We start from the raw sequence: 53,865 nt of genomic DNA on the forward strand, positions 1-53,865 counted from the left end.
TGGACGTCGATCCGCTCCCAGGTCGCCCGGTCCAACGCCATTGGGGCGGCGAGAGTGAGGCTCCACACCGCGGGTGTGAGGTCCGTACGCCAGGGCCCGGCCAGGGCGGCGGGCAGCGCCAGCGCGTCACGCCTGCGCACCGCCGGCTGCCGGGCGTCCGTACTGTCTTCCATCACCGTCACCGCCTCGTCCTCGCGTCCCCCGGGGGACCGGTCACACCTTCCGAGCCCTTCCCCTAGGCAGGCCATTTGAGGTAATCGCCCAGGTAATGCTTGTCTCAGGTGGCTGCGGAACGATGACCGGAGCGGTCAGCCGGCCTGGCCGGTGGGCATGATCGTGACCTGCTGGAGGTTCGCCCGCGGCGGCAGGCTCGCGACGAACCCGACGGTCCGCGCGACGTCCTCGGGCGTCAGCCACTCCATCGCCTCCTTGGAGCCCTCCAGCCAGGCCAGCGCCCCCTCGTCGGTGACGTGACTCTGCAACTCGGTGCCGACGATGCCCGGCTCGATCGCCGAGACCCGCACGTTCTTGGCGCCCAGCTCGGTCCGCAGGTGCCGGGACAGGTGGGTGACGTACGCCTTGGTCGCCGAGTAGACGGCGAAGTTCGGGAAGATGTTCTGCGCCGCGATCGAGGAGGTGTTGATCAGGTCGGCGACCCCGCGCTCGGCGGCGGTCGCGACGAGCTGCGGGGTGAAGGCGCCGATGACGTTCATCAGCCCGGTGATGTTGAGGTCGATCTGGTGCTGCCACTGGTCGGTGGCCAGCTCCTCGATCGGGGCGGGGAGCATGACGCCCGCGTTGTTGAACAGCAGGTCGGCGCCGCCCAGCTCGGCCACCACCCGGTCGGCGGCGGCGCGCACGGCGGCCGCGTCGGTCACGTCGGCGGCCAGGGCCAGGGCCCGGCCCCCGTCCCGCTCGATCCGGGCGACCAGGTCGGCCAGCCGGTCCGCCCGCCGGGCCAGGACGACGACGTGCGCGCCGAGTCCGGCCAGATGCTCGGCCGCGGCCTCGCCGATGCCGCTGGAGGCGCCGGTGACGACCGCCACGCGGCCGGCGAGGGGACGGGCAAGGGTCTGCGTGGTCATGGTGCACACCTTTCGGGGTCATTGACGGGTACGCGGCCGGTCGCCGCGCTTCCTCGTCCAGCACACCAGCCGCCACCACCCCCGCGGGGCACCCGACCATGCCCTGACCAGGCAGGTGCCCGCAAGGCAGGTACTGGCAGGGCCACCCAGCCGGGACGGGGCACCCCCGGGCGTGGCCACAATGGGGGTATGGACCGCAGTCGCGAGCTCGCCGACTTCCTGTGCTCACGCCGTGCCCGGATCACCCCCGACCAGACGGGGCTGCCCGCCGACGGCCGGGCCAGGCGCGTGCCCGGCCTGCGCCGCGACGAGGTCGCCCGGCTGGCCGGCGTCAGCACTGAGTACTACACGCGTCTCGAGCAGGGCCGGGCCGGCAACCCTTCCCCCGAGGTCACCGAGGCACTGGCACGTGCGCTCCAGCTCGACCTCGCCGAGCGCGAGCACCTCAACGACCTGCTGGCCCGCCCCGCCCGCCGGGCCCCGATCGCGCCGCAGCGGGTCCGGCCGGGGCTCCACCTGATGTTGCGGACGCTCGACCACGTGCCGGCGTTCATCATCGGCCGCCGTACGGACATCCTGGCGGCCAACCGCCTGGCCCGCGAGGTCCTGACCGACTTCGACGCCCTTCCCGTGCCGCAGCGCAATCTCGCCCGCTACTACCTGCTCGACCCCGAGGCGCGCACCCGCACCGGCGACTGGGAGCGCATCGCCGCCGAGACCGTCGCCATGCTTCGCCTGGAGGCCGGCCGCTACCCGCACGACCGCCGGCTCGCCGACCTCGTCGGCGAGCTCACCCTGCGCTCGCCGGAGTTCAGCTCGTGGTGGAACGATCATCGCGTGCTGCGCCGCACGCACGGCACCAAGGTCTACCACCACCCGCTCGTCGGCGAGCTCCACTTCTCCTACGAGTCGCTCCAGCCGCCGGGTGACAACGACCAGACCCTGTGCGTCTACAACGTCGAGCCGGGTTCGGAGACCGCCCAGGCGCTCCAGCTCCTCGCCAGCTGGACGGCACCGCGGCAGGACCCGGTGTCATAGGGCCGCCCCCTCCCGGGCGAGCAGGCGGGCCAGCTCTCCTGGGTGGGTGAGGTGCGGGTGGTGCCCGGCGCCGTCGATCGTGGTCACCGGCTCGTTCACCGGCACGGTCAGCGGGTCGGCCGATCCGACGACGATCTCCACGGGGACGCTCACCCGTTCCAGGGTCCGGCGGAGCTCGTGGCGGGTGGCGTGGGACACGCGCAGCGCGGCGATGACGCGGCGGGCCTGGCCGCGCCGGGCGAGTCCGGCCACGGCGGCGCGTACGGCGGGGCCTTCCGGGACGCCGAGGGTGCGGGCCAGGCGGGGCGCTGACATGTGGCGCAGCAGGGGTGCGGCGAGCCTTGAGCGCAGCGGCCGGGGTGCGGGGGCCTGGAGGAAGGCGGGGGAGATCAGCACCAGCCGGGCCAGCCGGTCCGGATGGGCGGCGGCGTAGCGCAGGGCGGGGCCGCAGGCCAGCGAGTGCGCGACGAGCACCGGCCGGGTCCTGACCGGGCTGAGCAGCTCGGCGAGCCAGGCGTCCACGGGGCCGTCTCCCGGAGCCGATCTGCCGAGTCCGGGCAGGTCGGCGGTCAGCACGGGGGAGCCGAGCCGGTCGATGACGGGCTCCCAGGAGTCGGAGTCCAGCGGCAGGCCGTGCAGGAGCACGTGGCCGGCCTCCGCACGGTTCCCGGCGACCCAGGTCGAGGTGCCGGCCACCCGCTGGTACCCGTACGGGCGGCGCGGTGCGGGGGTCGCGCCGAAGCGGGTCGCCACCAGGTCGTCGGCCCAGGTCCTGAGGGTGCCCTCGACGGGCGGCGGCTGCAGGCCGCTCTGCTCGGCGAGGGCCCGGGCGGGCGCGGTGTCGTACCGGTCGGGCGACAGGAACGTCAACGTCTCGGGGTCGGCCCCGGTCAGGGCGCGGGGGAGGCGGCGCAGCAGCCCGACCGGGATCGTACGCCGGGGCGCCGGCACTCCCATGTGCTCGGCGAGGAGCCCGATCAGCTCGGGCAGGACCGGCGTCCGGTCGTCCAGGATCCAGTAGGCGGCGCCCCGGGTCTCCTCGTGCGCGGGCAGTCCGGCCAGGAAGGCCGCGAGGTAGCCGACGTCGACCACGGGGACGAACACCTCGGGGCCGCCGGGGACGGCCGGCAGCCGCCCGTGCCACAGGTCGGACACCAGGGCCGCCAGGCCGACGTACTGACCGGGGCCGATGGCCGTGGCGGGGTTGGCGAGGGTCAGCGGGACGCCGCGCTCGCGGGCGCGCGCCCGCAGGGCCGTGTCGCCATCCTTCTTGGACGCCTCGTACGCGCCCAGCCGGTAGTCGGGCGGGTCCCCCTGCGGGCCGCTCACCCGATAGCCGCTGACGTGCACCAGCCGGCGCAGGTTCGTCAGGGCGGCGGCCCAGTCGAGCACGTTCAGAGCGCCGGTCACGTTCGCGGCGCGCGCCTCGGCCACGGTCAGGCCGAACGCGTAGCGGCCGGCGCAGTTGTAGACGTCGCGCACGCCCGTCAGGTCGGCCATGGCCAGGCCGAGATCGGGCCGGGTGATGTCGGCGCCGACGACGGTCAGCCCGTCCAGCGGGACGTCCTGGCCGGTGAGCCACGTGGTGAGAGCGTCGCCGCCGGTCCGTACCGCCGCGGCGACCCCGTGGCCGCGGCGCAGGAGTTCGGCGACCAGTGAGCGCCCGATGAAGCCGGCGGCGCCGAAGACGATCGAGTCGGGTCGCATGAGCGGCTCCTTAATAGATCGGTCTACATATTTTTTGGCCAGGCGAACGCGAACCTCCGGCGAAGCACCGTCAGAGGGCCAGGAACGCGGTGATCTTTCGTGCGACGCGGTCGAGCGGATCCCGGCTGCGGTGCGCCCTGGCGAGCAGGAGCGCGCCCTCGACCAGGGCGAGCACGGTCGTGGCGAGGTCGTCGGGGTCGGGGTGTCCGTCGGCGGCCAGCCGGTCGCGCAGGGCGCCATCCCACGAGTCGTACACCTCGGCGCAGACCTCCTGGAGCGGGTCGTCGGTGGCCGCCATCTCCAGGGCGACCGTGGCCACCGGGCATCCCTTGCGCCAGCCCGAGGCTTCGAGCCGGTCGCCGAGCAGGCCGAGCACGCCGGTGACCAGGGCGGCCGCGTCGGGGGCCGAGCCCGCCAGGTCGCCCACGGCCTGGCCGATCTCGCGGCCGGCCCGTCGCAGCGCCTCGGCGACCATGGCGTCCTTGCCGCCCGGGAAGTGGAAGTAGAGCGAGCCCCTGGGCATCCCGCTGGCCGCGATCACCTGGTTCAGCCCGGCGCCGTAGTAGCCGCCGGACTCGATGAGGTCCTGGGTCGCGTCGAGCAGCCGCCCGCGTGTCTCGTCACCCTTCCGTCCCATGCCGAAGAAACTAGACCGGTCTTCATATTTCTGCAACCGGGACCGCTTGACGTTCACGCACCCGGGCCTTGGGCAGGGGATTGCCTGCCTCCCGGCATCGTCAAAGGAGAGGGTCAGCATGACGAGAGGATTCCCACCGGCCGGCTTCGTCGAGCCGTCGTCTCGCGGCTACCTGTACGCCGGCCTGAGCGTCGATCCGCCCGGACGGGCACCCTTCGTACGCCGGAGCAGCCGTCGCGGCGAGGTGATCGGCCAGTGGCGCGAGCTGGCGGAGAGCATGACCGGCGTGCCCGAGGTGGTCGGCGCGACCGTCTACGAGGCGGTGCTGATCCCGCCGATCGCGGGCGGCCCGCGCTTCGACGTCATCATGCTCGTACAGACCACCTCGGTGGAGACGCTCGCGGCCGTTCCGATCGAGAAGCTCCAGGCCGAGCTGGTCATGCCGGCGCGCAACGTCAGGCGGATCGGCGACATCGACGCGAAGGCGCCGGGGACGTACCTGTTCAACCACTTCACCGCGCCGGACCCGGAGGCTGGGGTGGCGGCGTGGGAGCGGCTGGCCGGCTGGTACACGTTCAAGGCCGGGGTGGACAACTCCGCGCTGCTGCGCCCTGTCGAGGACCGGGGGCCGTTCGCCTTCGTCAACCACGTACGGCTGCCCGGCAGCGCGCCCACCTTCCTGCTCAACCAGTTCCTCAGGCCCAGCTTCCACCGCCACGTCAGGGCCACGCTGAAGGCCAACGGCATGGTCGCCATGCCGATCCTGTGCCGTCCCGCCTGATATGGTGTAGAAGAACCTTTTGAAGCCTTCTCGGCCGGATCCTTGTCCGCCGGGGAGGCTTTTTTCATGCCCGCATTCGGATGGGCATCCCTTTCACCAGCGAACACGTAAGGCTGATCATGACCGCTCAGACGAGCCCCGCCGCGACGGCGGGCGACTGGAAACTCGGCGACCTGACCGTCAACCGGATGGGATTCGGCGCGATGCGCCTGACGGGCGGCGTCGCCTTCGGCCCCGGTGCGCCGGGCGACCGGGAGCGGTCGATCCGCGTGCTGCGGCGCGCGATCGAGCTCGGGGTCAACCACATCGACACCGCCGCGTTCTACTTCTCGCCGCTCCTGTCGGCCAACGAGCTGATCAACCGGGCACTGGCCCCCTACCCGGACGACCTGGTCATCGTCACGAAGGTGTGGCCGGCCCGGGACCCGTCCGGCGCATGGTGGTGGGCCACGCCGGAGCAGCTGCGCGGGCAGGTCGAGGAGAACCTGCGCCAGCTCGGCCGCGACCACCTCGACGTGGTGAACCTGCGCGTACCGCCCAGCCGGAAGGGCGGCTCGATCGCCGAGCACTTCGGCGCCCTGGCCGGGCTGCGCGACGCCGGGCTCATCCGCCACCTGGGCCTCTCCAACGCCACGCCGGAGCAGCTGGCCGAGGCCCGGTCCATCGCACCGGTGGTCTGCGTGCAGAACCCCTTCGGCGTCGGCGCGCCGGCCGGCGCGCGGGAGCTGCTGCGCAGCTGCGCCGAGCAGGGCATCGCCTTCGTGCCGTTCTTCGCGATCGCCGGCGCCGGGCGCGAGTCGGGCGCGACCGCGCCCGAGCACGACGCCGTGCTCGCCGTCGCCCGCGCGCACGGCGCGACACCCGCGCAGGTACGGCTGGCCTGGACGCTGCAGCAGGGGCCGAACGTGCTGGCCATCCCGGGCACCGGCAATCCCGACCACCTCGCCGAGAACGTCGCCGCCGGGGCGCTGCGGCTGTCCGACGACGAGATGGCGACCCTGCGCTCCCTCGGGTAGGTGTCGAAACCCGGCCTTCGGTTCCGACCTGTGCTTTGAGGGCGCCCGGAGCCGGGCACCGCGACAGGTGAGGAGCCGAACATGAAATACCTGGTCCTGATCTACAGCAACCCGCGTACCTGGGGTCACCCGGCGTTCCTGCGCGCCACCGAGGCCCAGGACATGTCGCCGCAGGAGCGCGACCAGATGAGCGAGCAGTTCGAGACGCTGCTGAAGGAGATCACGGAGTCCGGGGAGCTGATCAGCGCGGAGGCGCTGGCCGACCCGGTCAACACCAGGACCGTCAGGGTGCGCGGCGGAGTGCCCGTCACCACCGACGGCCCGTACGTCGAGGCGAAGGAGCAGCTCGCCGGCTACTTCGTGATCGACTGCGAGACTCCTGAGCGGGCCGGTGAGATCGCCGCCCGATTCCCCGACGCCAGGTTCGCGGCCGTCGAGGTGCGTCCGATCATGAACCTGTCCGCGCCGGAGATGTGACCGGCGAGGAGGAGACCGCCCGGGGTCTCAGGTGGTCTCCTCCGCCATGCGGGCGCCGATGGTCCGGATCGCCCGGCGCACGACCTCCGCCTGCGCCGGTGCGAGGTCCTCGAGGAACGGCTCCACGGTCTGCGGGTCCCAGCCGGCCTGGCCCGGTGCGAGGTCGGCCATCATGTGCTCCATGCTGTAGTCGGCCAGCATCTCGGCCAGCGGCGCCACCCGGGGATCACCGGGCTCGGCCTCGGCCAGCTCGTCGAGCCTGCGGTAGAACTCGTGCCCGCGCGCCGTCGCCTCGGGGTCGGCGGTCAGCGTGTCGAACATCGTGAAGGCCCGCTGCCGGTCGGGCGCGGTGGCCATGCTGTCCATCAGCACGAGCAGGTCGCGGTCCCAGGCCGCCGACTTGGAGGCGGGAAAGTGGATCTTGCGCAGGAAGGCCACCAGGTCGGGCGAGGAGGTGTCGTCGGGGCCGAGAGTCCCTGCCTCGGCCTGCTGCAGGACCTGGGCCAGGCGGGCTCGCCTGAGCTGGATCTCCCGCTCCTGCGCGGCCAGGTCGGCGTCGATCTCGGCGAGGATCTCGGGCAGCTCTCTGGAGCGGTCGTCGGCGATCACGTCGCGCGCCTCGTCCAGGCTCAGCCCCAGCTCGACCAGGCGGCGGACGCGGGCCAGGGCGATCGCGTCGCGCATGCCGTATTCGCGGTAGCCGTTGGCCAGGCGCGGCGGCTCCGGCAGGACGCCCTGGTGGTGGTAGTAGCGCACTGTGCGGGTGGACACCCCGAGCAGCGCGGCGAGCTCTCCGATCCGCATGCCTTCAAGTTAAGACGTTGACGCCACGTCAACGTCAAATCGGGCGCAGGGCCTTGAGCATGAGGTCGACCAGGGCGTCGGCGTATTCGGGGGTCAGCGGCCCCGAGCGGAGCAGCCAGCGCTGGTAGAGCGGCGCGTACAGCAGCTCCAGCGCCAGGTCGAGGTCAGCGCCGGCGGCGATCTGCCCCGCGCGCTGGGCGCTGCGCAGGCGGGCCTTCTTGGCCTCGTCGACCGGGGCGGCCAGCTTCTCCCGGTATAGGGCCGCGAGGTCGGGGTCGTCGATGATCTCCATGTTGAGCGCCCGGATGGGCGCCTCGAAGGCTGGGTCGGCGAACTCGGCCACCGTCGCCCGCATCACCGCCTTGAGGTCGGCCTCGATGTCTCCGGTGTCGGGCAGCGCCACGCCGTCCTCCGCCTCGCTGAGCGCCAGGAACGCGTCGAACACCACGGCGCCCTTGGACCGCCACCAGCGGTAGATCGTCTGCTTGCCCACGCCCGCCCGCGCGGCGATGGCCTCGATCGACAGCTTGGCGTATCCCACCTCCGACACCAGCTCGCGGGCCGCGGCGAGGATGGCCTGGCGGGAGCGCTCGCTGCGGCGGGAAGGGTCGGGCTGCTTGGGCATGCGGTCAGCATAGCACTCGAACGAGACGATACGGTCCGTCTTCCATGGGGGTTGAATAATTAAGTGGCACGCCCCCGTCGCGCGCCATTAATGTCGAACACATCGAACCTCCGGCAAATCGAGGAAAGGCCAGTCATGCTGATCGCAACCGGCACGCTACGAGCGGAACGGTGTCGCCACCGCCGTGCCGCGGCGCTCGGTTGCGCCCTCCTCGGGCAGGCTTCAGGATAAATCCGCAGAGGACTTGTCCCGAGGCCGCCCGGTGCACACCAGGCGGCCTTTTCTTTTCCCCCTTCCCGGAACCGGGCGGCGCATTTTGACAACTCCACAGCGGAACACCAAGGGCTGATGGTGAAAAGGCATCACACCTGCCTTGCAAGCAGGAGTTCGGGTTTCGAGATCCCGTCGGTCCACGAGCCGCTCCGCGGCTCTTCCTCGCGTCCGTGGCCCAATGGCAGAGGCACCGGCCTAAGGAGCCGGACGGTGTGGGTTCGAATCCCACCGGACGTACGCACGCATGCCCCGTTGGTCCAGCGGTCAGGACGCCCGGCTTTCACCCGGGAAATCGCCGGTTCGAGTCCGGTACGGGGTATCTCGGCCCTATAGCTCAATGGATCAGAGCGCCGGCCTACGAAGCCGGGTCTGTTGCAGGTTCGAGTCCTGCTGGGGCCACTGAATTTCCTCCCCTTTTATGGCGCGTTTTATGGCGCGACCGCAAGGGGTGGCCCGGCGCAGTTCGCGGGTGCGGAGGCAGGCCTGCAAAGCCCGTCCGTGCGAGTTCGACTCTCGCCTGCGTCTCGAAGGGTGTTCCGCTGCGGAGTCACGTCCGGCTTGACAGCTCTGCGGGGTTATGGGCGTAATGGCCGTCGCGTCGCGTGTCGCCGCCGGGAAGACGGACGGGGCATGGAGGCGCCGTATTCAAGGGGATGACGCCATGGCCACTCACACCATCGGTCGTGCCTGAGCACACCGCGCCCGCGCGTCGTCCCATGCCTTCGGCGGTGTCGTAGGACCCGCACGCGTCGGCATGCCCGTGCGGGTCGCCCATGTCATCGACACCTCACCCGCAAGGAGCCAGAACTCAGCATGCCCAACGACTTCAACCAGCAGATCATCGACGAATTCCGCGCCAACAAGGGCCAGGTCGGCGGCCCATTCGAAGGAGCCCGGCTGCTCCTGCTGACCACCGTCGGCGCCAGGACCGGAGCCCCGCACACCACGCCGCTCGGCTGCCTGCCCGACGGCGACCGCGTCCTCGTCATCGCCTCGGCCGGCGGCTCGCCCCGCCACCCCGCCTGGTACCACAACCTGCTCGCCCACCCGCAGGTCACCGTCGAGACCGGCCTCTTCACCTACCAGGCCAAGGCGGTCGTGCTCGAGGGCGAGGAACGCGAGCGCCTGTTCGCCCGCGCCGTCGAGGCCGACCCCGGCTGGGGCGCGTACCAGGACAGCTCCGGCCGCACCCTGCCGGTGGTGGCGCTGCTGCCGACCGACTTCGGGCCGCCCACCGGATCCCTGGGCGAGGCGCTGATCAGGATGCACGACGGCTTCCGCCGGGAGCTGGCCCTGATCCGCAGGGAGGCGGCCACGTCCGGGCCACGCCTGACCGCGCAGCTGCGCGTCAACTGCCTGACCATGTGCCACGGCCTGGAGGTGCACCACTCGCGCGAGGACGGGTTCATGTTCCCCGCGCTGGAGCAGCGCTACCCCGAGCTGGCCCCGGTGATGGCGCGGCTGCGCGCCGAGCACGAGGTGGTCGCCCGGTTGCTGCAGGAGCTCCAGACACTCCTGGCCGCCGAGGACGTCGCGCCCGAGGCTCTGCTCAGTGAGGTGGAGCGGCTCACCCGGGAGCTGGAGGCCCACCTCGACTACGAGGAGGAGCAGCTCGTAGCGCTCCTGAACTGACCGCGCCGGGGGCGCCTCTGTGACAAGAGGGACAGGTGGGACGTATGCTGGAACGGCGTCCGGGCCCGGCGCCACATCCAGCTCGACCCCCTCCCGCATGCCCGCCAGGGTGGAACGTAGTTCCCGGGAACCAGGCAGGTCGGTGCCCGCGCGTGATGTGCCGGGCAGTGGCCCGTTCCTACGCTCTGGCCTGTGCTCAACGTCCGATCCCGGCCCACCTGGTGATCTCGAGTCGGCTGGTCACCAGGTGACCGGCAGCCGGTGCACCCCGTAGACGAACGCGTGCTCGCGGAAGGCGATCTCCTCGGCCGGGACCGCGAGCCGGAGCTCGGGAAAGGCCTTGAGCAGGGCGGTGAAGCCCACCCTCATCTCCACCCGCGCGAGCTGCTGCCCCAGGCACTGGTGCACGCCGTGACCGAAGGCCAGGTGGCCGATGGCGGAGCGGGAGACGTCCAGCTCGTCGGGGTCCGGGAAGCGCCCGTGGTCGCGGTTGGCCGCGGGAAGGGAGAGCGTCACCACCTCGCCCTCCTTGATCACGTGGCCGTCGATCTCGATGTCGGCCAGCGCGCCGCGCGAGATGCTGGCGTGCACGACGCTCAGGTAGCGCATCAGCTCCTCGACCGCGCCGTCGATCAGGCCGGGGTCCTGGCGCAGGCGCCGGAGCTGGTCGGGGTGCTCCAGGAGGGCGAGGGTGCCCAGGGAGAGCATGTTCGCGGTCGTCTCGTGGCCCGCGACCAGCAGCGTCATGCCGAGGCCGGTCATCTCCTCGTCGTCCAGCTCGCCGCCGCGGGCCAGGTCGCTCAGCAGGTCGCTCCCCGGCCGGGCGCGCTTGTCGCGTATGAGCTCGGACATGTAGTGGATGAGCGAGGCTCCGGCGGCGGCCACCTCGTCGGGCGCGGTGTCCAGGTTGAGCAGGCGCCGGCTGTCGTGCCGGAAGGTCTTGCGGTCCTCGTACGGCACGCCGAGCAGCTCGCAGATCACCAGGGACGGGATCGGCAGCGCGTACGCCTGGACCAGGTCGGCGGGCGGGCCCTGGCGGCGCATCTCGTCGATGTGCTGTTCGGCCAGTTCTTGGATGCGGGGTTCGAGCTGCTTCATCCGGTGCACCGTGAACTCGCCGATGAGCAGCCGCCGCAGCCGCGTGTGCTCGGGCGGGTCCATCCGGCTGATCATGCCGGGCCCGGCGCCGGCGAGGCCGGTCTTGACGGGGTCGGTGAGGACGGCGGTGCGCCGATTCTCCGAACGTGAGCTGAGCCGGGGGTCGGCCAGCAGGGCGCGGGCCGCGTGGTAGCCGGTGACCAGCCAGCCCTCGTGCCCGTCGGGATAGATCATCCGGCTGATCGGGCGCTCCGCGCGGAGCCGGGCCAGCTCGGGCGGCGGATCGAACGGGCACCGGCGATCGCGGTCGATGGGCAGGCCATGCGGGACGGGAATTGCCTCGGTCATGTCGCGTCAGCTCCTGGGAGGGAGGTCCGTGGTCCGGGCACCTGCCATTCACTCATGAGCGCGCTCCGAGGGAAAGGTCACGCGAAAGCTGCAGTCACCTCCAAAAGTGCAATCAACTTAAAGTTTGCAGTAGGATCCAGGTATGACCGAAGGACTGCGCGAGCGCAAGAAGCGGCAGACGCGGCAGCACATCTCCGGGGTGGCCCTCGGCCTGTTCGTGCAGCGCGGCTTCGACAACGTCACGATCGCCGAGGTCGCCGCCGCCGCCGAGGTGTCGGTGAACACCGTCTACAACTACTTCCAGGCCAAGGAGGACCTGGTGCTGCCGCCCGAGGAGGCGTCCGCGCAGCGGCTGGCCGACATCGTGCGCGAGCGCCCCGCGGGCGAGTCGGCCGCGGGGGCGGTGCTCGCGCGGTTGCGCCAGGAGGTGCGCGGGCGCGAGCGACAGGTGGGTCTGAGCGAGGGCTTCGGGCGGGTGCTGGAGATGATGCGGGCCGCGCCCACGCTGACCGCGCGGCTGGAGGAGCTCGGTCACCAGATGACCGACGCGCTGGCGGCCGTGCTGGCCGAGGAGTGCGGCGTCGGGCGGGACGACCCGCTGCCGCGCGTGGTGGCCTGGCACATCGGCTGCCTGCACGCGCTCGTGCTGGCCGAGATCGGCCGGCTGACCACGGCGGGGGAGCGGCCCGACGCGATCGCCGGGGCCGTGCTGGAGTTGCTGGACGCCGCCGAGAGCGTGCTCGGCGAGCGGGTGCTGGGCTATGCCGTACGAGGGGAGTGAGTCGTGTTCAGGGTGACGATCAGCGGCAAGTTCAAGGGGCTCGACGGCGCCGGCCGGGCCGCCGTGCGGGCGGTGGAGGGTGCGGCCTTCACCGAGCCGGGCACGTTCACGCACGACGGGAGCGTGACGGCGTTCACGTTCCGCTGCCAGGTGCCGGCCGGGCCCGACGACGGGGAGGACGAGGCGGCTCTGGGGGCGATGGCGGCGCTGGAGGCGTACGGTCTGCCGTACGAGATCCTGCGCGTCGCGGTGACGGACATGCGCGAGATCAGGATCCGCCCGCGGAAAAAATCTTCGAGATCGGGGTGAAACTATCCGGCGGGTTCGGACAGGTACGGAATGTCGGACCCTCCGGATGAAAGAAGGCAGCGTGGCCCTCCATGATCGCAAACAGCGTTTCGAGGAGATCTACGCCGCCTATTATCCGGACATCCTTGCCTATATCCGGCGGCGTGCCGGCTCGCCCGACGATGCCGCTGACGCCCTCGCCGAGACCTTCACCACCGCCTGGCGCCGCCTGGACGACGTGCCGCCGGGCCACGCGGCTCGCCTGTGGCTGTACGGCGTGGCCCGCCGCGTGCTGGCCAACGGCCGCCGGGCCGAGTCGCGCCGCAGCGAGCTGGTGGAGCGGCTGGGCAGGCAACTCGCCGTGTGGGCCGAAGCGTCCGAGGAGCCCGGTGCCGGCCTCGACGGCGTACGCGAGGCGTTCGCCCGCCTGAGCCCCGACGACCGCGAGATCCTCGCGCTGGCCGGATGGGAGGGGCTCGGCTCCGACGAGATCGCCACGGTCCTGGGCTGCTCGCGCGGCGCCGCCCGGTTACGGCTGCACCGGGCCCGCAAACGCCTGGCCAGGCAGTTGCAGGCGGCCGGGCTCGACGTGGCCCGCATCGGTTTTCGTGCCATGGCGCTGACGAAGGGGGCGATGTGATGCACGACATCGACCGCCTGGTGGCCGGCATCGCGCCCGACCCCGGCCCGGGCCGCACGCCGCTGGCCGGGGAGCTGCTGGAGGAGATCACCTCGCTCCCGCCCTCGGAGCCCGGACCGCGCCGCCGGTGGCCGGCCATGCGGCGGGGGGTGCGGCGGTGGGTCGCCGTGCCGGTCCTCGCCGTGCTGACCGCCGCCCTGTCCTTCGGCGTCGCCCAGGCCCCTGCCTCCGCCGCGCTGGACATCGAGCTCGTGGACGGCCACTACGTCATCACGGTCAACGACCTCATGGCCGACCCCGAGGTGTACGAGGCCGAGCTCAGGGCCCGCGGCCTGGACATCGCCCTCAGGCTCGTGCCGACCTCGGCGAGCCTGACCGGCCAGATGTTCGTGATCAACGACCTCGACCTGCTCAGGTCCGGCGAGCCGGTGCCCGCCGAGGGCCCGATCGCCACCATCGACGGCCCCGGCCCCTGCCGGCGGCTGACCGGCTGCCCGATCGGCCTGAAGGTCCCGGTCGACTTCGACAAGAAGGCCGAGGTCACCCTGGGCAGGAGGGCCAGGCCCGGCGAACGGTACATGATGCCCCCGGGCATCGCCATGTACGGCGAGCCGCTGCACTGCGTGGCGTACATCAACAAGACCGTCGCCGAGATCCGTACGATCCTGCTCGACCGCGGCGTGACGCCGAGCTTCATCTCACCGGGACAGGGCTCGAGGCCCTCGGCCCCCGGCGACTGGTTCGTCCACGACGGCGTGATGACCGCCGACGGCCAGGCCCTTCTGCTGGTCGGCCCCGAACGCCGCGCCTGGCACCACCCGCCGCAGCCCGGCTGCTGACCTTCGCCCCGGCCGTGGGCGGCTGAGACCCCCACGGCCGTTCCCTCTCACCGCCATGCGTTCTCCTCGGCATGCGCGGATCTCCCGCCCTCCCGCCGACGATCGGATTCCGCGTGCTCACAGACACCCGCACGGCCCTGCCCGCGCAGCGCCGCTCCGCCGCCCTCGCCGGCCACCGCGTCTTCGCCGTGCTGCTCGCGCTGGCCGCTGTCCTGCGGGTGGTCACGATGCTCGGCTACCGGCCGGCCACGCTCTACTGGTACGACTCCTTCACCTACCTCGACACCGCCGTGCACCCGGCGCCGTCGGCGACCTTCCACCCGATCGGCTACCCGCTGCTGCTGCGCGCGCTGCTGCCCTTCCACAGCGTGGAGCTGGTCGTGGCCGTCCAGCACGTCCTGGGCCTGGGCATCGGCGCGCTGCTCTACGCGGTGCTGCGCCGCAGGTCGGTGCCCGGCTGGGCAGCGGTGGCGGCGAGCGTGCCGGTGCTGTTCGACGCCTCGTTCCTGCGGCTGGAGCACGCCGTGCTGTCCGACACGCAGTTCATCTTCCTGGTCGTGGCCGGAGCGAGCGTGCTGATGTGGTCGCCGGAACTGTCCGCCCGCGCGGCCGCCTGGGCGGGCCTGCTGTTCGCCGGGGCCGCGCTGACCCGGACGATCGCGCTGCCCCTGCTCGTGCTCGTCGTCCTGGTGCTGGCCGTACGGCGCGCGGGATGGCGGCCCCTGGTGGCGCTGGTCCTGGCCGGTACGCTGCCCCTGGCCGCCTACGCCGCCTGGTACGCCCAGCACCACGGCCGGTTCGCGCTCAGCGGCGCCGACGGGGTCGCCCTGTGGGCCCGCACGATGACCTTCGCCGACTGCGCCCGCATCCAGCCGCCACCGGACCGGGCCGCGCTCTGCCCGAACGGGACCGTGCTGGACGCGGCCTCCGAGTACGTGTGGGCCGCGCGGTCGCCGCTCAACCGGCTGCCCGGCGACCGCTTCTCGCACAACGACCGCGCCCGCTCGTTCGCGATCGACGCGATCCTCGCCCAGCCGCTGGACTACCTGGGCGACGTCGTACGCGACACCTCCATCACCTTCTCCTGGACCCCGATCGCCCACCCCGCGCGCACCACCCCGGCCTTCGGCTTCCGGCACGGTCAGTGGCCGCTGCCGGACCAGCCGCTGGTCGGCAAGGTCCAGCGCGAGTACGACCAGGACATCCGCGGCCTGTCGTCGGCCGGCCCTTACGCGGGCCTCCTCATCGCCTACCAGTACGCCGCCTACCTGCGCGGCCCGCTGCTGGGCGCGATCCTGCTGCTCGGCGCGGCCGGCGCGGTCCTGCGGCCCGGGAGGGCGCTGCTGCCGTGGGCGATCGCGATGGGCCTGCTCGTCGGTCCGGTCGCCGTCCTGGACTTCGACCACCGCTACGTTCTGCCCGTGATCCCGATCGCCTGCCTGGCCGCCGCTCTGGCAATTCCCAGATCTGGGATAAACTCCCAAATGTGAGACACCTTGAGGATGTTGAGACCCGGCTGGCCGACCGCCTGGCCGAGTTGCGGGTCGAGCGGGGCTGGTCGCTGGACGAGCTGGCGACCCGGTCCGGCGTCAGCCGCTCGACGCTGTCGCGGCTGGAGCGCGGCGAGATCAGCCCGACCGCGGCCCTGCTCGGCAAGCTGAGCGCGGTCTACGAGCGGACGATGTCCCGGCTGCTGGCCGAGGTGGAGTCCGAGCCGCCGCAGGTGGTGGCCCTCGCGACGCAGCCGGTGTGGCGCGACCTGGAGTCGGGGTTCGTCCGCCGCTCGGTCTCCCCGCCCCATCCCGGGCTGCGCGGCGAGGTCGTCGAGGCCAGGCTCCTGCCGCGGGCCGACATCAGCTACGACGCGCCGCCCGTGCCGGGGCTGGAGCAGCACATCTGGGTCCTGGAGGGGGCGGTGGAGATCACCGCGAACGGCCGTACGCACGCGCTGGAGGCGGGCGACTGCCTGCGCTTCCGGCTGTGGGGCGCCTCCCGCTTCCGCTGCCCCGGCCCCGATCCGGTCCGCTACGCGATCCTCGTCGTCCTTCCCTGACGCCGCCACCCCGCCTTCCAGCAAATCCGAGCAAATCCGAGCAAAGGAGCCCCACTCCCATGCACACCATCGCCCGGCTGCCGGCCGAGGAGTTCGAGCGCTGCGTCAAGGAACTGGCCGACCTGCTGGTCGACGCCGTGGACGACGGCGCCTCCGTGGGTTTCGTGAGACCGTTCGACCACGAGGACGCCGCCGCGTGGTGGCGCGGGCAGGCCCCGGCGGTGGCCGCCGGGAGCCTCCTGGTGTGGGCCTGCCGCGAGGACGGCGCGATGACCGGCACCATCAGCCTGGCCCTGGCGAGCAAGCCCAACGCCCGCCACCGGGCCGAGATCGTCAAGCTCATGGTCCACCGCGACGCCCGCGGCCGCGGCCTGTCGCGCGCCCTGCTGGCCACCGCCGAGCGGGCGGCGCTCGATGCCGGGGCCGACCTGCTGCTCCTGGACACCGAGACCGGCAGCACGGCCGAGCACGTCTACCTCACCGGCGGCTGGACCCGCTACGGCGTCGTCCCCGACTACGCCGCCTCCCCGGACGGCACGCTGAGCGACTGCAGCTTCTTCTACAAACGCCTGACCGGCTCGGTCTGACCCGGCCCGATCAGGGCACCTTCCGTGTCGCCCTGGCCCTCGTACCGACACCCCCGAACAGGGCCAAGCCGCTGATGACGACCCGCGGCGCCCCCCGCCTCCGGCGCACGGCACTCCTGTCGAACCCGCCGAACAAGCCGAACCCCTTGACCTCCACCTCGACGTCGTCGGGAACGGTGACCTCCGCGTACCCCCAGAGGGCGAAGACGCGGACCTTGATCTCGTGGTCGGCGAATCGGGCGTCGCGCAGGTCGATCTCGCCACCGCCGAACATCGACAACGACGTGAACGCGCGCGGGGCGACCCACTCGCCCTTGCGGATGCCGGCCTCGATAGCGTCGATCAGCTCCACCAGCTCCGGCCGGGCGGCCCCCCGGTAGTCGGCGTGCATCTCGGCCCAGACGAACAGGCGCAGGTAGCGCTCGTCCGCCAGGGTGCCGAACAGCACCTCCATGATCCCCGCCGCGGTCGGCACGCCCTGCTCGGCCCGGATCCGCTCACGGATCCGCTCCTCGATGCGATCGTTCTCGGCCCTCAGCACCTCGCGCACCAGGGCGGCGTAGGTGCCGAAGTAGTGGGTCACGAGCCCGTGGGCCACGCCCGCGGCCTCGGCGATCTGCCGCAGGCTGACGTTGTCCGGGCCCCGTTCCCTGATCAGCCCGGCCGCCGCCGCCAGCAGCTCCGCGCGTGATTCCTCGGGACTGCGCCTGCGTCGCCTGGGTGCCATGAACGGCAGCCTATTGTCCGCCGGCCAACAGGCTGCCGTTCAGAGGGTCTGGGTGAGGGCGTCGAGGTCGGCCAGGCGGCGCACCGGGTCCAGGCGCGCGGCCGTGGCGACGAGCAGCAGCTCGGTGACGGCGATCTCGTTCGCGAGCGGCGCGATCGGTCCGGCGGCCTCGCGCGGCAACCTGATCAGCACCTCCGCCTCGGCGGCCAGCGGCGACCCCCAGGCGTCGGTGACGAGCACCAGCCGCGCCCCGCGGGCGCGGGCGGCGTGCACGAAGCGGGCCGTGTCGGGGGAGTAGCGGCGGAAGTCGTAAGCCACGACGACGTCGGAGGCACCCAGGTCGAGCACGGTACGGGCGCGGCCGGGCGCGGACCCCGGCACACGGTGCGCGGCGGGGCGCAGGCTGGCGAGCTGGCGGATCAGGTATTCGGCGGCCAGCTCGCTCAGGGGCCCGCCCAGCGCCCACACCGCCCTGGCCCCGGCCAGCAGCTCGGCGACCTTGTGACAGAGCGACTCGGGGATGGCGGCAAGCGTCCCGTCCAGCCCCGCACGCAGTTCCTCCGCCGCCTGCCACAACACGGACACCGCCCCCGCACCGGTTGCGCCCGAGTCGGCGACCGGATGAGCGGGCGTCCCCTCCACGCGGCCACCACCCGACGGGCCGCCTGCGGCGGATCCGCCCCGATGGGCGTCGCTTCTAAACGGGGAACCGTCACCGGCGGCCTCACCCTGACCGGCGTCCCTCCCGTTCGGAGAGCCCGTTTCGGGGGCCTCGTGCCGACCGGGACCCCTGTCGTCAGGAGGGCCGTCGGACGCGGGGGCGGTGGAGAGCTCCGCGCCGGGCACGCTCCCGGGTGGGGACGTGGCGGGCGCTGGGGTGGAGCGGGTGACGAACTCCAGGAGGCGGGAGCGGTCGCGGGCGCCGTCGCGTACGGCGGTCTGGAAGGCGGCGAATCCGCCGTACCCCAGCCGGTCGAACAGCCGTGAGGCCGTCGGCGGGCTCACCCCGGCCCGCTCGGCCAGGGACCGCAGGGAGCCCAGCGCGGCGAACGGATAGTCGTCGAGCAGGACCCGCACCACCGCCCGTTCCCCGGGCGGCAGGTCGGGATAGGCGGCGCCGAGGCGGGCGGCGATCGGATCGTTCTCCACAATGACAAATGTTACACCACTTCACATTTCCCGATATGAGAGAAACAAGTGTTACGGTGCCAGGCATGACGACGTGGCACGGTCTGATCGACAGCGACTACCGGCCCTGGCTGCCGGTCACCCCCGACACCCCCTCCATCTCCCTCAACGAGGGCAACACCCCGCTCCTGCGCTCGGAGCACCTGTCCGGCCGCACCGGCTGCGAGGTCTGGCTGAAGGTCGAGGGCGCCAACCCGACGGGCTCGTTCAAGGACCGCGGCATGACGGTGGCGCTCAGCCGGGCGGCCGAGGCCGGCGCCGAGGTGGTCATCTGCGCCTCCACCGGCAACACCAGCGCCTCGGCCGCCGCCTACGCCGCCCGCGCCGGGCTGACGGCCGCCGTCCTGGTGCCCAAGGGCCGCGTGGCGCTGGGCAAGCTGAGCCAGGCCGTACGGTACGGCGCCGAGATCGTCGAGATCGACGGCACCTTCGACGACTGCCTGCGCGTGGCCCGCGAGCTGGCCGCCCACCACCCGATCGCCCTGGTCAATTCCGTGGGCAACGAGCTGCGCCTGGCCGGGCAGCGTACGGTGGCCTACGAGATCGTGGACGCCCTCGGCCAGGCGCCCGACGTGCACTGCCTGCCCGTGGGCAACGGCGGCAACATCACCGCCACCTGGGGCGGCTACCTCACCTACCGCGAGGCCGGCCGGTCCGGCGCGCTGCCGCGCATGTGGGGCTTCCAGGCGGCCGGCGCGGCCCCGCTCGTCCATGGCGAGCCCGTCGCCCAGCCCCGTACGGCGGCCACCGCCATCAGCGTCGGCCACCCGGCCACCTGGGGCGGCGCGATCGCCGCCCGCGACGAGTCCGGCGGGCTGATCGCCGCGGTGACCGACGAGCAGATCTTCGCGGCGTACCGGCTGCTGGCCCGCCGTGACGGCGTCTTCGCCGAGCCCGCCTCGGCGGCCGGGGTGGCCGGGCTGCTCGACCTGCACGCCAGGGGCGAGCTGGAGCTGGGCCTGCGCATCGTGATCACACTCAGCGGCAACGGCCTGAAGGACCTCGACGCCTCCATGCGCGACGGCTACACCTCCACCGAGACCTCCGCGGCCACCTCCGACGTGGCCCGCGCCCTGCGCCTGGCCGCCTGACCTACCTGCGACAACTACTAAAAGTAACGAATAAGCAACGTTATGTGATTCACCTCACGGGCACGAATTTCGCGACAAAGCCGACGAGGCGGCCGATAGGGCGATTTGCCGTATCGGCCAGTGGCGCCTGAACCGGCGATCCCCCCTTCGCGAGAGGAACACCTCCGTGCCCGCGACCAGACTGCCCCCTGCCCTGCGACGCGCGTGCGCCGCCGCCCTCCTGCTCACCGCCGGGGCGGCCGCGCCCGCGTACGAACCCGACACCGTCCCCTGCGAGCGCCACCTCCAGCCGGCCCGCACCTACCACGCCAACCACCACCGCTTCACCACCGACGGCGCGGGCCGGCCCGCCGAGGCCCTGGCCGAGAACCTCGTGGCCAGGGCCGCCGCGCGCGGCGAGTGCGAGGCCACGGTGGGCGACTGGGGCGGCCGGGGCGACTGGCAGGGCGGCCACCTCATCGCCGCCTCCTTCCACGGCGTCAGCATGCGCTACAACCTGGTCCCCATGCGGGGCAGGCAGATCAACCAGGGCCTGATGGCGCGCGTCGAGAACGGCGCCCGCTCCTGCCTGGAGGGTGCGGGCACGGTGTCGGCTTACCGGGTGCGCCTGCACTATCCCGACCGCACGACGCTCGTGCCCGACCGGATCCACGTCACCCTGTCACCGAAGATCTCGGGCGGTTCCCTGCAGGTCGCGCTCACCCTGCCGAACCGCACCCTGCCCGCCGGAGAGCTCGAATCCTGGCAGAACCGGATCACCAAGGCGTTCCAGGCGGCACGCTGCGGCACCGACCGTCTGTAGAAGCGGTATCGATCGGTCGCAGACGATCGGAGGGAATGTTGTGGGAACCCTCCATGCCTGACTGTGACCGTTCTGGTGTGGGATCGACCTCATGAAGGCTCCCATGAACGGTGAAGGAAAGCGGTGGCGGTTCCCGACGGGTGACGTGGCGAGGGTGGCCGTGTTCGCGGCGCTGATCGCGGTGCTCGGTCAGGTCCCGGCGCTGCCCCTCTTCGGCAACACGGTGCCGATCACGCTGCAGACGCTGGGCGTGATGCTGGCCGGGGCGATCCTGGGCACGTGGCGGGGCGCGCTGGCGGTGGCGGTGCTGGTCGTGCTGGTGGCCGCGGGCCTGCCGCTGCTGGCGTCGGGGCGGGGCGGGCTGGCGGTGTTCGCCGGGCCGTCGGCCGGATACGTGCTCGGCTGGATCCCCGGCGCGGCGGTGACCGGCTGGCTGGTCGAGCGCGCGGGCCGCCGCCCGAACCTGCTGCAGCTGATGGTGGCGTGCCTGGTGGGCGGCATCGGCGTGGTCTACCTGTTCGGCATCCCCGTGCAGGCGCTGGTCACCGGCGTGCCGCTGGCCACCACGGCCGCGGCCGCCGCCGTCACCTTCCTGGTGGGCGACCTGATCAAGGTGGTGCTGGCGTCGTTCGTGGTCAGGGGTACGCAGCGGGCCTACCCGGACGCGGTGCCCGCCGTGCACCGGGAACGGCTGCGGGCCGGCGGGGGACACTGATCCTTCGATGCCCGTAGCCGAACACGTGATGCGGCACGCCGCCGAGCGCCCGTCCCGGCCCGCGGTGCGCGGCCCCGGCGGCGAGCTGACGTACGCCGAGCTCGCCGCCGGCATCCAGGGCGCCGCCCGGCACCTGCTGCGCCAGGGGATCGGCCCCGGCGCGCTGGTCGCGATCGGGGTGGCCGACCCGGCCGAGCTGCTCACCGCGGCGCTCGCGGCCGACCTGGCGGGGGCGACGCCGCTGGTGGGCGAGCCCACGTGGGACGCGGGGCGGTGGGCCCTGGTCACCGGATCGTTGCGGCCGGCCGCCCGGATCGACGCGCCCCTGCCCCGCGTCGCGGGCCCTCCGGTGCCGTACGACCCCCGGCCGGCGGATCTGGCCTGGGCGTGCTTCAGCTCCGGCAGCACCGGCCGGCCCCGCGCCGTCGTCCGCACCCGCGCCTCCTGGACGGACTCGTACGCGCCGCTGAACGACCTGACCGGCATCGGCCCCGGCGACGTGGTGCTGGTGCCCGGCCCGCTCGTCTCCTCCCTCTACTCGTTCGCCGCCCTGCACGCCCTGGCCACCGGCGCGACGGCGGTCGTCCCCGGCCGCCGCTCCGCCGGCCTGCCCGGGGCCACCGTCGCGCACCTGGTGCCGCACCAGCTGCCCGACGTGCTGGAACACCCGGGGACGCTGCGCACGGCCGTGGTCGGCGGCGCGGCCCTCGACCCGGACGTGCGGAAGGCGGCGGCGCGGGCCGGGGTGCGCGTCGTGTCGTACTACGGGGCGACGGAGCTGTCGTTCGTGGCCGTGGACGCCGACGGGGGCGGGCTGCGGCCCTTTCCCGGCGTGGAGATCGAGGTCCGGGCCGAACCCGGCGCCTCGCTGGGCGAGGTGTGGGCGCGCTCGCCGTGGGTGGCAGAGGGCTACCTGGGCGGGGCGGCCGGGCCGTTGCGCCGCGACTCCGGCGGCTGGATGAGCGTGGGCGACCTGGCGCAGCCGTACCGGGCGGGCGAGGTGCTGCGGCTGCGCGGGCGCGGTGACGGCGCGATCCAGACCGGCGGCGCCACCGTCGTGCCGGAGGACGTCGAGGAGGTGCTCAGGAAGGTGCCCGGCGTGGGCGACGTCGTGGTGGTCGGAACGCCGCACCCGGTCCTGGGCTCCGTGGTGACGGCGATCATCGAGGCCGACGGCGCCCCGCCGCCGCGCGCGTTGCTGGAGGCGACGGCCAGGGACATGCTGGACACGGCGCAGCGGCCACGCCGCTGGTACGCGGTGCCGAGCCTGCCGCGCACCCCGGCGGGCAAGCCCGCGCGGGCCCTGCTGGCGGACCGGCTGGCCGGCGGCGCGCTGCGGCGGCTGGTCTGACATGCGAGACACACCTGTGGTGGTCGCGGCCCGGCGCACGCCCATCGGCACGGCCGGGCACGCGTACAAGGAGCTGACCGTCGACCGGCTGGCCGCGCCCGTGATCGCCGCGGTCGCCGCCGACGTGGCCGGGCGGCGGGTCGACGACGTGGTGCTGGGCAACTGCATGGGGCCGGGCGGCAACGTGGCCCGGGTCTCGGCGCTGGCCGCCGGGCTGGGGCACGAGGTGCCCGGGGTCACGGTGGACCGGCAGTGCGGCAGCGGGCTGGCCGCGATCCTGGTGGCCGGGCAGGCGATCCGGGCGGGGGAGATGGACCTGGTGATCGCCGGAGGGGCCGAGAGCGCCTCGACCGCGCCGCTGCGTACGTTCCGGGGGCAGGACCGGCCGTACGAGCGGGCGCCCTTCGCCCCCGACGGCCACCCCGACCCGGACATGGGCCCGGCGGCCGAGGCGCTGGCGGCGGCGTGCGGCGTCGGCCGGGAGCGGCAGGACGCCTACGCCTGCCGCAGCCACGCCCGGGCCCTGTCCGCCCGCGAGGCCGGGCACTTCGCGCAGGAGATCGTGCCGGTCGGGGGGCGCCACGACGACCAGCGCCCGCGCCCGCTGCGGGCGGCGTCGCTGGCCCGGCTGCCCGCGGCGTTCGTGGCGGAAGGTACAGTGACGGCCGGCAACTCCTCCCCGGTCAGCGACGGCGCCGCCGCCGTGGCCCTCGTGCCCGAGCGGTCGCGTGCCGGCCTGCCGGGGATGCGGCTGGTGGCCGGGGCCGTCGTCGGGTGCGATCCCGAGTTGCCCGGATGGGGGCCGGTGCCCGCGATGCGCCGGGTGCTGGCGCGTACGGGGGTGGGCATGGAGCGGGTCGCGGCGGTGGAGATCGTGGAGGCGTTCGCGGCGCAGGTGCTGGCCGTCACCGACGCGCTCGGGCTCGACCCGCTGGGCGCCGACGCGGAGCGGGTGTGCCCGCACGGCGGGGCGCTGGCGCTGGGCCATCCGTGGGGCGCCTCGGGAGCGGTCGTGGTGACCAGGCTGTTCAGCAGGCTCGTACGCGCCGGCGCCCTGCCGGGAACGCTGGGCCTGGCGGCGGCCGCGGTCGGCGGCGGGCTGGGCGTGGCCGCCCTGTTCGAGGTGGTAGGAGCTTGATCGAGTTCGACGGCGTGCACGTACGCCTCGGTGAGCGCGACGTGCTGCGCGGCATCACCGCCTCCCTCGCCGAGCACCGCGTCGGCGTGGTCGGCGCCAACGGCTCGGGCAAGAGCACGCTGGCCCGCCTGGTCAACGGCCTGGCGCTGCCCACCTCCGGCAGCGTCACGGTGCTCGGCCTGGACACCCGACGCCACGCCGCCAGGATCCGGCGCGGCGTGGGGTTCCTGTTCACCGACCCGGACGCGCAGATCGTGATGCCCACGGTCGCCGAGGACGTCGCCTTCTCGCTGCGCCGCAAGGGCCTGGCGCGCGAGGAGGTCGAGCGGCGCGTACGGGAGGTCCTGGACAGGTACGGCCTGGGCGGGCACACCGACCACCCCGCCCACCACCTGTCGGGAGGCCAGAAGCAGCTCCTGGCGCTGTGCTCGGTCATGGTGCTGGAGCCGGACATCCTGGTCATGGACGAGCCGACCACGCTGCTGGACCTGCGCCACTCCCGCCAGGTCGCCACGCTGCTGCGCGAGATGCCCCAGCAGGTGCTCGTGGTCACCCACGACCTGCCGCTGCTGGCCGCGTTCGACCGGGTGCTGGTGCTGGACGAGGGCCGCGTGGTGGCCGACGGAACCCCGGACGAGGCCATCGGCCACTACCGGAAGCTGATGGCGTGAACGGCCTGACCGGCGTCTACGTCCCCGGCTCCTCACCGCTGCACCGGCTGCCGGCCGGCGCCAAGCTGGCCGCGCTCGCCGTGGGGTGCACGGCCCTGGTGCTGCTGCGCTCGCCGCTGTCGCTGGCGCTGGCCGCGGTGGCGGTGGCGGGCCTGTACGCGCTGGCGCGGGTGAGCGTGGCGGCGGCTTGGGCGCAGGTCAAGCCGGTGCGCTGGCTCGCGGTGGGGCTGTTCGGGATGCAGTGGCTGCTGGTCGACCTGGACGGGGCACTGTCGACGACGCTGCGCGTGGTGGTGGCCGTGGCGCTGGCCGGCCTGGTCACGCTCACCACCCGCACCTCGGCGATGATGGCGGCGCTGGAGCGCTGTCTGAGGCCGGCCAGGTTCGTGGGCCTGGACCCGTTCCGGCTGTCGTTGCTGCTGTCACTGACCGTGCGCAGCGTGCCGGTGATCGCCGCGCTGGCCACCCGGGTCAGGGAGGCGCAGCAGGCCAGAGGCGTCGAGCGCAGCCTGCGGGCCTTCGCCGTGCCGCTGGTGGTCAGCTCGCTCAGGCACGCCGACGCGCTGGGGGAGGCGCTGAGCGCGCGCGGCCTGGACGACTGATATTTCAGGCTTGACTTATATAAGCCCGACCCGAAATACTCGGGTGGTGCACGCATTCGACGTCCTCGGGGATCCCGTACGGCGCCGGATCCTGGAGTTGCTGGCCGGCGGCGAGCTGAGCTCGGGCGAGGTCACGACCGTCATCCGGCGCGAGTTCGGGATCTCCCAACCGGCCGTCTCCCAGCACCTGCGGGTGCTGCGCGACAACGGGTTCGCCACCGTGCGGGCCGAAGGCACCCGGCGGCTGTACGCCGTCGAGCCCGGGCCGCTGCAGGAGGTCGACCTCTGGCTGGAACGCTTCCGCGGCTTCTGGAACCAGCGCCTGGACGCGCTGGGGACCGAACTGGCCCGCGGCAAACGAGAACGCCGCATCGAAGGAGAGAACACCTGATGGAGATCATAGACCAGCTCAGCCAGGCACACCGTGAGCTGATCGACGGCGAACGCAAGAGCGTGGTGCTGCGCCGCCACTACGACGCCGAGGTCGAGGACGTGTGGCAGGCCTGCACCGACGCCGAGCGGCTCGGCCGCTGGTTCGCGCCGGTGTCCGGGGACTTCCGGCTGGGGGGCACGTACCAGATCGAGGGCAACGCGCGCGGTGAGATCGTGCGCTGCGAGCCGCCGAGCGTCCTCAAGATCACCTGGCTCTACGGCGAGGACCCCGGCTTCTCCGAGGTCGAGGTGCAGCTGACCGCCAAGGACGGCGGCACCGCGTTCGAGCTGCGCCACACGGCCGAGGTGCCGGCGGAGTTCTGGGGACAGTTCGGCCCTGGCGCTACCGGAGTGGGCTGGGACCTGGCGCTGCTGGGCCTGGCCCTGCACCTGACAGGCGGTGAGAAGGTGGACGAGGAGACCTTCCACCAGACCGAGGACGGCCGCGGGTTCATCACGGGCAGCTGCCGGGCCTGGGGCGAGGCGCACCGGGCCGCGGGCGGCGACCCGGACGAGGTCGCCGCCGCCGTCGCCGCGTGCACTGCTTTCTACGCACCCGAATAAGGAGCATTCTCTGATGGCCCAGAAGATCACCACGTTCCTCATGTTCCAGAACGGCGACGCCGAGGAGGCGATGAACTTCTACGTGTCGCTGTTCGACGACGCCAAGGTGGTCGCCGTCGAGCACTACGGCCCCGGCGAGCCCGGCGAGCAGGGCACGGTCAAGCACGCCACGTTCACGCTGGCGGGCCAGGAGTACATGTGCATCGACAGCGCCATCAAGCACGGCTTCACCTTCACCCCGTCGATGTCGCTGTATGTCGGGTGCGGCAGCGAGGAAGAGATCAAGCGCCTGTACGACGCGCTGGTCGAGGGCGGAGGCGCGCTGATGCCGCTGGACTCGTACGGCTTCAGCACGAAATTCGGCTGGGTCAACGACCGTTTCGGCGTCTCGTGGCAGCTCAACCTGCCGTGAACAGGCCAGGCCCGGTGACCTGATGGCGGGAGACGCCGTCAGGGCTTCTCCGCCCGCAGTGCCAGGGCGCGCGGAACGGGGTCGTTCCGCGGCTCCACCACCCGGGTGATCGCCAGTCCCGCCGCGATGAACGCGGTGAGCAGCTCACCCAGGGGAAGGTGCCGCATGCCGACCCGCCTGCGGATGCCGTCCTCGCGCCACCACGGGGCCGGCCGGTGCTCGCCCGAGACGCGGTAGGTGGGGTGGATGACCCGGCCGCCGTCGGGACGGTCCTCGGAGTGCGGGCCGGTGAAGCAGGGGTGCACCCCGTAGTACACCAGTGTCCCGCCCGGCCGCAGGACGCGGGCGGCCTCGCCGAGCACGCGGGCGAAGTCGTCCATGTCCGTCGACACCCACAGCGTGACCACCGACGCGAACGAGCCGTCGGCGAAGGGCAGCGCCGCCGCGTCGCCCCGCACCAGCCCCTCCCCGTCCGCCCGCCGGCGGCCGGCCAGGCGGAGCTGGTCGGCCGAGTGGTCCAGGCCGACGACGGTGCGGCCGGAGGCGCGCAGCGCCGGGAAGTTCAGGCCGGTCCCGCAGCCGAGGTCGAGACAGGGGCCCGTGCCGGGGCCGAGCAGGTCCAGCAGGGGAGCGCGGTTGCCCTCGGCCCACGAGGCGTTGAGCTCGTCGTACCAGTCGGCCAAGCCGTCGTAGCGCGGGGCCGGTCCGTGAACGGATACCACGTCTGCCGCATCCTTTCCGATCAGAGGGGGATGCGGCCAACGTACCGCTCCCGGTCAGGCCAGGCTCTGCCCGCCGTCCACGGTGAGCACCGTTCCCGTCATGTAGTTGTTGGCCATGAGGAACAGCGCCGCCGAGGCCGCCTCCTGCGCCGTGCCGAACCGCCCGATCAGCGACCCCTGCCCGGCCGCCGCCACCGCCGCGTCGTCGGGCAGGCCCATCGCGCCGCGCGACAGCGGGGTGTCCACGACGCCGTACCGGATCACGTTGACCCGCAGCCGGCGCGGCGCCAGCTCCACCGCCAGCGCCCTGGTGAGCCCCTCGACGGCGCCGATGCTCGCGATGGCCGCCGACGCCCCCGGGATGGGGCGGGCCAGGTAGAGGCCGGAGCTGAAGGTGATCGACCCGCCGGCGGGCAGGCGGGTCGCGGCGGCGCGGGCGAGCCCGTACGCGCCCCAGATCCGCCCTTCCACGGCCTCGCGCACCAGCTCGCCCGGGGTGTCCAGCAGCGGCCCGACGGCGAAGCCGCCGGCCGTCACCAGGACGTGGTCGACCGCGCCCGCCTGGTCGAGCGCCCGCTCCAGGTCACCCTCGTCGGTCCCGTCTGCGGTGATCCCGCTCACGGACGCGCCACCCGCCGTACGGATGCGCTCCACCGCGACGCCCAGGCGGTCCGCGTCGCGGGCCACGAGGACGACGCGCGCCCCCACCGAGGCCAGCAAGTCGCCGGCGGCCAGGCCGATGCCGGAGCTACCCCCGACGACCACCACGGTGCGGCCCTCCAGCGCGGCGGGCAGCGGCGAGCCGATCGGCATGGGGGCAAGCGTGGTCACGGACATGTGATTCTCCTCTGAAATAAACCATCCAGTTGGTTTAGACCTTGGCGCGATGCGGCGGAAAAGTCAACTGGATGGTTTAATTTCGTCATGACGTACGACGCGGAGGCCACGCGGCAGCGCATCTTCGAGGCCGCCACCGCAGAGTTCGCCGAGCACGGGCTGGCCGGCGCCCGGATCGACCGCATCGCCACCACCGCGCGGGCCAACAAGCAGGCCATCTACCTCTACTTCGGCGGCAAGGAGAAACTGTTCGGCGTGGTCGTGCGGGCCAAGGTCGACGAGATCTGCCACGCGGTGAGCCTGGACCCGCGCACGCTGCCCGAGTCGGTGGGGCAGCTCTTCGACTGGTACCACGAGCATCCCGAGCTGATCCGGCTGCTGCTGTGGGAGGCCCTGGAGGCCGACGGCGGCCGGGTCGAGGGCGAGGAGGAGCGCAAGGAGTCCTACCGCGGGCACGTGGGCGGGCTGATGAGCGCGGGCCTGCCGGAGCGCGCAGCGGCGCAGGAGTGGCTGTTCACCATCCTGGGGCTGGTCGCCTGGAACTTCTCGGTGCCGCAGCTGCGCCGCCTCATCCTCGACGAGCCCGACGCCGAGCGCGCGGTCGCCCGCCGCCGCGCGGTCGTGGTCGAGCTGGCCGGCGTGCTGGCCGAGCGCATGCTCCCCGAAAGCATGCTTCCTGGACGCGCGACCGAGCCCGCCTCCCGAGGCTGACCGCTCCCGCTACGGTGACTCGACCTGGCCACGGTGACCGGACACCAGGGCGTGGCCGAGCTCCGTACGCCAGTACAGCACCGACCGTCCCGCCCGCCGGCGCCGCACCAGACCGGCGTCGAGCAGCACCTTCAGGTGCCGCCCCACCGACCCCAGCCCCTGACCGGTCATCGCCACGAGTTGGGTCGTGCTCTTGGGGCTGTCGAGCAGCACGAGCACCCCGGCCCTGCCCGGCCCCAGCAGCCTCCCCAGCGCCCTGGGCACCGGGTCCTCGCCGCCCAGGAGCGCACCCGAGCACGCGTACACCACGGCGTAGCGGTGCGGCACCTCCCAGGCCACCCATCCCGAATGCGGCGTCACCGGCACGAACATCAGCTGCGCCCCGGACAGCTCCCGCGGCGGGTAGTCGAGGGCGTTGATCTGCAGCCGGCCGTCGCCCAGCCAGCGCATCTCCGCCCCCATGTCCTCCAGAGCCGCGGCCCACCCGCCCTGGCTCAGCCGTTCGGTCCTGGCCACGATGTCGGCCTCGAGGATCCGGCGCCGCCGCGGCCAGGAGGGCAGCACCGTCTCCCGCCACACCCAGGCCAGCAGGTCGGCGGCGCGCGCGCCCAGATCGGGCCGGTCCAGCGCGGCCGGCGGGGGCCGGCCCAGCGACACGGTGAGGTCGGCCCGGACGGTCTCGGGCGGGGTCGCGCGGATGTGCTCCACCTCGTCCTCGAACGTGGCGTCCGCCCCGCCATGCGGCGCGGGGACGAGGAAGTCGGCGATCCAGCGGTGGCCCTGGGCGGCGCGCAGGAGCAGGGCGGTGATCGGGTCGCCGGCCAGCCGCTCGCGGTAGGCGGGAAGGTGCGCGTCGAGCCAGGCCCGCTCGCCCGGATGCGCTGGCGTGCCCCGAACCAGCAGCCCCAGGCACGCGGTGGCCTCGGCGAGCGGGGAGATCGTGAAGCGGCCGCGCGCGAGCGTGTCCGCGCTGACCCGCCAGTAGCCCATTGCTTTCGCCCCCGTGCGAAACATTAACAGCCGGCCGGCGACCACGGATGAGACTCCCGTATGCGCACATACAGGGAGCTTTTCCGGACACGTGAGTTCACGCCGCTGTTCGCCGCCTCGGCCGTCCAGACGACGGCCTCGACGGTGAGCGGGCTGGCGCTGGGCACGCTGGTGTACGCCTCGACCGGTTCGCCGCTGCTGTCGGCGCTGAGCATGTTCGGCCCTTCGGTGGCCCAGGTGATCGGCGCGGCGGCGTTGCTGTCGGCGGCCGACCGGTTGCCGCCGCGCGCCGCGCTGTCCGGCCTGGCCGCGCTCTTCGGGGTGGTGACGGCGGCCCTGGCGATCCCCGGCCTGCCCGTGTGGTCCGTCTTCGCGCTGCTGTTCGGCCTGGGGCTGGCCGCCTCGCTGGGCGGCGGGGTGCGCCTGGGACTGCTGGACGAGATCCTCCCGCGGCAGGGTTACCTGCTGGGCCGCTCGGTGCTCAACATGTCGGTCGGCCTCACCCAGATCGCCGGGTACGCCGCCGGGGCCGTCCTGGTGAACGCCCTGTCGCCGCGCGGCACGCTGCTGGCCGGCGCCGCCCTCTACCTGGCCGCCGCGCTGATCGCGCTCCTGGGTCTGAGCCGCCGCCCGGCCCGCGCCGCCGGACGGCCGTCGATCGCGGCGACCTGGCGGGGCAACCGCCTGCTGTGGTCCTCGGCGCCACGCCGCTACGTCTATCTCGCGCTGTGGGTGCCCAACGGCTTGATCGTCGGCTGCGAGGCCCTGTTCGTCCCGTACGCGCCCGCCCACGCCGGCACGCTCTTCGCCCTGGCCGCCCTCGGGATGCTCGCCGGGGACGTGCTGCTCGGCCGGTTCGTCCCGGCCCGGTGGCGCGAGCGGCTCGCCGGTCCGCTGCGGTTGCTGCTGGCGCTGCCGTACCTGGTCTTCGTCCTGCGTCCGGACCTGCCGATCGCGGCGGCGGCCGTCGTGCTGGCCTCGGTCGGGTACGCCGCCAGCCTCCTGCTGCAGGAGCGGCTGGTCGCCCTCACCCCGGCGGAGCTGCGCGGGCACGCCCTGGGGCTGCACTCCTCCGGCATGATGGCCATGCAGGGCGTCGGAGCGGCCCTGGCCGGCGCCGTCGCCCAGTGGACCTCGCCGGCGACCGCGATGGCGGTGATGGCGGCGGCGTCGGTCGCGGTCACCCTGAGCCTGTCGCCGGGCCTGCGCCCCCGCCCCGTCGGCCTCGCCCACCCCGCCGCCCCCTGATCCCAGGCCGACATGCGGCCGGGGACAGGCAGGTGTCACCTGCGAAGTGATGTCACGCTCCGTGCTGGATGTCTAGAGTTCGATAATGGCAGACACACCGCGGATGACCTTGCCGACGATGCTCGTGCTGCAAGTGATGCTGTCCGATCCGGCCAAGCGCCGCTACGGGCTGGAGCTGTGCGAGAAGACACGCCAGCACCCCGGAACCGTCTACCCGATCCTGGCCCGGCTGGAGCGCGAGTACGGCTGGCTCGAGCGCCACGAGGAGTCCCCGGCCGAGCACCTGGCCGAGGGGCGCCGCGCTCGGCACTACTACGTGCTCAGCGACGAGGGCGCGGTCCGGGCGCGGGCCGCCCTGGAGCGAGCCGAGCGGTCGCGCGCGGTCATGAACCTCCGGACGGTGACGTCATGACCAGCCTGGTGGCCCCGCTGCTGGCCCGGCTGCCCGGCGGGTTCACGGCCTCCGAGCGTGACCGGATCCGGCGCGCCTACGAGTTCGCCGCCCACCACCATGCAGGCCAGTTACGCAAAAGCGGCAATCCCTACATCACCCACCCGGTCGCTGTGGCGGAGATCGCCGCCGACGCCGGTCTTGACTGCGCCGCCATCTGCGCCGCCCTGCTGCACGACGTGATCGCCGGCACGCGATGTGACGCCGGCCAGGTCCGCGCGGAGTTCGGCGACGAGATAGCCGCCCTGGTCCAGGGCATGGCCGAGCTCGACCGCCGCCACGATCAGGCGGCCCTCGATGCCGCGGGCGACCGCGTCCTGGCGCTGAAGGTGCTGGACCGGCTGCACAACATGCGTACCCTGCAGCCCCTTGACCAGGCGAAGCGGCAGCTGAAGAGCCGGCAGACGCTGGACGTCATCGCACCGCTCGCCAAGCGTCTCGGCCTGCCGGCCATCGCGGACGAGCTCGAAGCGATCGCGCGCGGCCACCTGCCCGGGGACACCGGCGTGGCGCATCGGGCGCTCGCCCTCGGATCCCTGATCCTCCCCTCGGCGTTCAGGGGGACCTACCTGTGCGAATGGCTCGGCGAACTCGATGTGTTGCGGAGCCGTCGGGCACGCGCCCACTTCGCGTTCGGGGTGCTGCGCGGCATGCCCGCGCTGGCTCTGGCCCTGCGCCACCCACTGCGCCACCCACTGCGCCACCCACTGGGCCACCCACTGGGCCGGACGCTGGCCGACCGGCTGCCGGCGGCACTGCGCTGGGTCCTGCGATCGAATCTGCGTACGTGGACTCCGCTGGCCGCGCTGCTGGGCTGGATGATCCTGGAGACCGCGCGGAGCAGCCTCGGCGACGCGGTGGTCATCCTGATCACCGTGCCTCCCGTCCTCCACACCGGCGTCAGCTGCCTGCGGGCGAAACTCGGTCTCGACGGAGCAGGCGAATAAGGTGGGGTGAGTAAATACTCACCCCACGCTACTCGAGGAGAACCGGCCACTCATGAGGATCACGGTATTCGGCGCCACCGGCGGCACCGGCCTGGAGCTGCTGCGCCAGGGGCTCGACCGCACCCACCAGATCACCGCCGTCGTGCGCGACGCCACCCGCCTGCCCCCCGAGCTGCGCGATCGTCTCGACGTCGTGGAGGCCGACATGATGGATCCCGACGCCATCGCGCCCGCCGTCAAGGACCGCGACGCCGTGCTGAGCGCGATGGGCCCACGCGACCGAGGCCCCACCACTGTGCATTCGGCCGGCATCACCTCCATCCTGGCCGCCATGGACCGGGTGGGCGCCCGCCGCCTGCTGATGGTCAGCGCCTCCGGCCTGGAGGCCGACGCCGGCGACGGCCCGTTCACCCGGCACGTGCTCAAGCCCCTCGTCGTCCAGCGCCTGTTCCGCCACTCCTACGCCGACCTGGCCAGGGCCGAGCGGCTGCTGCGGGCCAGTGACGTGGACTGGACGATCGTGCGGCCCTCGCGCCTGAGGAACGCCGGCCGTACCAACCGCTACCGCACCGCCAGGGACCTCAACCTCCGGGGCGGCATGAACACCACCCGCGCCGACCTGGCCGACTGCATGCTGGAGCTGATCGCCGACCGCACCTCGGTGCGCCACGTCATCTCGGTCGCGACCTGATGGAGCGGCAGCGGGCCCCGCTATCTTGGGCCCTGTGATCCGCGCCGTGGTGATTGATGTGGACGACACGCTCTGCCTCACCGAGGAGGTGTGCTTCGAGCTCGAGAACGACGTACTGGCGCGCATCGGTGGCGGGCCGATGTCGCGGGCCGCGCACGTGGCCACGTGGGGCCTGCCGTTACTGGAGGCGATGCCGAGGCGCTCACCCGGTGTCGACCTCGACGCCTTCACCGCCGCCTACGGGGACGTGCTGCGGGAATACGTGACGGCCGGGCGGCTGGACGTCGTCGTGCCGGAGAACCTGCGGGCGCTCGACGCGCTCGCCGCCGCCGGCCGCAGCCTCATGCTGCTGACCTCACGCACCGAGGCGGAGATGGCGCACCTCATGGCGCCGGACCACGTGCTCGGCGGCCGGCTCGACGCCGTCTACCACGCGGGCAACATGCGCTTCGCCAAGCCCGACCCCCGGGCCTTCGACGAGCTCCTGGCCGCCACCGGGCTGGAGCCCCGCCAGTGCCTGTACGTGGGCGACTCTCCCGGGGACGCGCAGGCCGCGAACGGGGCGGGCCTGCGCTTCATCGCCTGCATGCAAAGCGGTCTCCGGCGGCGGGCCGACTTCGACCCGTACCGTGTCGACGCCTTCATCGACGCGTTCCCCGAGATGGTCGACGCCGTGGCGCGCCTGGAAGGCACGCGCCCGGCACGAGCCGTGGCGGGTCAGGTGATGAGCGCCGACGGGTCGCGTTCGGGCGGTCCGGCGGGCCACCACTCGCCGTCGCGCAGGGCGTAGGGGTACCAGCGGCCGTCGCGCCCGTAGCGCAGTTGCAGGGGGCCCAGCGTCCAGCGGTTGCGCCAGGTCTGCGGGCGTGGCGGGTCCTCGCCCTCCCAGCCGGCCTCCAGCAGCGCCTGGGCCCGGGCCAGGTCGCGGCGGGGCGGGGTCCAGGCGCGGTCCAGGACGTCCAGGGCGTCGGCGCCGCCGTACCGCCAGGCCTGTACGGCGGCCTCGAGCCCGCGGCCCGGCCCGAGATCGTGGTCGGCGGCCAGCCGGACGCGGTCCTGGTACTCGGTCAGCTCCGGCAGGTGCCCGCGCAGCAGCAGCTCGCGGGCGCGCGCGGCGGCGGAGGCGGCCAGCACCGCCAGGGCGGCCACGTCGACGCCCGCGTCGGAGGCGGGCCCGAGCGCGGGCCCAAGGGCGGGCGGGGTGTAGGAGACGTCGTACGGCGGCGGGTCGGGCAACGGCGGGACCCCCGCCGCGTACGCCAGCGCCGCCGGCACCCCCGACGGCGCCGGAGCGGGGGCGTCGCGCCCCTGCAGCGCCTCGATCAGGTCGCCCTCGCCGCGCCCGCGCATGAGCAGCAGCACGAACGGGTCGGCGTCCAGCAGCCAGGACGCCTGGTAGCACAGGGCGGCGGCGTGCTTGCACGGATGGCCCCAGTCGGGGCAGGAACATTCGGGTTCGAGGTCGCCGACGGCGGGCAGCAGCGGCACGGCGGCGTCCTCGGCGGCCTCGACCAGGTCGTGCGGCATGTCGCGGTCGAGCAGCGCGGCGATGTGGCCGGCCTTGGCGGCGACCTGGTCCAGGAAGCGTTCCCAGGCGGCGTCGGTGAGCTGCTCGACGCGGACGACGGTGTCGTACTCGCTCTCGGCCACGGCGGCGATGCGGCCGGGGCTGACGGTGATGGGGCCGAGCCGGCCGTGCTTGGCGTACGCGCGGCCCTTGCGCAGCAGCACGTGGTCCAGGGAGGTGTCCTCCAAGGCCTGGATCCAGGCGCGTCCCCACCAGGAGGTGGCGAAGCGGGCGCCGGCGCGCTGCGGGGGGAACGCGGCGAACCCACGGGCGTTGGTCATCGGAGCTCCACGAGGGCGGCGAGTTCGGCGTCGGTCAGCTCGGTGAAGGCGGCCTCGCCGGAGGCGAGCACGGCGTCGGCGAGCGAGCGTTTGGCGGCGAGCATCTGGGCGATGCGGTCCTCGATCGTGCCTTCGGCGATGAGGCGGTGCACCTGCACGGGTTTGGTCTGGCCGATGCGGTAGGCACGGTCGGTGGCCTGGTCCTCGACGGCGGGGTTCCACCAGCGGTCGTAGTGGATGACGTGGTCGGCGCGGGTGAGGTTCAGGCCGGTGCCGGCGGCCTTGAGCGACAGCAGGAACACCGGGGCGCTGCCGTCCTGGAAGCGCTCGACCATCTCCTCGCGGCGGGCGACGGGGGTGCCGCCGTGCAGGAGCTGGGTGGCCACGCCGCGCCCGGTCAGGTGGCGTTCCAGCAGCCGGGCCATGGCGACGTACTGGGTGAAGACGAGCACGGCGCCGTCCTCGGCGACGATGGTGTCGACGAGCTCGTCGAGCAGCTCCAGCTTGCCGGAGCGGCCGGGCAGGCGCGGGGTGGCCTCGTGCAGGTAGTGCGCGGGGTGGTTGCAGATCTGCTTGAGCCCGGTGAGCAGCTTGACGATCAGGCCACGCCGGGCCATGCCCTGGGCGTCGGCGATCTGGGCCATGATCTCGCGCACCACCGCCTCGTACAGGCCGGCCTGCTCGGTGGTGAGCGCGACGGGCCGGTCGGTCTCGGTCTTGGGCGGCAGCTCGGGGGCGATGCCGGGGTCGCTCTTGCGGCGGCGCAGCAGGAACGGCCCGACCAGCCGCGACAGCCGCCCGGCCGCGTCGGTGTCGCCGGATTCGACGGGTTTGGCCCAGCGTGCCCGAAACCTGCCGAGCGGGCCGAGCAGCCCGGGGGTGGTCCAGTCGAGGATGGCCCACAGCTCCGACAGGTTGTTCTCCACGGGGGTGCCGGTCAGGGCGACGCGCGCGGCGGCGGGGATCTCCCGCAGGGCCTTGGCGGTGCCGGAGGCGGGGTTCTTGACGTGCTGGGCCTCGTCGGCGACGAGCAGTCCCCAGGGGTGGGCGGCCAGGCGGGCGGCGTCCAGGCGCATGGTGGCGTACGTGGTGAGGACGAACCCCTCGTCGGCGAGCGTGCGGTTGGCGCCGTGGTAGCGGCGTACGGGCACGCCGGGCGCGAACCTGGTGATCTCGCGCTCCCAGTTGCCCAGCAGCGAGGCGGGGCAGACCACGAGGGTGGGGCCGGCGGCGCGGTGCAGGTGCAGCGCGATGAGCGTGATCGTCTTGCCCAGGCCCATGTCGTCGGCCAGGCAGGCGCCCAGGCCCAGCGAGGTCATCCTGGCCAGCCAGCGCAGCCCGGCGAGCTGGTAGTCGCGCAGGGTGGCGGCCAGGCCGGCGGGCGGGGCGACGTCGGCGGGCTCGCCCAGCCGCTCGCGCAGGTCGTTCAGCCAGGCGGTGGGCTCGACGGGCACCTGCTCGCCCTCGACCTCGACCGTGCCGGTCAGGGCGGCGCCGAGCGCCTCGATGCCGGTCAGCGGTTTGAGGTCGCGCTGGCGGGCCTTGCGGGCCAGGTCGGGGTCGATGAGCACCCACTGGTCGCGCAGCCGTACGACGGGGCGGTGGGCCTCGGCGAGCCGGTCCATCTCGGCGGCGCTGAGCCGCTCACCGCCGAGGGCGAGCTGCCAGTCGAAGCTGGTCAGGTGGTGCCCGCCGAGGAAGGAGGGCATGTCGGAGGGGGCGGCGTCGCGCTCGCCGATGACGGCGCGGGCGCTGAGACCGCTGACGAGGGACTTGGGCCAGTGCACGTCGACGCCGGCGGCGGCCAGGCGGTCGGCGGCTCCGGCCAGGAGCTCCTCGACGTCGCCGTCGGAGAGGGTGAGCTCGTCGGGCACGGCGCTGTCGAGCAGGCGTTCCAGCCGGGGCCAGGCGCGGGCGGCGCGGCGCACGGCGAGCGTGGCCTCGATCCGGGCGCGGGCGCCGAACCCGGGGTCGCGGCCCTGCCACAGGTCGGCGGCGTCGACGACGAGGGAGGGGTCGGCCAGGCTGTGCAGCTGGGCGACGGCGCGGAACTCGGCGGCGGCCGGGTCGTCGGCCTCGATGCGCAGCGACAGCCGAACGCCGGAGTCGAGGCCGGAGGAGACCTCCTCGGCCCAGCGGCGCAGGTGGCCGACCTTGACGGGTTTGGCGGCGGCGTAGGCGGTGGTGCCGGTGGCGCGCACGGCGCCGGGCGAGCGCGGCATGGCGTCGGCGACGGCGTCGAGGAAGGCCCGCACCAGCGGCTCGGCGTCCGGCAGCAGGTCCCCGTCAATGGGGATGGCGCGGGCGGTGGCGGGCATGGCGGCGGCCAGCTCGCGTACGCGCTGGAGGTCGGCGGTGTCCAGCGGCCCGGCCCGCCAGGAGTCGTGCTCGCCGGGCGAGACCCCGGGCAGGATGCGGCCCCGGGTGACGAGCTGCAGCGCGACGAGCGCCGCCGCGCCCCAGAAGCGGGTGGCCGGGTGGGCGTGCGGGTCCATGCGAGCCCTGGCCAGCCCGGCCACCGCCGTGCCGACGGGGACGAGGGTGGCCGGGACGGGCCGGGTGCGCACCCGGCCCCCGTCCTGCTGCGCGTCCTGCCGCACGTCCTGCTGCGCGTCCTGCTCCGCGTCGTGCTCCTCGGCGACGGTGACGAGGGCGTCGCCGGCCGGGTCGAGGAAGGCGATGTGCCCGGACCTGGGCGGGTCGCCGGGTCGGAAAACTGCCGCGTGCCGTGCCAGATCCGTCAAAGAGCTCACGGCCGTACAGTGTACGGTACACCGGGGGTGTGGTTAACCACAGTTCTGGACGGGCAGCTTCCTCATTCCGCGCTTATCCGGATCTTCCATAACCTTGATCTCATGACTGAATGGCTGGTTGGACTGATGGAGAGTCTCGGCGCCCCCGGCGCCGGGCTCGCGATCGCGCTGGAGAACCTCTTCCCGCCCCTGCCCAGCGAGGTGATCCTGCCGCTGTCCGGTTTCACGGCCAGCCAGGGTTCGATGGACCTCCTGGACGTGCTGGTGTGCACGACGCTCGGCTCGGTGATCGGGGCGCTGGCGCTTTACTGGGTGGGGGCGATGCTGGGGCGGGAGCGCACCCTGGCCATCGCGGCCAAGCTGCCCCTGGTCAAGATCTCCGACATCGAGAAGACCGAGGCGTGGTTCCAGCGTCACGGCCACAAGACGGTCTTCTTCGGCCGGATGATCCCGATCTTCCGGAGCCTCATCTCCGTGCCGGCCGGCGTGGAGCGGATGCCGCTGCCGACGTTCACGCTGCTGACCACGGCCGGCAGCCTCATCTGGAACACCATCTTCGTGATGGCCGGCTACCTGCTGGGCGAGAAGTGGTCGCTGGTGGAGCGATATGTCGGCATCGGCACCAACGTGGTGATCGGGCTCGTCGTGCTCGCGGTCGCGGTCTTCATCGGCGTCCGGCTGACCGAGCGGCGCAAGGGGAGGCATGCGAGCCGCCGCTGAGGGGCTGCGCGTGGTCGGCGCGGTGGCGCTGGGCACCGTCACCGCGCTCGGCGAGCTCGTCTTCCTGCTGCTGACGCTGCCGTTCCTGGGCAACCCGAACGTCGCGGAGGCGGCCCGGCGGCTGGCCCGGATCGAGGCCCGCCGCCTGCGCCTGGACCTGGCCGAGCTGGACGCGCTGCGCGAGGGCCGCGACGGGCGGGCCGCGCGCTACCTGGCCGCGCGCGTGCCGGCCGGCGTGCTGGGCGGCCTGGTGATCACGCTGCTGGTGTACGGGGCGGGGGTGGCGGTGCTGCTCGCGGTCTCGTGGGGGCGGGGCGAGCCCTTCGACGGGATGCTGCCCTCGCCGCCGCTGGTGGCCTACATCCTCGTTGGCGGATTCGTACTGCTGTTTCTGGATTTGTCGGGCGTGGCGGGGGTGCACGCCCTGGAACGCCGGCTGGCGATGCGGATGCTCGGCCCCGACCCGACCCGCGCGCTGGAGCGGCGGATCGCCGAGCTGGCCGAGAGCCGGGCGGGGATCGTGGCGGCGGTCGACTCCGAGCGCCGCCGGATCGAGCGCGACCTGCACGACGGGCTGCAGCAGCGGCTGGTGGCGCTGTCGATGCTGATCGGCCGCTCCCGGCGGGGTCGCCCGGAGCTGCTGGAGCAGGCGCACCAGGAGGCGCAGCAGGCGCTGGCCGAACTGCGCGAGGTGGCCTGGCGGGTCTACCCGAGCGGGCTGGACTCGCTCGGGCTGGGCGAGGCGCTGGCGGGGGTGGCCGAACGCTCCAGCGTGCCGGTCAAGGTGGACTGCCAGCTGGATCGGCGGCCGCCGATGGCGGTGGAGACGGCGGCGTACTTCGTGGTGTGCGAGGCGGTGACGAACGCCGCCAAGCACGCCGGCGCCACGCTCATCACGGTCGAGGTGGGTCCCGAGGGGGACGGGGCGGTGCTCGTACGCGTGGGCGACGACGGCGCCGGGGGCGCGCGGGCGGACGGGGGCGGCCTGTCGGGGCTGGCCCGGCGGGTGGCGGCGCTGGACGGCGACTTCGAGGTGAGCAGCCCGGTGGGCGGGCCGACGACGATCACGGCGGTGCTTCCGTGCGGGTGATCCCGCGTTTTCCGGAGGTCTGAACTCCTTCTGCTGCACCCGGCTCCGACAAGCATGCCCGTCTTGACAATTATATTTTTCGGTGGGAGGGTGAAGGCACCTCAGAAAGAGCTGGAGAGACATCATGAGAAGGATCGTCGCGGGGTTGTTCATCTCGCTCGACGGCGTGGTCGAGGCGCCCGAGACCTGGCATTTCCCGTACTTCGACGAGGACATGGGCCAGGCGGTCGCCGCGCAGATGCGGGCCGCCGACGCCATGCTGCTGGGCCGGCGCACCTACGACGCCTTCGCCGCCCACTGGCCACACCAGGACGCCACCCGCGACCCGATGGCCGCGACCATGAACGCCACGCACAAATACGTCGTCTCGGCCACCCTCACCGACCCGGCCTGGGAGAACACCACGGTCCTGGCCGGCGACCCGCGCAAGGAGCTGGAGCGGCTGAAGGAGCAACCCGGCAAGGACATCGGCATCACCGGCAGCCCCACCCTGGTGTCGTGGCTGCTGCGCGAGGGCCTGCTCGACGAGCTCAACCTGCTGGTGCACCCCATTGTCGTGGGCGCGGGCAAGCGCCTGTTCGAGGGCGGAACCGGGCAGATCCCGCTCACGCTCACCAAGTCCGCCACCTTCGGCACCGGTGTGCTGAACCTGACCTACACGAGGGCCTGACATGCCTGCCAAGACCGTCGCCGGCAAGCTGCTCATCAAGCCCGGCACCGAGGTGTGGATCTCCGACGCGGCCCACCGCCCGCTGGTGGAGCCGCTGCCCGAGGGCGCCCGCCACGCCGACGACCTCAAGGGGGCCGACGTGGCGGTGTTCTTCGCCGCCGACGCCGCCGCTGCCCGGCGGCTGCTCGACGAGCACCGCGCACTGCTCACCGAGCCTTCCGTCGTCTGGGTGGCCTACCCCAAGGGCAACAAGTCGGACATCAACCGCGACACGCTGTGGCCGATCGTGGGCGAGTACGGGCTGCGCCCCAACGGCCAGGTCGCGGTGGACGAGGTGTGGTCGGCGCTGCGCTTCCGCCCGCTGCGGGAGGGCGAGGCCCCGTTCACGGGCGGGCGCGGCTGAGCGCGGTGGAGTAGCCGAATCCGTCGACGGTCCGATGCGTCTGGGTCCGCTGGATGTCGATGCCCGGCTGAGGGGCCGTACGGGCGCTGCCGGCGGGTCCTGCCCGGGTGATGGCGGGTGCGAGCGCCGCCACGAAGGCGAGGGATCGAAGCACCCTCTTCTCCTTGGCTCTTGTTCGGGCGAGGTCGAGAAGAGGGATAGTGATCGATCACTTCTGCCTCGACGCCGAGTGAGCGGCACCGGCTAGGCTTTGACGCACACAGCGAGGAGAGGGGTCCCTTGGACGAGCCTGAGACGCCGCGCCTCACGATCCATGAGGTAGCCCGGCGTGCGGGTGTTTCTCATCAGACCGTTTCCCGGTACTTCCGGCACAACGAAACCTTGAGACCGGCGACCCGCGCGAAGATCGACCTGGTCGTCCAGGAGTTCAACTACCGGCCGAATCTGGTCGCGCGCTCCATGCGCACCCGCCATACGAACCGGCTGGCGATCACGCTGCCCGCCTCCTCCTACCTGTGGCCGGCGCGCCTGCTCCGCGCCGCCTCCTCCGCCGCGCACGACGGGGGCTTTCAACTGGAGGTCGTCAGCGTGGAGGGCGATCCGCGCGCCAGAGCGGAGCGGGTCTTGGAGCTGGCCGGTTCGGGGCAGGTCGAGGGCATCCTGTCGCTGACGCCCTTGGAGATCGACCCCTCTTCCTCGCCGGTGCCCGTCGTCGTCACGGGCGACTACGACGACATGCTGCGCGGGGTCAACGAACTGGCGGACGCCTCCCCGATCCAGGAGATCGTCGAATATCTCGCCTCGCTCGGCCACCGGGTCTTCTTCCACATCGCGGGTGCGCAGAGCTGGGCCTCGGCCCGCAATCGCAAGCAGGTCTACGAGCAGACGATCGAGCGCCTTGCGCTCACCTCGTACGGCGTCGCCCTCGGCGACTGGAGCCCGCAGTCCGGCTACGACGCCGTACGAGGGCTGCCGGACGGGTGCGGCGTGACCGCCATCGTCGCCGTGAACGACCACGTGGCCATGGGCGCCGTGCGAGCAGCGCTCGCGCGCGGTTGGCGCGTTCCCGGCGACGTCAGCGTGTTCGGCTGGGACGACGAGGAGCTGGGGCGCTTCGCCACTCCCGCGCTCTCCACGGTGGCCGTCGACAGGGAGGCGCAGGGGCGGGAGGCCATGGCAAGGCTCATCGCGGCAGTACGCGGCGAGCCCGCGCCGCCGCCTCCCGAGCGGTCGATCAACCGGATCATCGTCCGTGAGACAGTCGGCCCGCCGCCCGCCGGCGTGTATTGAGTCGGCCTGCGCCGATGTGCTAACTCTATGGCGCCATGAGCTCCCTCCACCCAAGGCTCCGGTCATGAAGGACCCATCCGTGATCATGATCGACGATCAGGTCCGGCACCAGACGATCGACGGGTTCGGCTTCTCCACGGCCTTCCGGCGCAACGAGCTGATCAAGTCTCTCTCGGAGGACAAGCGGCGCGAGGTCCTCGACCTGCTGTTCGACCCGGTCAAGGGGGCCGGGCTCACCATCCTTCGCCTGGGCATCGGCTCGGCGCCGGCCGGCAGCCCCTACGACGAGATGGTGTCGATCCAGCCCGAGGATCCCGGCGGACCGGACGCGCCGCCCCGGTATGTCTGGGACGGAGACGACAACAGCCAGGTCTGGGTGGCCAAGGAGGCTCAGCGGTACGGGGTGCAGCGGTTCTTCGCCGTGGCCTGGAGCGCGCCCGCTTACATGAAGGACAACGGCGACGACAAGAACGGCGGCAAGCTGAAGCCGGAATGGCGCCGCGCCTACGCCGACTACCTGGTGCAGTACACGAGGTTCTACGCCGGGCAGGGAGTCCGGATCACCGAACTGGGCTTCGCGAACGAGCCCGACTGGACGGCCCCGCATCCCTCCATGCGCTTCACCCCGAAGGAGGCCGCCGACTTCGTCAAGCTGCTCGGCCCCCTCGCCTCGGGCGTGCGGCTGGTGTGCTGCGAATCGCTCGGCTGGGAGGAGGCCAAGGCGTACATCGCCGCCATCGCGGCCGACCCCGAGGCCCGGCGCTGGGTGAAGGTCTACACCGCGCACGGCTACGGCACCCCGGTGGACACTCCGCTCCCGACGAAGCAGCCCACCTGGATGTCGGAGTGGAATCCGAACGGCACCACCTGGAACGAGAGCTGGTACGACGGCAGCGGCTCCGACGGCTACACGATCGCCTCGGCCGTGCACGACGCGCTCACCTTCGGCAACGTCTCCGGCTACCTGTACTGGCTGGGCGCTTCGGAGGGGAACACCCGGGCGCTGCTGCGGATCGACGGGGAAACCGGGACCTACCGGGTCTCGAAGCGACTGTGGGCGCTGGCCGCGTTCAGCAGGTTCATCAGGCCGGGTGCGGAGAGGATAGGGGCCTCGGGAGCGGTGCCCTCGCTGAAGGTGTGCGCGTTCCGCAACCCCGACGGCTCGCGCGTGGTCGAGGTGCTCAACACCGGCGTGGCGCCCCGCGCCTGGGCGGGCGTGAGCGAGACGGCCGAGGTCTACCTGACTGCCAGCGGGCGGCGATCTCGCTCACGTCGCGGCCGTCCTCGGCGGCCTGGCGCAGCTCGTGCCCGACGAGGTCCTCCGGCTGCACCCAGGTGAGGCGGATCATGCGCGCTCCCCGAATCGGGCGCGGGTGCGGGTGCGGGTGCGGGTGATCATGCGTGGTCGAGGTCGGCGAAGGCGGACTCGTGGGCGCGGCGCCGTACGAGGTCGTCGGCGTGCACCCGGCGCGCCACCCCGGCGATCGCGAGCCCGGGAGCCACCAGGTCCGTACGGCTCGCGGCCGCCACCCCCTCCACCCACTCCGGCGGCACGGAGGCCAGCCCGCCGAGCGCGCCCGCGATGGCGCCGCCCATGGAGGCGATCGAGTCGGCGTCGCGCCCGTAGTTCACCCCGCCCAGCACCGTGTCGCGGAAGTCGCCCTTGGCGATCACCAGGAACCCGAGCGCCAGCGGCAGCTCCTCGATGCTGTGCACCCGGCTCGGCCGCCGCGCGCCCAGCCCCTGGTCGCGGTAGGTGTCGGCGACCGTGTCGAAGGGCCGGACAGCGGCGCGCAGCGCCTCGAACGAGCCGTCCCAGTGCCCCAGCCCGGCCGCGGTCTCGCAGACCGCCTCGATGGCGGCCCGGGTGCCGTCCTTGGCCAGGCGCAGGCAGGCGGCCACCACGGAGTCGGCGGTGGCGCCCGGCCGCATGGCCTCGGCGACGGCGGCGGCCATGACGCCCGCGGCCTCGCGGCCGTAGCTGGACTGGTGCGCCCCGGCCAGGTCGACGGCCTCGGCGTAGGCGGCGTCGGGGTCGGCGGCGTTGACGATGCCGACGGGGGCGACGTACATGGCGGCGCCGCAGTTCACGATGTTGCCGACGCCGGCCTCGCGCGGGTCGGCGTGCCCGTAGTGCAGGCGGGCCACGATCCACTTCTCGGCCAGGAAGATCCGCTGCAGCGGCAGCGCCTCGGCCTCCAGCTCGGGGATCCACCGCCGCTCGCCCATCAGCTCGGGCACCAGGTGCTCGGCCATCGAGTAGGCGTCCAGGTGACCGCCGGCCTTCTCGTACACGCGGATCAGGGCGTGCGTCATCAAGGTGTCGTCGGTGATGTGGCCGTCGCCCTTGTGGTACGGGGCGACGGGGCGGGCGTTGCGCCAGTCCTGGTTGAACGGCGGCACGATGCCCTCGACGCGGCCCCCGTACCGCTGCACGATCTGCTCGGGAGTCCAGCCCTCAGTCGCGCCGCCCAGCGCGTCACCGACCGCCGCCCCCGCCACGCAGCCGGTGGCCCTGTCTTCAAGCGGCGTCATGCTATGTCCTCCAATAGTTGGATCAAATCTCGGCCCGCCAGATCAGGCAGGCAACAACCGGCCAGCGTACGGGTCGAGGCGGTCCACCCCTCCGGGATCGCCTCGTACCCGCCGCAGGCCCCGGCCAGCGCCCCCGTGAGCGCGGGCGCCGAGTCGGCCAGCGGGGCCAGGCACGCCGCGGCGGGCACGGCCCTGCCCAGCTCGCCGCCGGACACCTCGGCCAGCGCCAGCGCCACGGGCACCGTCTGCGCGGCGCCCACGCCGTAGCTGTAGACGTGGTCGAGCAGCGCGCCGTCGAGCGCGGGGATCGCGCCGAACGGGTCGCCCGCCTTCCGCGCGGCGGCCAGCGCCAGGCGGGCGTTGTAACCGATGGCGGTGTCCTCGGGCAGGACGGCCAGCGCCGCCTCGACCGCGCCCGCCACCGAGCCCGACGCCACGGCCTCGGCCACCGCGGCGGCCATGGCCAGGGCGCCCAGCACGCCGTCGCCGGCGTTCGTCACCTGGGCGTCCGGCGCGGGGTCCCTCCCCAGGGCCCCGAACGCGACGGCCCTGACGGCGGCGGCGTCGTCGAAGTGGTGCGGGTTGTCGTGCCCGGAAGCGGGCGGCTCGACGCCCCTGCCCAGGTTGTCCAGCGCGGTCGCCACGGAGATGCGCGCCCTGACGCGCGGCGACTCCCCGTCCGGGGCGATCAGCTCCCTGAACGCCTCGGCCCTGGGCCGGTCGATGGTGAGCGCCGTCCACGCGAGCCACTCGGCGTCGTCGGACGGCCCGATCCGCAGCGGCGCGACCGGCTGGTTCAGCGCGAACGGCACCGGCAACGTGGTGACCTGGTGCTCCTCGGCGAACGCGTCCAGCTCGCGGTGCAGGCGGCGGCTCCAGGGCGCGTGCAGCGCCGCCCGGTGCCTGGCCGCCGGCCACCCGGCTGCGTCGCCGGTGGCGAGCCCGGCGAAGGCTCCCCTGATTCTGTCCCCCGACATTGCGATCTACAGTCCTCCCGCCGGTTCGTCGGCGAGTTCGTCGGCGAGCTCGTCGGCGGTGTCCAGCACGTGTCTTCCGGCCACGACGGGCAGGCATTTGCCCGTCACGGCCCCGATCCTGGCGGCCCAGCGGGCGGGCACGCCGCCCTCTCCCTGCCCGGCCCCGGCCACGGCACCGGCGATGGCGCCGATCGTGTCGGCGTCGCGGCCCAGGCTCACCCCGAACGTCACGGACGTCTCGACGTCGCCGTCCGCAGCCAGGAAGGCGGTCAGGGCCAGTGCGACGGCCTCGGGCGCGACGTCGGTCCACGGATAGTGCCTGACCACGACAGCCTCGTGCAGGGCCTCGATGACGTCGGGGTCGCCGGGATCCGGGGACGGGCCGAGCGCCGCGCGGGCGCGTACGACGTTCCGTGCCGTCCACGAGTCCGCCGGGATCACCGACAGCGCCGCCGACACCACCTCGCCGGGCGCGGCCCCGCCCATCGCGGCGGCCACCGCCCCGGCGACCGCGCGGCCGCCGAGTATGCCCTCGCCCGACCCGCTGACCAGCCCGTCCTGCTCCACCAGCCGGGCCGCCTCCGCCGGATCGCCCGGGCAGAAGATCCCGTAGGGCGCGGCCCGCATCGCGAGCCCGTCGGACCAGCCGTGCGAGTGCACCAGCCCGGTCAGCGGCGGCTCCAGCCCGCGGCGAAGCGCTTCGATGGTGCCCAGCTCGGAGAAGCCGGCGCCGCGCATCGGGCCCGTCACCCGGGGGATGATCTCCTCCCGGTACGCCGCCGCCACGTCCGCGGCGGTCAGCGCGTGGCCGTGCCGTACCAGCAGCGAGGCCGCGAAGATGGCGTATTCCGTGTCATCGGTGCCCCCGCCCTCGATCTCGGTGAGCCTGCCCCACCGCCGGCGGATCTCCGCCGGCGACAGGTTCTCGGCCGGGGCCCCGAGGGCGTCGCCGGCCGCCAGGCCGAGCAGGCACCCCCGGGCTCTCTCCCTCAACGAAGTCAACGCTGGTACCGCTCCAACACCTCGTTGCCCTCCTGGACGAGCTTCGTGGCCGCCTCGTCGAGGGTGATCTTATTGGCGAAGTACTCCTGCAGCACCGGAGTGGCGACCTTGCTCTTCCACTCGTCGAACCCGTTCACCTTCAGGAACGGCGCCACGACCAGGTTCTTCGCGGAGGCGGTGGCCACGTCCCAGCCATTGTCCTTCGTGGTCATCGCCGGGTCGGCGGCGGCCGTCTGGGAGGTCGGCAGCAGCCAGTCGCCCTTGGCGAGCTTGGCCTGGTTCGGCCCGTTCAGGAAGAACGAGATGAACTTCATCGCCTCGTCGGGGTGCTTGCTGTCCTGCGCGATCGACAGCGTCTGCGAGACCGCGCCCTGCTGGGCGCTGGTGCCCTTGGGCGCGGGCAGGGTGACCCACTCGAACCCGTCAGGAGCCTGCTCGACGACCTGCTGGCGCAGGTAGACGCCGGCCGGGAGCAGCGCGAACTTGCCCTTGTAGAACGCGGGCAGCGGGTCCGCGGTGCCCTGGCCGAGGGCGGCCGGGTCGGCGGACTTGTCCTTGTAGAGCTGGTCGTGGATGCGCTGGAGCACCTCGCGCTCCTCGGGGCCGACCTTGACGGTGGTCTTGCCGTCGGCAGTCTGGAAGAACGTGCCGCCGAAGTTGAGCGCCAGGTTGAGCGTCTTGTTGACCGGCGACTTCATCGGCCAGGCCACGCCGAAGGTGCCGCCCTTGGTCATCTTCTTGGCGGCTTCGGAGAACTCGTCCCACGTCCACGGGTTGTCCGCGGCGGGGACGCGTACGTCGGCCTCGTCCAGCAGCTTCTTGTTGGCGATGATGACCTGCGACTCCTGCAGGAACGGCACGCCGTAGACGCCCTGCTCGCCCTTGCCGCCGTCGAAGGTGACGGTGTCCCAGGCGGACTGCGGGATGTCGCTCTTGAGCTCGGCGGGCAGCTTGTCGGTCAGGTCGAGCAGGTAGCCGTCACTGGCGAAGCCGGACAGCGCGGGCGAGTCGTTGTGGATGACGTCGGGTGCCGTGCCGCCGGCGAACTGGGTGACGAGCTGGTCGTTGACGTTGTCCCAGCTGCCCTGGACGTAGGTGACCTGGATGGTGGGGTTGGCCTTGTTCCACTCGTCCACGAGCTGCTTGTTCGCGGCGACGGATTCCTTCTGCCACGCCAGGCTGAGGAAATTGATCTTGACTGGCTCGTTGGGCGCGGACGACGGCTCGCCACCGCCTCCCCCGCCGCACGCGGCGGCCAGCGTGAGGAGCGCCGCCGCCGCCAAAGCGGACTTGATTCGCATATGAGCCTCCTAGCCCTTGACGGCGCCGGCCATCAGGCCGGACTTCAATCGCCGCTGGATGATTGCGAAGAAGATCAGGCTCGGGATCGTCGCCATGAGCGACGCTGCGGCCAGCGGTCCGAGCCTGGCCACTCCCTCCGGGCCGGTGAACCTCACCAGCGTGAGCGGGAGCGTCATGACGTCGGGGTCCTGGAGGATCACGAGCGCGAACATGAACTCGTTCCAGGACGAGATGAACGAGAACAGCAACGTGGCCACCACGCCGGGCGCGAGCAGCGGGGCGACCACGCTGACGATCGCGCGCAACCGGGTCGCGCCGTCCACGGACGCCGCCTCCTCCAGCTCGCGCGGCACCGCGCGCACGTATCCCTGCAGCATCCACAGCGCGAACGGCAGCGTGAACGTCACGTGCACGACCACCAGGCCCGGCAGCGTGTTCACCAGCTCCAGGTCGCGCAGGATCATGAAGAGCGGGATGATGATCAGGATGAACGGGAACACCTGGCTGACCAGCACCCACCCGATCGCGATCTTGTTGACCAGGCTGCGGTAGCGCGCCATCGCGTAGGAGGCGGGCAGCGAGATCAGCACCGTGATCACGCTGCTGAACAACGCCACGACCAGGCTCCGCGTGGCCGCGCCGACGAGGTCCTGCTCGCCGAACGCGTCGCTGAAGTTGGCCAGCGTGGGCTCGCGCGGGATCCAGGTAGGGTCCGCCATGGCCATCTCCTGCGGCGTCTTCAGCGCCGTGGACAGCAGCCAGACCAGCGGGAACGCCAGGAAGACGATGTACGCCAGCAGCGCCGCGTACTGTGAGACGCGCCCCATCACTTGGCCTCCCTCATCTGCCGCCACAGGTAGAGCCCGAGCACCGCGAGCACGACGATCGCCATCGCGAGGCCGAGCATCGAGGCGTAACCGGCGAAGCGATACCTGAACGCCTCCTCGTAGGCGAACAACATCGGCAGCCGGGTCTGGCCGCCGGGCCCGCCCTGCGTAAGCACGTAGACCAGGCCGAACTGGTTGATGTTCCAGACGAAGTCCAGCGAGGTGATCGCCACGATGACGGGGCGGAGCTGGGGCAGCGTGATGTTCCAGAACCGCCGCCACCGACCGGCGCCGTCCACCTCGCCCGCCTCGTAAAGCTCCTTGGGGACACCCTGCAGGCCCGCCAGCAGCACGACCGTGGTCTGCGGCATGCCGGTCCAGATGCCGACCACGATGATCGCGGGCAGCGCGAGCGAGAAGTCGGCGAGCCAGTTGATGTCGGTGCCGAGCACGTCGTTGAGGATGCCCGCGTCGGGGTGGTACACGAGCTTCCACATCAGGCCGATGACCACCGGCGGCATCGCCCACGGCACCACCGCCAGCACCCGGGCCACACTCCTGAAGCGCAGGTTCTGGTTGAGCAGCAGCGCCAGGCCGAGCGCGGCCAGGAACTGCAGCACGGTCACCGAGACCGCCCAGATCGCGCCGATCCGGAACGAGGACCAGAAGTCGTCGTCGGACAGCAGCTCGACGAAGTTCTCCAGGCCCACGAAGCTCGTCTCGTGGACGCGGGTGTTGCGGGCGTCGGTGAACGCCAGGCCGATGCCGTACAGCAGCGGGCCCACACTGAACAGCAGCACCGGCACCATCGCCGGCAGCATCAGCAGCCACATCTCCCGCGTCTCGCGCGAGATCCCGCGGCGCTTGGCCCGCGGTCTCCGCGGCGGCGCCGGTCTCGTCACGGTCGCCGTCACGCCCCGCCCTCCTTCCGATCCGTGCGCTCGTACGCGATGGCCTCGGACCCGGCCGTGGACGCCCGTACGACGAGGCGCGGCGGCACCGTGACCAGGCGGGGCTCGCGGTCGCCGCCCTGCAGCCGGTCGAGCAGCAGCTCGGCGGCGGCCTTGCCGCGCTCGGCGGAGCCCAGCGAGACGCTGGTCAGCGACGGCCACGAGGCCGCGGCCAGGTCCGTGTCGTCCATGCCGACCACCGCCACGTCCTCCGGCACCTGCTTGCCCGCGGCGCGCAGCACGTCGAGGGCGCCGAGCGCGATCAGGTCGTTGGCGCACATCAGCGCGTCCACGTCGGGCACCCGGGCGAGCAGCTCCGCCACCGCCCGGCCCCCTTCCGCGCGGTAGAAGTCGCCGATCTGCACGAGGTTCTCGTCGTAGGCCAGGCCGAGGTCGGCCAGCGCCTCCCGGTACGCGGCCCCGCGGGCGGCGCCGGGCACGGTGTCGAGGGGGCCGTTGATCATGGCGATGCGGCGGCGGCCGAGCGAGTAGAGGTGATCGACCGCCAGCCTGACGCCGGTCCGCGAGTCGGCGCGTACGTTGTCCACGCGCGTCCCCTCGGGGACCGAGCCGATGATCACGACGGGCGCCCTGGCCGCGGCCAGCATCTCGAGGTGGGCCTCGGTGACCCGCAGGGGGCTCATGATCAGCCCGTCCACGTACCGCTCGCCCAGGCTGTGCAGCACGTCGATCTCGTCGGCCACGACGGCGTCGGTGGAGTGCAGGACGAGGCGGTATCCGGCGGCCTTCAGCACGGGCTGGATCTCGCGGAGCATGGCCAGGTAGGCGGGGTTGCCGACGTCCGCCATGGCGAAGGCGACCTGGTGGGTGCGGCGCGACTTGAGCGACCTGGCCACGGCGTTGCGCACGTAGCCGAGCTCGTCGGCGGCGGCCATCACCTTGCGCACGGTCTCCTGCCTGGTCGGCAGGCCGTTCAGCACCCGCGAGACGGAGGCGATCGAGACACCGGCGCGCTCGGCGATCGTGTTGATCGTGGGTCCGTCGGCCAAGGCTGTCCTTCCCTGAGGTGTAAACGTTTACGGAAGGCAATCTGTAAACGTTTACCGTGTGGGGGACATGAAACCTGGATGTAACTTGCAGGTCAAGTCACGATCGCATAACACCAGCTCAGGGGGCATGTTGGCAAATTACGGCAGGTAAAGGACCCGGCCCCGCGCACCGCCGCCCGCCCCGCGACGGGGACGGGCGGCAGGACCGGCGGGCGGGTCAGTCGCGAGCGGGCTCGGGTGCGACCTCGTGCCCGCGTTCGCTGTCAGCACCCGAATCCCGTCCGGCGGCGGCACCGGAGCCCGCGCCCGGACCGGCGGCGGCCGGGGCGGCGCCGACCGGGGCGGAGAGGCGGAGCAGCGCGCGGATGGCCGGGGAGCCGGTGAGCGTGACCACGGCGGCCAGCACGGCCGGGATGATCAGCGCCACCGGCAAGGACGTCGCCTCGGCCACGTACCCCAGCACGGCCGGCCCCAGCAGCAACCCGCTGTACCCGAAGGCGGTCACCATGGCCAGCGCCCGCCCGACCCGGCCACCGGCCGCCCCCACGGCGCTGAACAGCACCGGCACCACGGTGGCCAGCCCGACCCCGGCCAGCGCCCACCCGGTCCACGCGCACGCCACCCGCAGGCTCTCCCCCGCCAGCGGCGAGACGAGCACCAGGACGTACCCGGCGGTGGCGAACAGCCCGGCGAGCTGGATCGTCCGCACGGACCCGAGCCGGGCCCTGATGGGGTCCCCGAGCAGCCGCACGGTGGTCATGGCCACGGAGAAGATCGTGTACGCCAGCGGCGCCATGGCCGGATCGGTCTCCAGCACCCAGCGGGCGTGCAGCGCGGCCCAGTCGATGGCCGCCCCCTCGCTCAGGTGCCCGGCGAACGCGGCCAGCCCCAGCAGCGCGATCAGCCCCCAGCGCAGCGAGTTCCCCGAGCCGGAGGCGGACTCGACGGAGGCGGCGTGCTCGGGCGGGTCGGGCAGCAGCAGCCGCGCCGCCGGGACGTACAGGAACGGCACCACGAGCGCCGCCGCGATCAGCAGGGCCTGCGGGTCCAGCCCGGCCTGCAGCACGAGGGAGGTGAGCCCGCCCCCCGCCGCGCCGCCCAGGCTCCACGTGCCGTGGAAGGCCGAGATGATCGGCCGCCCGTAGCGGCGCTCGACTTCGACGGAGTGGGCGTTCATGGCGACCTCGGTCACCCCCAGCCCCATCCCGAACAGCACCGCGAGCGCCGCCAGCGCCCAGTACGAGGGCGCGAGCGCGGGCCCGAGCAGCACCAGGCCGGAGAACGGGCCGGCGAGCCAGCACACCCGCCGGCTCGACCACCGGTCCACCAGCGGCCCGGCCACCAGCATCGACACGAGCGCCCCGCCCGAGATGAGCAGCAGGACGCTGCCCAGCCGGGCGGGGCCGAGCTCGAGCCGGTCGTTCAGCGACGGCAGTCCGGCCGCCCACAAACCCATGACAAAACCGGCAAGGAAGAAGAACCCAAAGACTGCGACACGTGCTCGTCTGGCATCAGTGAGGCTTTTGTTCACGGCTAGAGCATAAACTGTGTTCGTGAATGGAGCTACGACGAGTGGCGAGCTTCGCGCGCACAACCGGGTCAGGCTGCTGCGCGCGGTCCACGACTGCGGGGCCACCCGCACCAGGTCCCAGCTCACCCGTGACCTGCACCTGGCCAGGGGCACGGCCTCGGTGCTCGTCGCCGGGCTAGTGGAGGACGGGCTGCTGCACGAGGAGCCGGCCCCGGAGCACACGCGCGGGCGGCCGACGCAGGTGCCGGGGCCGCATCCGTACGGGCCGGTCGCGCTGGCCGTGGACGTGCGGGAGGACGCGTGGGAGCTGGCGGCGTGCGAGCTGGGCGGGCGGGTCACGGTGCTCGAGGTGCGCCCGCACGACGGGACGCCGCAGGGCGCGCTCGGCAGCCTCGGCGCGGCCATCGCCACCCACGGACGCCGCCTCGGGCACCGGGTGATCGGCATCGGGGTCGCGCTGGCCGGCCCGGTCCGCCACGGCGGCCTGGTGGACATCGCCCACCTGGGCTGGCGCGCGGTCGACGTCCCCGCACTCCTGACCGCCCCCTCCCCCGGCGGGGACGCAGCGCCCGAAGGGCTCCGCGCGCCCGTCGTCGGCAACGACACCGCGTTGGCCGCCCTGGCCGAGGCGCGGCGGGGCCGGTTGCAGGGTGCCGGGGTGGGCCTGCACCTGCACGTCGACTTCGACCTGGGCGGCGTGCTGGTCGTGGACGGCCGGCCGGTCGCCGGGGCGGGCGGCACCGGCGCCGAGTTCGGCCACATGCCGCTGACCGGCGGCGACCGCCTCTGCCCGTGCGGCGCGGTCGGCTGCTGGGGCATGGACGTCGGCGCGAACGCCCTGCTCCGCCAGGTCGGCCTCGCCTACGGCGGCGGCAGGGGACGCGAGCAGGCCGAGCACGTGCTGGCCACGAGCCCGGCGGCGGTCGAGGCCACCGCCAGGGCGCTGGGACGCGGCATCGCCGCCCTGGTGAACGCCCACGACCCCGAGGTGGTCACCCTGTCCGGGCACGGCGTGGAGCTGTGGGAGCGGGCCGGGCAGGCCCTCCTGGAGGCGTACGAGCCGGGCCTCATGGCGATCCGCCGCGACCGGCCGCCCAGGATCGAGGGTTCCGCGCTCGGCTGGCGCGGCTCGCTCCTCGGCGCCATGGAGTCCGTCTTCGACGCTTTCCTCACGACCGAGGGCCTCGAACTCTGGCGGAAAAGCCACCCTGACCAGGGTCGCGACACGCCCGAGCAGCAAAGTGTGACGCATTCCACCTTGGATGGATAAAGGTCTCCATAACGCCTCCCGCCAGAAGGTCCCCTTGATGATCTTGCCGGGCCCGGCCGCGGACGGTACGCATGGAAGGGTCCAATGCGCGAAACAAATCATGACCAGAGGGATGCACGCGTGAATCTCGAACTCGCGCTCCGCATGACGGAAGCGGCCTTGAAGCAGGCGTTCCGCGAGGGCGCGTCGATCTCCGTCGCGGTCGTGGACGAGGGCGGGAATCTGGTGTCTTTCCAGCGTATGGACGGTGCGGAGATCTCCGGACCGGTGCTCGCGCAGGGCAAGGCGTACACCTCCGTGGCCCTGCGCCGACCCACTGCCGACCTGCCCGCGCTGACCGCTCCGGGAGGGGAGCTGTCGGGCCTGGCGGGCGGCCGTTTCGTGTGCTTCGGAGGTGGCGTCCCGCTCTGGTCGGGCTACGGTGAGGAAGAACGCGTGGTCGGCGGCATAGGGGTCAGCGGAGGCACCGTCACGCAGGACGTGGCCTGTGCCGAAGCGGGCGCGTCGGTGTGGTCTGCACGCTGAGCGGGCGCTTTCCGCAACACGAACCGCTGGTATCCGCCATGATTAGCCACTGCACCACGGGTAACAAGAACCCGAACGTAACTCCCCGAGGAGAGAACTGAGATGGCACTTCCCACTCTCACCCCCGAGCAGCGTCAAGCCGCTCTGGCCAAGGCCGCCGAGG

The 53,865-nt window shown here is 72.8% G+C and carries 60 protein-coding genes and 5 tRNA genes (1 of these 65 only partly in view); 42 read left to right on the forward strand and 23 right to left on the reverse strand.

Features of this window, described 5'->3' with window-relative positions; genetic code table 11:
- Together AB0J69_RS41015 and AB0J69_RS41020 are read right to left on the reverse strand one after the other, a co-directional pair.
- Positions 1 to 248, reverse strand: a 248-nt coding sequence (locus AB0J69_RS41015) for a DUF6185 family protein (RefSeq protein WP_364129412.1), incomplete at its 3' end; no start/stop codon positions are given.
- Between the two features lie 60 nt (positions 249 to 308).
- The gene (locus tag AB0J69_RS41020) at positions 309 to 1,085 is read right to left on the reverse strand and encodes an SDR family oxidoreductase (protein ID WP_364129415.1); all 777 of its coding nucleotides are present in this window, start codon (positions 1,083 to 1,085) and stop codon (positions 309 to 311) included.
- A 189-nt stretch (positions 1,086 to 1,274) separates the two neighbouring features.
- Between AB0J69_RS41020 and AB0J69_RS41025 the strand changes: the two genes are divergently transcribed.
- On the forward strand, positions 1,275 to 2,123 hold the full coding sequence (locus AB0J69_RS41025) for a helix-turn-helix transcriptional regulator (protein ID WP_364129417.1): 849 nt from the start codon (positions 1,275 to 1,277) through the stop codon (positions 2,121 to 2,123).
- Here the strand turns inward: AB0J69_RS41025 and AB0J69_RS41030 are convergent.
- Together AB0J69_RS41030 and AB0J69_RS41035 are read right to left on the reverse strand one after the other, a co-directional pair.
- Positions 2,118 to 3,830 carry an alpha/beta fold hydrolase gene (locus AB0J69_RS41030; RefSeq protein ID WP_364129419.1) on the reverse strand — a complete coding sequence of 571 codons (1,713 nt, stop codon included), beginning with the start codon at positions 3,828 to 3,830 and terminating at the stop codon, positions 2,118 to 2,120. The genes AB0J69_RS41025 and AB0J69_RS41030 overlap by 6 nt on opposite strands.
- A 70-nt stretch (positions 3,831 to 3,900) precedes the next feature.
- Positions 3,901 to 4,467, reverse strand: coding sequence for a TetR/AcrR family transcriptional regulator (locus AB0J69_RS41035; RefSeq protein WP_364129422.1), 567 nt, complete (start codon positions 4,465 to 4,467; stop codon positions 3,901 to 3,903).
- A 118-nt stretch (positions 4,468 to 4,585) separates the two neighbouring features.
- Between AB0J69_RS41035 and AB0J69_RS41040 the strand changes: the two genes are divergently transcribed.
- The 3 genes from AB0J69_RS41040 to AB0J69_RS41050 all read left to right on the forward strand — a co-directional run bounded on the left by AB0J69_RS41040 (position 4,586) and on the right by AB0J69_RS41050 (position 6,741).
- Positions 4,586 to 5,248: a hypothetical protein gene (locus AB0J69_RS41040; RefSeq protein WP_364129425.1), complete on the forward strand. Its 663-nt coding sequence runs from the start codon at positions 4,586 to 4,588 to the stop codon at positions 5,246 to 5,248.
- Between the two features lie 119 nt (positions 5,249 to 5,367).
- Positions 5,368 to 6,264 carry an oxidoreductase gene (locus tag AB0J69_RS41045; RefSeq protein ID WP_364129427.1) on the forward strand — a complete coding sequence of 299 codons (897 nt, stop codon included), beginning with the start codon at positions 5,368 to 5,370 and terminating at the stop codon, positions 6,262 to 6,264.
- 81 nt (positions 6,265 to 6,345) lie between these two features.
- Positions 6,346 to 6,741 (forward strand): YciI family protein, encoded by a 396-nt coding sequence (locus tag AB0J69_RS41050; protein WP_364129429.1) that lies wholly within the window; start codon positions 6,346 to 6,348, stop codon positions 6,739 to 6,741.
- 27 nt (positions 6,742 to 6,768) lie between these two features.
- On the opposite strand, the gene AB0J69_RS41055 is transcribed toward AB0J69_RS41050, so the two are convergent.
- Together AB0J69_RS41055 and AB0J69_RS41060 are read right to left on the reverse strand one after the other, a co-directional pair.
- Entirely contained in the window at positions 6,769 to 7,545 is a 777-nt protein-coding gene (locus AB0J69_RS41055) for a MerR family transcriptional regulator (RefSeq protein ID WP_364129432.1), read from the reverse strand.
- 34 nt (positions 7,546 to 7,579) lie between these two features.
- Positions 7,580 to 8,170, reverse strand: a complete 591-nt coding sequence (locus AB0J69_RS41060) for a TetR/AcrR family transcriptional regulator (protein ID WP_364129435.1) — start codon at positions 8,168 to 8,170, stop codon at positions 7,580 to 7,582.
- A gap of 342 nt (positions 8,171 to 8,512) precedes the next feature.
- Here AB0J69_RS41060 and AB0J69_RS41065 point away from each other — a divergent pair.
- The 6 genes from AB0J69_RS41065 (at position 8,513) to AB0J69_RS41090 (ending at position 10,075) form a co-directional block, all read left to right on the forward strand.
- A tRNA-Ala gene (locus tag AB0J69_RS41065) sits at positions 8,513 to 8,583 on the forward strand.
- 24 nt (positions 8,584 to 8,607) lie between these two features.
- Positions 8,608 to 8,680 (forward strand) — tRNA-Leu (locus tag AB0J69_RS41070).
- A gap of 9 nt (positions 8,681 to 8,689) precedes the next feature.
- Positions 8,690 to 8,762 (forward strand) — tRNA-Glu (locus AB0J69_RS41075).
- A 4-nt stretch (positions 8,763 to 8,766) separates the two neighbouring features.
- A tRNA-Arg gene (locus AB0J69_RS41080) sits at positions 8,767 to 8,842 on the forward strand.
- A 56-nt stretch (positions 8,843 to 8,898) separates the two neighbouring features.
- Positions 8,899 to 8,968: transfer RNA gene (locus AB0J69_RS41085), tRNA-OTHER, on the forward strand.
- A gap of 288 nt (positions 8,969 to 9,256) precedes the next feature.
- Positions 9,257 to 10,075: a nitroreductase/quinone reductase family protein gene (locus AB0J69_RS41090; RefSeq protein WP_364129437.1), complete on the forward strand. Its 819-nt coding sequence runs from the start codon at positions 9,257 to 9,259 to the stop codon at positions 10,073 to 10,075.
- A gap of 240 nt (positions 10,076 to 10,315) precedes the next feature.
- On the opposite strand, the gene AB0J69_RS41095 is transcribed toward AB0J69_RS41090, so the two are convergent.
- Positions 10,316 to 11,521, reverse strand: a complete 1,206-nt coding sequence (locus tag AB0J69_RS41095; protein ID WP_364129438.1) for a cytochrome P450 — start codon at positions 11,519 to 11,521, stop codon at positions 10,316 to 10,318.
- Positions 11,522 to 11,663: 142 nt separating this feature from the next.
- On the opposite strand from AB0J69_RS41095, the gene AB0J69_RS41100 reads away from it, so the two are divergent.
- The 7 genes from AB0J69_RS41100 to AB0J69_RS41130 all read left to right on the forward strand — a co-directional run bounded on the left by AB0J69_RS41100 (position 11,664) and on the right by AB0J69_RS41130 (position 16,709).
- Positions 11,664 to 12,302, forward strand: coding sequence for a TetR/AcrR family transcriptional regulator (locus AB0J69_RS41100; protein WP_364129441.1), 639 nt, complete (start codon positions 11,664 to 11,666; stop codon positions 12,300 to 12,302).
- A 3-nt stretch (positions 12,303 to 12,305) separates the two neighbouring features.
- Positions 12,306 to 12,611: a DUF6204 family protein gene (locus AB0J69_RS41105; protein WP_364129444.1), complete on the forward strand. Its 306-nt coding sequence runs from the start codon at positions 12,306 to 12,308 to the stop codon at positions 12,609 to 12,611.
- 61 nt (positions 12,612 to 12,672) lie between these two features.
- The gene (locus AB0J69_RS41110; RefSeq protein WP_364129447.1) at positions 12,673 to 13,230 is read left to right on the forward strand and encodes an RNA polymerase sigma factor; all 558 of its coding nucleotides are present in this window, start codon (positions 12,673 to 12,675) and stop codon (positions 13,228 to 13,230) included.
- Positions 13,230 to 14,069: a hypothetical protein gene (locus AB0J69_RS41115; protein ID WP_364129450.1), complete on the forward strand. Its 840-nt coding sequence runs from the start codon at positions 13,230 to 13,232 to the stop codon at positions 14,067 to 14,069. Before AB0J69_RS41110 ends, AB0J69_RS41115 begins: the two co-directional genes overlap by 1 nt.
- Positions 14,070 to 14,182: 113 nt before the next feature.
- Positions 14,183 to 15,559, forward strand: a complete 1,377-nt coding sequence (locus AB0J69_RS41120) for a hypothetical protein (RefSeq protein WP_364129452.1) — start codon at positions 14,183 to 14,185, stop codon at positions 15,557 to 15,559.
- Entirely contained in the window at positions 15,556 to 16,122 is a 567-nt protein-coding gene (locus tag AB0J69_RS41125) for an XRE family transcriptional regulator (RefSeq protein ID WP_364129455.1), read from the forward strand. Before AB0J69_RS41120 ends, AB0J69_RS41125 begins: the two co-directional genes overlap by 4 nt.
- A 59-nt stretch (positions 16,123 to 16,181) precedes the next feature.
- Positions 16,182 to 16,709 carry a GNAT family N-acetyltransferase gene (locus tag AB0J69_RS41130; protein ID WP_364129457.1) on the forward strand — a complete coding sequence of 176 codons (528 nt, stop codon included), beginning with the start codon at positions 16,182 to 16,184 and terminating at the stop codon, positions 16,707 to 16,709.
- A gap of 10 nt (positions 16,710 to 16,719) precedes the next feature.
- Here AB0J69_RS41130 and AB0J69_RS41135 read toward each other — a convergent pair whose 3' ends face one another.
- The gene (locus tag AB0J69_RS41135) at positions 16,720 to 17,436 is read right to left on the reverse strand and encodes a TetR family transcriptional regulator (RefSeq protein WP_364129459.1); all 717 of its coding nucleotides are present in this window, start codon (positions 17,434 to 17,436) and stop codon (positions 16,720 to 16,722) included.
- A 39-nt stretch (positions 17,437 to 17,475) separates the two neighbouring features.
- Entirely contained in the window at positions 17,476 to 18,585 is a 1,110-nt protein-coding gene (locus AB0J69_RS41140) for a MurR/RpiR family transcriptional regulator (protein WP_364129462.1), read from the reverse strand.
- A 65-nt stretch (positions 18,586 to 18,650) separates the two neighbouring features.
- Between AB0J69_RS41140 and thrC the strand changes: the two genes are divergently transcribed.
- The 10 genes from thrC (at position 18,651) to AB0J69_RS41190 (ending at position 26,402) form a co-directional block, all read left to right on the forward strand.
- Entirely contained in the window at positions 18,651 to 19,715 is a 1,065-nt protein-coding gene (gene thrC / locus AB0J69_RS41145) for a threonine synthase (RefSeq protein WP_364129464.1), read from the forward strand.
- A gap of 166 nt (positions 19,716 to 19,881) precedes the next feature.
- Positions 19,882 to 20,517 (forward strand): DNA/RNA non-specific endonuclease, encoded by a 636-nt coding sequence (locus AB0J69_RS41150; protein WP_364129467.1) that lies wholly within the window; start codon positions 19,882 to 19,884, stop codon positions 20,515 to 20,517.
- Between the two features lie 103 nt (positions 20,518 to 20,620).
- On the forward strand, positions 20,621 to 21,232 hold the full coding sequence (locus tag AB0J69_RS41155; RefSeq protein WP_364129469.1) for a biotin transporter BioY: 612 nt from the start codon (positions 20,621 to 20,623) through the stop codon (positions 21,230 to 21,232).
- A 7-nt stretch (positions 21,233 to 21,239) separates the two neighbouring features.
- The gene (locus AB0J69_RS41160) at positions 21,240 to 22,583 is read left to right on the forward strand and encodes a class I adenylate-forming enzyme family protein (RefSeq protein WP_364129471.1); all 1,344 of its coding nucleotides are present in this window, start codon (positions 21,240 to 21,242) and stop codon (positions 22,581 to 22,583) included.
- A 1-nt stretch (position 22,584) separates the two neighbouring features.
- Positions 22,585 to 23,721 (forward strand): thiolase family protein, encoded by a 1,137-nt coding sequence (locus AB0J69_RS41165; RefSeq protein WP_364129473.1) that lies wholly within the window; start codon positions 22,585 to 22,587, stop codon positions 23,719 to 23,721.
- The gene (locus tag AB0J69_RS41170) at positions 23,718 to 24,392 is read left to right on the forward strand and encodes an ABC transporter ATP-binding protein (protein ID WP_364129476.1); all 675 of its coding nucleotides are present in this window, start codon (positions 23,718 to 23,720) and stop codon (positions 24,390 to 24,392) included. The genes AB0J69_RS41165 and AB0J69_RS41170 overlap by 4 nt, the downstream gene beginning before the upstream one ends.
- A complete protein-coding gene (locus AB0J69_RS41175; protein ID WP_364129479.1) occupies positions 24,389 to 24,994 on the forward strand; it encodes an energy-coupling factor transporter transmembrane protein EcfT in 606 nt (201 codons plus the stop codon). Before AB0J69_RS41170 ends, AB0J69_RS41175 begins: the two co-directional genes overlap by 4 nt.
- Positions 24,995 to 25,040: 46 nt before the next feature.
- Entirely contained in the window at positions 25,041 to 25,385 is a 345-nt protein-coding gene (locus tag AB0J69_RS41180; protein ID WP_364129482.1) for a metalloregulator ArsR/SmtB family transcription factor, read from the forward strand.
- On the forward strand, positions 25,385 to 25,990 hold the full coding sequence (locus AB0J69_RS41185) for an SRPBCC family protein (RefSeq protein WP_364129485.1): 606 nt from the start codon (positions 25,385 to 25,387) through the stop codon (positions 25,988 to 25,990). The genes AB0J69_RS41180 and AB0J69_RS41185 overlap by 1 nt, the downstream gene beginning before the upstream one ends.
- 13 nt (positions 25,991 to 26,003) lie before the next feature.
- On the forward strand, positions 26,004 to 26,402 hold the full coding sequence (locus tag AB0J69_RS41190; RefSeq protein ID WP_364129487.1) for a VOC family protein: 399 nt from the start codon (positions 26,004 to 26,006) through the stop codon (positions 26,400 to 26,402).
- 38 nt (positions 26,403 to 26,440) lie between these two features.
- Here AB0J69_RS41190 and AB0J69_RS41195 read toward each other — a convergent pair whose 3' ends face one another.
- Positions 26,441 to 27,124 (reverse strand): class I SAM-dependent methyltransferase, encoded by a 684-nt coding sequence (locus AB0J69_RS41195; protein WP_364129489.1) that lies wholly within the window; start codon positions 27,122 to 27,124, stop codon positions 26,441 to 26,443.
- A 54-nt stretch (positions 27,125 to 27,178) separates the two neighbouring features.
- Entirely contained in the window at positions 27,179 to 27,961 is a 783-nt protein-coding gene (locus AB0J69_RS41200; protein ID WP_364129491.1) for an SDR family oxidoreductase, read from the reverse strand.
- An 87-nt stretch (positions 27,962 to 28,048) separates the two neighbouring features.
- On the opposite strand from AB0J69_RS41200, the gene AB0J69_RS41205 reads away from it, so the two are divergent.
- The gene (locus AB0J69_RS41205; RefSeq protein WP_364129494.1) at positions 28,049 to 28,672 is read left to right on the forward strand and encodes a TetR family transcriptional regulator; all 624 of its coding nucleotides are present in this window, start codon (positions 28,049 to 28,051) and stop codon (positions 28,670 to 28,672) included.
- Positions 28,673 to 28,681: 9 nt separating this feature from the next.
- Here the strand turns inward: AB0J69_RS41205 and AB0J69_RS41210 are convergent, their stop codons facing one another.
- Positions 28,682 to 29,662, reverse strand: a complete 981-nt coding sequence (locus AB0J69_RS41210; protein ID WP_364129497.1) for a helix-turn-helix domain-containing protein — start codon at positions 29,660 to 29,662, stop codon at positions 28,682 to 28,684.
- A 60-nt stretch (positions 29,663 to 29,722) separates the two neighbouring features.
- Between AB0J69_RS41210 and AB0J69_RS41215 the strand changes: the two genes are divergently transcribed.
- From AB0J69_RS41215 to AB0J69_RS41235, 5 genes are all read left to right on the forward strand, one after another.
- Positions 29,723 to 30,910 (forward strand): MFS transporter, encoded by a 1,188-nt coding sequence (locus tag AB0J69_RS41215; RefSeq protein WP_364129500.1) that lies wholly within the window; start codon positions 29,723 to 29,725, stop codon positions 30,908 to 30,910.
- Between the two features lie 85 nt (positions 30,911 to 30,995).
- Complete coding sequence (locus AB0J69_RS41220) at positions 30,996 to 31,322, forward strand: helix-turn-helix transcriptional regulator (RefSeq protein WP_364129502.1); 327 nt, start codon at positions 30,996 to 30,998, stop codon at positions 31,320 to 31,322.
- Positions 31,319 to 32,308 (forward strand): HD domain-containing protein, encoded by a 990-nt coding sequence (locus AB0J69_RS41225; RefSeq protein ID WP_364129504.1) that lies wholly within the window; start codon positions 31,319 to 31,321, stop codon positions 32,306 to 32,308. The genes AB0J69_RS41220 and AB0J69_RS41225 overlap by 4 nt, the downstream gene beginning before the upstream one ends.
- 52 nt (positions 32,309 to 32,360) lie before the next feature.
- Positions 32,361 to 32,999 carry an SDR family oxidoreductase gene (locus tag AB0J69_RS41230; RefSeq protein WP_364129507.1) on the forward strand — a complete coding sequence of 213 codons (639 nt, stop codon included), beginning with the start codon at positions 32,361 to 32,363 and terminating at the stop codon, positions 32,997 to 32,999.
- Between the two features lie 46 nt (positions 33,000 to 33,045).
- On the forward strand, positions 33,046 to 33,789 hold the full coding sequence (locus AB0J69_RS41235; RefSeq protein WP_364129510.1) for an HAD-IA family hydrolase: 744 nt from the start codon (positions 33,046 to 33,048) through the stop codon (positions 33,787 to 33,789).
- Here the strand turns inward: AB0J69_RS41235 and AB0J69_RS41240 are convergent.
- Positions 33,717 to 34,847 carry an SWIM zinc finger family protein gene (locus AB0J69_RS41240; RefSeq protein WP_364129513.1) on the reverse strand — a complete coding sequence of 377 codons (1,131 nt, stop codon included), beginning with the start codon at positions 34,845 to 34,847 and terminating at the stop codon, positions 33,717 to 33,719. The two genes, AB0J69_RS41235 and AB0J69_RS41240, sit on opposite strands and share 73 nt — an antisense overlap.
- Positions 34,844 to 37,600: a DEAD/DEAH box helicase gene (locus AB0J69_RS41245; RefSeq protein WP_364129515.1), complete on the reverse strand. Its 2,757-nt coding sequence runs from the start codon at positions 37,598 to 37,600 to the stop codon at positions 34,844 to 34,846. The genes AB0J69_RS41240 and AB0J69_RS41245 overlap by 4 nt, the downstream gene beginning before the upstream one ends.
- A 102-nt stretch (positions 37,601 to 37,702) precedes the next feature.
- On the opposite strand from AB0J69_RS41245, the gene AB0J69_RS41250 reads away from it, so the two are divergent.
- The 4 genes from AB0J69_RS41250 (at position 37,703) to AB0J69_RS41265 (ending at position 40,483) form a co-directional block, all read left to right on the forward strand.
- Positions 37,703 to 38,320, forward strand: coding sequence for a DedA family protein (locus AB0J69_RS41250; protein ID WP_364129518.1), 618 nt, complete (start codon positions 37,703 to 37,705; stop codon positions 38,318 to 38,320).
- Positions 38,304 to 39,410 (forward strand): histidine kinase, encoded by a 1,107-nt coding sequence (locus tag AB0J69_RS41255; protein WP_364129520.1) that lies wholly within the window; start codon positions 38,304 to 38,306, stop codon positions 39,408 to 39,410. The genes AB0J69_RS41250 and AB0J69_RS41255 overlap by 17 nt, the downstream gene beginning before the upstream one ends.
- Before the next feature lie 124 nt (positions 39,411 to 39,534).
- A complete protein-coding gene (locus AB0J69_RS41260) occupies positions 39,535 to 40,080 on the forward strand; it encodes a dihydrofolate reductase family protein (protein WP_364129523.1) in 546 nt (181 codons plus the stop codon).
- A 1-nt stretch (position 40,081) separates the two neighbouring features.
- Entirely contained in the window at positions 40,082 to 40,483 is a 402-nt protein-coding gene (locus AB0J69_RS41265) for a hypothetical protein (protein ID WP_364129526.1), read from the forward strand.
- Here the strand turns inward: AB0J69_RS41265 and AB0J69_RS41270 are convergent.
- Positions 40,464 to 40,637, reverse strand: a complete 174-nt coding sequence (locus AB0J69_RS41270) for a hypothetical protein (RefSeq protein ID WP_364129529.1) — start codon at positions 40,635 to 40,637, stop codon at positions 40,464 to 40,466. The two genes, AB0J69_RS41265 and AB0J69_RS41270, sit on opposite strands and share 20 nt — an antisense overlap.
- A gap of 125 nt (positions 40,638 to 40,762) precedes the next feature.
- Here AB0J69_RS41270 and AB0J69_RS41275 point away from each other — a divergent pair, with 125 nt between their 5' ends.
- Positions 40,763 to 41,773, forward strand: coding sequence for a LacI family DNA-binding transcriptional regulator (locus AB0J69_RS41275; RefSeq protein ID WP_364129531.1), 1,011 nt, complete (start codon positions 40,763 to 40,765; stop codon positions 41,771 to 41,773).
- A gap of 64 nt (positions 41,774 to 41,837) precedes the next feature.
- Positions 41,838 to 43,112 (forward strand): glycoside hydrolase, encoded by a 1,275-nt coding sequence (locus tag AB0J69_RS41280; RefSeq protein WP_364129534.1) that lies wholly within the window; start codon positions 41,838 to 41,840, stop codon positions 43,110 to 43,112.
- A gap of 56 nt (positions 43,113 to 43,168) precedes the next feature.
- Here the strand turns inward: AB0J69_RS41280 and AB0J69_RS41285 are convergent, their stop codons facing one another.
- From AB0J69_RS41285 to AB0J69_RS41320, 8 genes are all read right to left on the reverse strand, one after another.
- Positions 43,169 to 44,308 (reverse strand): ADP-ribosylglycohydrolase family protein, encoded by a 1,140-nt coding sequence (locus AB0J69_RS41285; RefSeq protein ID WP_364129536.1) that lies wholly within the window; start codon positions 44,306 to 44,308, stop codon positions 43,169 to 43,171.
- On the reverse strand, positions 44,305 to 45,285 hold the full coding sequence (locus tag AB0J69_RS41290) for an ADP-ribosylglycohydrolase family protein (protein WP_364129538.1): 981 nt from the start codon (positions 45,283 to 45,285) through the stop codon (positions 44,305 to 44,307). Before AB0J69_RS41290 ends, AB0J69_RS41285 begins: the two co-directional genes overlap by 4 nt.
- 6 nt (positions 45,286 to 45,291) lie before the next feature.
- A complete protein-coding gene (locus tag AB0J69_RS41295) occupies positions 45,292 to 46,278 on the reverse strand; it encodes an ADP-ribosylglycohydrolase family protein (protein ID WP_364129541.1) in 987 nt (328 codons plus the stop codon).
- Between the two features lie 5 nt (positions 46,279 to 46,283).
- Positions 46,284 to 47,588 (reverse strand): sugar ABC transporter substrate-binding protein, encoded by a 1,305-nt coding sequence (locus AB0J69_RS41300; protein WP_364129544.1) that lies wholly within the window; start codon positions 47,586 to 47,588, stop codon positions 46,284 to 46,286.
- 9 nt (positions 47,589 to 47,597) lie between these two features.
- Positions 47,598 to 48,416 carry a carbohydrate ABC transporter permease gene (locus AB0J69_RS41305; RefSeq protein ID WP_364129546.1) on the reverse strand — a complete coding sequence of 273 codons (819 nt, stop codon included), beginning with the start codon at positions 48,414 to 48,416 and terminating at the stop codon, positions 47,598 to 47,600.
- Positions 48,416 to 49,330: a sugar ABC transporter permease gene (locus tag AB0J69_RS41310; RefSeq protein ID WP_364129549.1), complete on the reverse strand. Its 915-nt coding sequence runs from the start codon at positions 49,328 to 49,330 to the stop codon at positions 48,416 to 48,418. Before AB0J69_RS41310 ends, AB0J69_RS41305 begins: the two co-directional genes overlap by 1 nt.
- Entirely contained in the window at positions 49,327 to 50,376 is a 1,050-nt protein-coding gene (locus AB0J69_RS41315; RefSeq protein WP_364129551.1) for a LacI family DNA-binding transcriptional regulator, read from the reverse strand. Before AB0J69_RS41315 ends, AB0J69_RS41310 begins: the two co-directional genes overlap by 4 nt.
- Before the next feature lie 217 nt (positions 50,377 to 50,593).
- Positions 50,594 to 52,033 (reverse strand): MFS transporter, encoded by a 1,440-nt coding sequence (locus AB0J69_RS41320; RefSeq protein WP_364129553.1) that lies wholly within the window; start codon positions 52,031 to 52,033, stop codon positions 50,594 to 50,596.
- Here AB0J69_RS41320 and AB0J69_RS41325 point away from each other — a divergent pair.
- The 3 genes from AB0J69_RS41325 to mihF all read left to right on the forward strand — a co-directional run.
- Positions 51,930 to 53,177, forward strand: a complete 1,248-nt coding sequence (locus tag AB0J69_RS41325) for an ROK family transcriptional regulator (RefSeq protein WP_364129555.1) — start codon at positions 51,930 to 51,932, stop codon at positions 53,175 to 53,177. The two genes, AB0J69_RS41320 and AB0J69_RS41325, sit on opposite strands and share 104 nt — an antisense overlap.
- Positions 53,178 to 53,297: 120 nt before the next feature.
- Complete coding sequence (locus AB0J69_RS41330; RefSeq protein WP_364129558.1) at positions 53,298 to 53,702, forward strand: heme-binding protein; 405 nt, start codon at positions 53,298 to 53,300, stop codon at positions 53,700 to 53,702.
- Positions 53,703 to 53,804: 102 nt separating this feature from the next.
- Positions 53,805 to 53,865, forward strand: the start of a protein-coding gene (gene mihF, locus AB0J69_RS41335) for an integration host factor, actinobacterial type (protein ID WP_043641121.1). The gene runs 245 nt beyond the window's last position; 61 of the gene's 306 nt are visible here — the first part of the coding sequence; the start codon lies at positions 53,805 to 53,807; its stop codon lies off the right edge, out of view.

Source organism: Nonomuraea sp. NPDC049709, from assembly GCF_040674815.1.
In the GTDB taxonomy this organism is placed as follows: domain Bacteria; phylum Actinomycetota; class Actinomycetes; order Streptosporangiales; family Streptosporangiaceae; genus Nonomuraea.

Bases quoted from the DNA above. Each gene is read 5' to 3' on its own strand.
- AB0J69_RS41020 (WP_364129415.1), bottom strand. From the start codon at position 1,085: ATGACCACGCAGACCCTTGCCCGTCCCCTCGCCGGCCGCGTGGCGGTC.
- AB0J69_RS41025 (WP_364129417.1), top strand. From the start codon at position 1,275: ATGGACCGCAGTCGCGAGCTCGCCGACTTCCTGTGCTCACGCCGTGCC.
- AB0J69_RS41030 (WP_364129419.1), bottom strand. From the start codon at position 3,830: ATGCGACCCGACTCGATCGTCTTCGGCGCCGCCGGCTTCATCGGGCGC.
- AB0J69_RS41035 (WP_364129422.1), bottom strand. From the start codon at position 4,467: ATGGGACGGAAGGGTGACGAGACACGCGGGCGGCTGCTCGACGCGACC.
- AB0J69_RS41040 (WP_364129425.1), top strand. From the start codon at position 4,586: ATGACGAGAGGATTCCCACCGGCCGGCTTCGTCGAGCCGTCGTCTCGC.
- AB0J69_RS41045 (WP_364129427.1), top strand. From the start codon at position 5,368: ATGACCGCTCAGACGAGCCCCGCCGCGACGGCGGGCGACTGGAAACTC.
- AB0J69_RS41050 (WP_364129429.1), top strand. From the start codon at position 6,346: ATGAAATACCTGGTCCTGATCTACAGCAACCCGCGTACCTGGGGTCAC.
- AB0J69_RS41055 (WP_364129432.1), bottom strand. From the start codon at position 7,545: ATGCGGATCGGAGAGCTCGCCGCGCTGCTCGGGGTGTCCACCCGCACA.
- AB0J69_RS41060 (WP_364129435.1), bottom strand. From the start codon at position 8,170: ATGCCCAAGCAGCCCGACCCTTCCCGCCGCAGCGAGCGCTCCCGCCAG.
- AB0J69_RS41090 (WP_364129437.1), top strand. From the start codon at position 9,257: ATGCCCAACGACTTCAACCAGCAGATCATCGACGAATTCCGCGCCAAC.
- AB0J69_RS41095 (WP_364129438.1), bottom strand. From the start codon at position 11,521: ATGACCGAGGCAATTCCCGTCCCGCATGGCCTGCCCATCGACCGCGAT.
- AB0J69_RS41100 (WP_364129441.1), top strand. From the start codon at position 11,664: ATGACCGAAGGACTGCGCGAGCGCAAGAAGCGGCAGACGCGGCAGCAC.
- AB0J69_RS41115 (WP_364129450.1), top strand. From the start codon at position 13,230: ATGCACGACATCGACCGCCTGGTGGCCGGCATCGCGCCCGACCCCGGC.
- AB0J69_RS41130 (WP_364129457.1), top strand. From the start codon at position 16,182: ATGCACACCATCGCCCGGCTGCCGGCCGAGGAGTTCGAGCGCTGCGTC.
- AB0J69_RS41135 (WP_364129459.1), bottom strand. From the start codon at position 17,436: ATGGCACCCAGGCGACGCAGGCGCAGTCCCGAGGAATCACGCGCGGAG.
- thrC (WP_364129464.1), top strand. From the start codon at position 18,651: ATGACGACGTGGCACGGTCTGATCGACAGCGACTACCGGCCCTGGCTG.
- AB0J69_RS41155 (WP_364129469.1), top strand. From the start codon at position 20,621: ATGAACGGTGAAGGAAAGCGGTGGCGGTTCCCGACGGGTGACGTGGCG.
- AB0J69_RS41160 (WP_364129471.1), top strand. From the start codon at position 21,240: ATGCCCGTAGCCGAACACGTGATGCGGCACGCCGCCGAGCGCCCGTCC.
- AB0J69_RS41165 (WP_364129473.1), top strand. From the start codon at position 22,585: ATGCGAGACACACCTGTGGTGGTCGCGGCCCGGCGCACGCCCATCGGC.
- AB0J69_RS41185 (WP_364129485.1), top strand. From the start codon at position 25,385: ATGGAGATCATAGACCAGCTCAGCCAGGCACACCGTGAGCTGATCGAC.
- AB0J69_RS41190 (WP_364129487.1), top strand. From the start codon at position 26,004: ATGGCCCAGAAGATCACCACGTTCCTCATGTTCCAGAACGGCGACGCC.
- AB0J69_RS41200 (WP_364129491.1), bottom strand. From the start codon at position 27,961: ATGTCCGTGACCACGCTTGCCCCCATGCCGATCGGCTCGCCGCTGCCC.
- AB0J69_RS41205 (WP_364129494.1), top strand. From the start codon at position 28,049: ATGACGTACGACGCGGAGGCCACGCGGCAGCGCATCTTCGAGGCCGCC.
- AB0J69_RS41210 (WP_364129497.1), bottom strand. From the start codon at position 29,662: ATGGGCTACTGGCGGGTCAGCGCGGACACGCTCGCGCGCGGCCGCTTC.
- AB0J69_RS41215 (WP_364129500.1), top strand. From the start codon at position 29,723: ATGCGCACATACAGGGAGCTTTTCCGGACACGTGAGTTCACGCCGCTG.
- AB0J69_RS41220 (WP_364129502.1), top strand. From the start codon at position 30,996: ATGGCAGACACACCGCGGATGACCTTGCCGACGATGCTCGTGCTGCAA.
- AB0J69_RS41225 (WP_364129504.1), top strand. From the start codon at position 31,319: ATGACCAGCCTGGTGGCCCCGCTGCTGGCCCGGCTGCCCGGCGGGTTC.
- AB0J69_RS41230 (WP_364129507.1), top strand. From the start codon at position 32,361: ATGAGGATCACGGTATTCGGCGCCACCGGCGGCACCGGCCTGGAGCTG.
- AB0J69_RS41240 (WP_364129513.1), bottom strand. From the start codon at position 34,847: ATGACCAACGCCCGTGGGTTCGCCGCGTTCCCCCCGCAGCGCGCCGGC.
- AB0J69_RS41250 (WP_364129518.1), top strand. From the start codon at position 37,703: ATGACTGAATGGCTGGTTGGACTGATGGAGAGTCTCGGCGCCCCCGGC.
- AB0J69_RS41255 (WP_364129520.1), top strand. From the start codon at position 38,304: ATGCGAGCCGCCGCTGAGGGGCTGCGCGTGGTCGGCGCGGTGGCGCTG.
- AB0J69_RS41260 (WP_364129523.1), top strand. From the start codon at position 39,535: ATGAGAAGGATCGTCGCGGGGTTGTTCATCTCGCTCGACGGCGTGGTC.
- AB0J69_RS41265 (WP_364129526.1), top strand. From the start codon at position 40,082: ATGCCTGCCAAGACCGTCGCCGGCAAGCTGCTCATCAAGCCCGGCACC.
- AB0J69_RS41280 (WP_364129534.1), top strand. From the start codon at position 41,838: ATGAAGGACCCATCCGTGATCATGATCGACGATCAGGTCCGGCACCAG.
- AB0J69_RS41285 (WP_364129536.1), bottom strand. From the start codon at position 44,308: ATGACGCCGCTTGAAGACAGGGCCACCGGCTGCGTGGCGGGGGCGGCG.
- AB0J69_RS41290 (WP_364129538.1), bottom strand. From the start codon at position 45,285: ATGTCGGGGGACAGAATCAGGGGAGCCTTCGCCGGGCTCGCCACCGGC.
- AB0J69_RS41300 (WP_364129544.1), bottom strand. From the start codon at position 47,588: ATGCGAATCAAGTCCGCTTTGGCGGCGGCGGCGCTCCTCACGCTGGCC.
- AB0J69_RS41305 (WP_364129546.1), bottom strand. From the start codon at position 48,416: ATGGGGCGCGTCTCACAGTACGCGGCGCTGCTGGCGTACATCGTCTTC.